Annotated in this window: 40 protein-coding genes and 1 pseudogene; 24 read left to right on the top strand and 17 right to left on the bottom strand. The window is 43.2% G+C overall.

What is annotated here, in order from left to right; genetic code table 11:
- Positions 1 to 5,514 (top strand): Ig-like domain-containing protein (locus AB4167_RS03600; protein WP_372136141.1); only part of this gene is annotated, 5,514 nt, incomplete at its 5' end.
- Positions 5,515 to 5,599: 85 nt separating this feature from the next.
- Here the strand turns inward: AB4167_RS03600 and AB4167_RS03605 are convergent.
- Positions 5,600 to 6,793 (bottom strand): class I SAM-dependent methyltransferase, encoded by a 1,194-nt coding sequence (locus AB4167_RS03605; protein ID WP_372136142.1) that lies wholly within the window; start codon positions 6,791 to 6,793, stop codon positions 5,600 to 5,602.
- 128 nt (positions 6,794 to 6,921) lie between these two features.
- A pseudogene (locus AB4167_RS03610) lies at positions 6,922 to 8,346 on the bottom strand (methyl-accepting chemotaxis protein).
- An 88-nt stretch (positions 8,347 to 8,434) separates the two neighbouring features.
- Between AB4167_RS03610 and yccX the strand changes: the two are divergent.
- On the top strand, positions 8,435 to 8,722 hold the full coding sequence (gene yccX / locus AB4167_RS03615; RefSeq protein ID WP_017059706.1) for an acylphosphatase: 288 nt from the start codon (positions 8,435 to 8,437) through the stop codon (positions 8,720 to 8,722).
- Between the two features lie 59 nt (positions 8,723 to 8,781).
- Here yccX and AB4167_RS03620 read toward each other — a convergent pair whose 3' ends face one another.
- The 6 genes from AB4167_RS03620 to AB4167_RS03645 form a co-directional block, all read right to left on the bottom strand.
- Complete coding sequence (locus AB4167_RS03620; protein WP_017057205.1) at positions 8,782 to 9,111, bottom strand: TusE/DsrC/DsvC family sulfur relay protein; 330 nt, start codon at positions 9,109 to 9,111, stop codon at positions 8,782 to 8,784.
- Between the two features lie 160 nt (positions 9,112 to 9,271).
- Entirely contained in the window at positions 9,272 to 9,937 is a 666-nt protein-coding gene (locus AB4167_RS03625; RefSeq protein WP_017057206.1) for a Bax inhibitor-1/YccA family protein, read from the bottom strand.
- Positions 9,938 to 10,219: 282 nt separating this feature from the next.
- Complete coding sequence (locus AB4167_RS03630; RefSeq protein WP_017059704.1) at positions 10,220 to 10,984, bottom strand: amino acid ABC transporter ATP-binding protein; 765 nt, start codon at positions 10,982 to 10,984, stop codon at positions 10,220 to 10,222.
- Positions 10,985 to 11,006: 22 nt separating this feature from the next.
- Complete coding sequence (locus AB4167_RS03635) at positions 11,007 to 12,104, bottom strand: amino acid ABC transporter permease (RefSeq protein ID WP_017059703.1); 1,098 nt, start codon at positions 12,102 to 12,104, stop codon at positions 11,007 to 11,009.
- A 1-nt stretch (position 12,105) separates the two neighbouring features.
- Positions 12,106 to 13,311 (bottom strand): amino acid ABC transporter permease, encoded by a 1,206-nt coding sequence (locus tag AB4167_RS03640; protein WP_017066316.1) that lies wholly within the window; start codon positions 13,309 to 13,311, stop codon positions 12,106 to 12,108.
- Positions 13,312 to 13,382: 71 nt separating this feature from the next.
- Positions 13,383 to 14,411, bottom strand: coding sequence for an amino acid ABC transporter substrate-binding protein (locus tag AB4167_RS03645; RefSeq protein WP_017059701.1), 1,029 nt, complete (start codon positions 14,409 to 14,411; stop codon positions 13,383 to 13,385).
- A gap of 480 nt (positions 14,412 to 14,891) precedes the next feature.
- Here AB4167_RS03645 and AB4167_RS03650 point away from each other — a divergent pair, with 480 nt between their 5' ends.
- The gene (locus AB4167_RS03650; protein ID WP_017059700.1) at positions 14,892 to 15,833 is read left to right on the top strand and encodes a bifunctional precorrin-2 dehydrogenase/sirohydrochlorin ferrochelatase; all 942 of its coding nucleotides are present in this window, start codon (positions 14,892 to 14,894) and stop codon (positions 15,831 to 15,833) included.
- A gap of 187 nt (positions 15,834 to 16,020) precedes the next feature.
- Here the strand turns inward: AB4167_RS03650 and AB4167_RS03655 are convergent, their stop codons facing one another.
- Positions 16,021 to 16,503 (bottom strand): YajQ family cyclic di-GMP-binding protein, encoded by a 483-nt coding sequence (locus tag AB4167_RS03655; protein ID WP_017059699.1) that lies wholly within the window; start codon positions 16,501 to 16,503, stop codon positions 16,021 to 16,023.
- Positions 16,504 to 16,515: 12 nt separating this feature from the next.
- Positions 16,516 to 17,574, bottom strand: a complete 1,059-nt coding sequence (locus AB4167_RS03660) for a 3-deoxy-7-phosphoheptulonate synthase (protein ID WP_017059698.1) — start codon at positions 17,572 to 17,574, stop codon at positions 16,516 to 16,518.
- 207 nt (positions 17,575 to 17,781) lie between these two features.
- Between AB4167_RS03660 and AB4167_RS03665 the strand changes: the two genes are divergently transcribed.
- Positions 17,782 to 18,669: a putative PEP-binding protein gene (locus AB4167_RS03665; protein ID WP_017066315.1), complete on the top strand. Its 888-nt coding sequence runs from the start codon at positions 17,782 to 17,784 to the stop codon at positions 18,667 to 18,669.
- A 160-nt stretch (positions 18,670 to 18,829) separates the two neighbouring features.
- Entirely contained in the window at positions 18,830 to 19,315 is a 486-nt protein-coding gene (locus AB4167_RS03670) for a PaaI family thioesterase (RefSeq protein ID WP_017059696.1), read from the top strand.
- A 108-nt stretch (positions 19,316 to 19,423) separates the two neighbouring features.
- Here AB4167_RS03670 and AB4167_RS03675 read toward each other — a convergent pair whose 3' ends face one another.
- Entirely contained in the window at positions 19,424 to 20,779 is a 1,356-nt protein-coding gene (locus AB4167_RS03675) for a hypothetical protein (RefSeq protein WP_017063834.1), read from the bottom strand.
- Positions 20,780 to 20,807: 28 nt separating this feature from the next.
- Here AB4167_RS03675 and AB4167_RS03680 point away from each other — a divergent pair, with 28 nt between their 5' ends.
- Positions 20,808 to 21,716, top strand: coding sequence for a S1 RNA-binding domain-containing protein (locus AB4167_RS03680; protein WP_372136143.1), 909 nt, complete (start codon positions 20,808 to 20,810; stop codon positions 21,714 to 21,716).
- A gap of 299 nt (positions 21,717 to 22,015) precedes the next feature.
- Here the strand turns inward: AB4167_RS03680 and rsmF are convergent, their stop codons facing one another.
- From rsmF to AB4167_RS03700, 4 genes are all read right to left on the bottom strand, one after another.
- Positions 22,016 to 23,437 (bottom strand): 16S rRNA (cytosine(1407)-C(5))-methyltransferase RsmF, encoded by a 1,422-nt coding sequence (rsmF, locus tag AB4167_RS03685; RefSeq protein ID WP_372136144.1) that lies wholly within the window; start codon positions 23,435 to 23,437, stop codon positions 22,016 to 22,018.
- Between the two features lie 149 nt (positions 23,438 to 23,586).
- Complete coding sequence (locus AB4167_RS03690) at positions 23,587 to 26,244, bottom strand: MlaD family protein (protein ID WP_372136145.1); 2,658 nt, start codon at positions 26,242 to 26,244, stop codon at positions 23,587 to 23,589.
- Entirely contained in the window at positions 26,231 to 27,514 is a 1,284-nt protein-coding gene (locus AB4167_RS03695; RefSeq protein WP_029235600.1) for a paraquat-inducible protein A, read from the bottom strand. The genes AB4167_RS03690 and AB4167_RS03695 overlap by 14 nt, the downstream gene beginning before the upstream one ends.
- Positions 27,515 to 27,568: 54 nt before the next feature.
- A complete protein-coding gene (locus AB4167_RS03700) occupies positions 27,569 to 29,365 on the bottom strand; it encodes an ABC transporter ATP-binding protein (RefSeq protein ID WP_102432715.1) in 1,797 nt (598 codons plus the stop codon).
- Between the two features lie 89 nt (positions 29,366 to 29,454).
- Between AB4167_RS03700 and AB4167_RS03705 the strand changes: the two genes are divergently transcribed.
- The 14 genes from AB4167_RS03705 (at position 29,455) to rmf (ending at position 50,994) form a co-directional block, all read left to right on the top strand.
- The gene (locus tag AB4167_RS03705; protein WP_017059689.1) at positions 29,455 to 29,946 is read left to right on the top strand and encodes a GAF domain-containing protein; all 492 of its coding nucleotides are present in this window, start codon (positions 29,455 to 29,457) and stop codon (positions 29,944 to 29,946) included.
- 97 nt (positions 29,947 to 30,043) lie between these two features.
- Positions 30,044 to 30,667 (top strand): RNA chaperone ProQ, encoded by a 624-nt coding sequence (proQ, locus tag AB4167_RS03710; RefSeq protein WP_372136146.1) that lies wholly within the window; start codon positions 30,044 to 30,046, stop codon positions 30,665 to 30,667.
- Between the two features lie 17 nt (positions 30,668 to 30,684).
- Positions 30,685 to 32,679 carry a carboxy terminal-processing peptidase gene (gene prc, locus AB4167_RS03715; protein ID WP_017068919.1) on the top strand — a complete coding sequence of 665 codons (1,995 nt, stop codon included), beginning with the start codon at positions 30,685 to 30,687 and terminating at the stop codon, positions 32,677 to 32,679.
- A 322-nt stretch (positions 32,680 to 33,001) separates the two neighbouring features.
- A complete protein-coding gene (locus AB4167_RS03720) occupies positions 33,002 to 33,685 on the top strand; it encodes a hypothetical protein (RefSeq protein ID WP_017068918.1) in 684 nt (227 codons plus the stop codon).
- A gap of 218 nt (positions 33,686 to 33,903) precedes the next feature.
- Complete coding sequence (pepN, locus tag AB4167_RS03725) at positions 33,904 to 36,510, top strand: aminopeptidase N (protein ID WP_372136147.1); 2,607 nt, start codon at positions 33,904 to 33,906, stop codon at positions 36,508 to 36,510.
- A gap of 219 nt (positions 36,511 to 36,729) precedes the next feature.
- Positions 36,730 to 36,948, top strand: a complete 219-nt coding sequence (locus tag AB4167_RS03730) for a DUF2835 domain-containing protein (RefSeq protein WP_004733645.1) — start codon at positions 36,730 to 36,732, stop codon at positions 36,946 to 36,948.
- 228 nt (positions 36,949 to 37,176) lie between these two features.
- Complete coding sequence (locus tag AB4167_RS03735; RefSeq protein WP_372136148.1) at positions 37,177 to 42,018, top strand: NAD-glutamate dehydrogenase; 4,842 nt, start codon at positions 37,177 to 37,179, stop codon at positions 42,016 to 42,018.
- Between the two features lie 330 nt (positions 42,019 to 42,348).
- Complete coding sequence (gene pyrD, locus AB4167_RS03740) at positions 42,349 to 43,359, top strand: quinone-dependent dihydroorotate dehydrogenase (protein ID WP_069597199.1); 1,011 nt, start codon at positions 42,349 to 42,351, stop codon at positions 43,357 to 43,359.
- 206 nt (positions 43,360 to 43,565) lie between these two features.
- Positions 43,566 to 44,114 (top strand): cell division protein ZapC, encoded by a 549-nt coding sequence (locus AB4167_RS03745; RefSeq protein WP_017059680.1) that lies wholly within the window; start codon positions 43,566 to 43,568, stop codon positions 44,112 to 44,114.
- 507 nt (positions 44,115 to 44,621) lie between these two features.
- The gene (gene rlmKL / locus AB4167_RS03750; RefSeq protein WP_372122137.1) at positions 44,622 to 46,742 is read left to right on the top strand and encodes a bifunctional 23S rRNA (guanine(2069)-N(7))-methyltransferase RlmK/23S rRNA (guanine(2445)-N(2))-methyltransferase RlmL; all 2,121 of its coding nucleotides are present in this window, start codon (positions 44,622 to 44,624) and stop codon (positions 46,740 to 46,742) included.
- 25 nt (positions 46,743 to 46,767) lie between these two features.
- Positions 46,768 to 47,028 carry a glutaredoxin family protein gene (locus tag AB4167_RS03755; RefSeq protein WP_372136149.1) on the top strand — a complete coding sequence of 87 codons (261 nt, stop codon included), beginning with the start codon at positions 46,768 to 46,770 and terminating at the stop codon, positions 47,026 to 47,028.
- Entirely contained in the window at positions 47,006 to 48,922 is a 1,917-nt protein-coding gene (locus tag AB4167_RS03760; RefSeq protein WP_372136150.1) for an ABC transporter ATP-binding protein, read from the top strand. The genes AB4167_RS03755 and AB4167_RS03760 overlap by 23 nt, the downstream gene beginning before the upstream one ends.
- Before the next feature lie 9 nt (positions 48,923 to 48,931).
- Positions 48,932 to 50,659 (top strand): DUF3466 family protein, encoded by a 1,728-nt coding sequence (locus AB4167_RS03765; RefSeq protein ID WP_372136151.1) that lies wholly within the window; start codon positions 48,932 to 48,934, stop codon positions 50,657 to 50,659.
- Positions 50,660 to 50,820: 161 nt separating this feature from the next.
- Positions 50,821 to 50,994, top strand: coding sequence for a ribosome modulation factor (rmf, locus tag AB4167_RS03770; protein ID WP_017059676.1), 174 nt, complete (start codon positions 50,821 to 50,823; stop codon positions 50,992 to 50,994).
- Between the two features lie 252 nt (positions 50,995 to 51,246).
- Here the strand turns inward: rmf and fabA are convergent, their stop codons facing one another.
- Both fabA and AB4167_RS03780 read right to left on the bottom strand, forming a co-directional pair.
- Positions 51,247 to 51,762, bottom strand: a complete 516-nt coding sequence (fabA, locus tag AB4167_RS03775) for a bifunctional 3-hydroxydecanoyl-ACP dehydratase/trans-2-decenoyl-ACP isomerase (protein WP_017059675.1) — start codon at positions 51,760 to 51,762, stop codon at positions 51,247 to 51,249.
- Positions 51,763 to 51,832: 70 nt separating this feature from the next.
- On the bottom strand, positions 51,833 to 53,485 hold the full coding sequence (locus AB4167_RS03780) for an AAA family ATPase (RefSeq protein WP_372136152.1): 1,653 nt from the start codon (positions 53,483 to 53,485) through the stop codon (positions 51,833 to 51,835).
- Positions 53,486 to 53,674: 189 nt separating this feature from the next.
- Here AB4167_RS03780 and matP point away from each other — a divergent pair, with 189 nt between their 5' ends.
- The 4 genes from matP (at position 53,675) to AB4167_RS03800 (ending at position 56,244) form a co-directional block, all read left to right on the top strand.
- A complete protein-coding gene (matP, locus tag AB4167_RS03785) occupies positions 53,675 to 54,130 on the top strand; it encodes a macrodomain Ter protein MatP (protein WP_010440786.1) in 456 nt (151 codons plus the stop codon).
- Positions 54,131 to 54,153: 23 nt separating this feature from the next.
- The gene (locus tag AB4167_RS03790) at positions 54,154 to 54,462 is read left to right on the top strand and encodes a DUF3634 family protein (RefSeq protein WP_017059672.1); all 309 of its coding nucleotides are present in this window, start codon (positions 54,154 to 54,156) and stop codon (positions 54,460 to 54,462) included.
- A gap of 105 nt (positions 54,463 to 54,567) precedes the next feature.
- Positions 54,568 to 54,879, top strand: coding sequence for a hypothetical protein (locus AB4167_RS03795; protein WP_017059671.1), 312 nt, complete (start codon positions 54,568 to 54,570; stop codon positions 54,877 to 54,879).
- A gap of 144 nt (positions 54,880 to 55,023) precedes the next feature.
- The gene (locus tag AB4167_RS03800) at positions 55,024 to 56,244 is read left to right on the top strand and encodes a hypothetical protein (RefSeq protein ID WP_372136153.1); all 1,221 of its coding nucleotides are present in this window, start codon (positions 55,024 to 55,026) and stop codon (positions 56,242 to 56,244) included.
- The last annotated feature ends 199 nt before the right edge of the window (positions 56,245 to 56,443 follow it).

A 56,443-nucleotide genomic window follows, 5' to 3' on the forward strand; every position in this document is an offset into this window, starting at 1 on the left:
GTCATCATCGATACCGAAGCGGCGGCGACCATCACAATCGATGATGATATCGCAGGCGACGACATCGTGAACGCAGCGGAAGCGGCTGGTGACGTGACCATTACGGGTACCGTGGGTGGTGACGCCAAACCTGGTGATACCGTGACGTTGACGGTGAACGGCAACTCAACCGATTACACAGGCACGGTGAAAGCGGATGGCACTTACAGCATCAATGTACCGGGCAGCGAGTTAGTTGCGGATGCGGACAGCACCATCGTGGCGAGCGTGAGTGGCACCGATGAAGCGGGCAACCCGTTCACGGCGACGACAGAGGCAAGCGGTGACAACAAAGACGGTGGTTACGAGGTTGATACCGATATCAGCAAACCGACCATCGATCTGGTGGCGTCGAGCGACAGCGGCGACAGCGACACAGACAACCTAACCAATGACAAGACGCCGACGTTCTCGCTGGGCAACATCGATGACGATGTGGTGGCAGCGGGCATCGTGGTGCTCAAAGACGGCGTTGCCCTAGAAGGCACGCTGACCGAAGAGCAAGACGGCACTTGGAGCTTCACGCCGAGCGCCGACCTGGCGGATGGCACTTACGACTTGAGCGTAAAAGTGACGGACGATGCGGGCAATAGCGCGACGTCGACCGAGCTTGAAGTCATCATCGATACCGAAGCAGGAGCAGGTATAGATATCGATCAAGTTACTGGTGATGGTATTGTTAATGCTGAAGAAGCTTCATCTGATCAAGAGATAACAGGTAAAGTTTCTGGTGATGCAAGTGAAGGGGATACTGTACATATTTACTTGGGGGTTGGAGATAGCAAAGTTCTTATCGGTTCGACGGTAGTTCTTGCTGACAATACGTTCAAGTTAGTCACACATGGTTCGAATCTTATTATGGGTAACCCTGCAGATCTTACCGCTACTGTGACTGGAAGTGATGATGCTGGTAACGATTTTGTTGCTTCTAATACAGAGCGTTATTTTGTGTTTACCGACATTCCGGAATCTCCTGTGATTACAAATATCTCAGATGATTCTGCAGCTAGTGATTATTCTGAAGTTACATTGCATGGTACTGGTGAGCCTGGCTTAACAATATTACTATTCGATGAAGACAGTAATCAGGTGAATGTAACTCCGATTACAGTCGACAGTAATGGTAACTGGACCACTGATATATCGAACCTGGTTTCTACGTCTGTTAATGACAACGAATTCTTTACAGCCAAACAAGTTGATAATTACGGTAACACTAGTGAATCATCGAATACCGTACATTACTACCATGGCGATTTTGACCCAGCACAGCAAGAAACTACAGATGACTTCGTCTTACTTGGTGGGGGAGGTGATCAATTCAATGCCACTGTAGATGACATTGATAACAGATTAGTTGTTGATGGTGGAGATGGTACAGATACTGCTGTGTTTGATTTCTCTTTGGACTCGGCTTCAGTGACACTTAATGCTGATGGTTCAGTGTCAATCACCGAAAATAATGGTGATGTGAATACTTTCATTGAGTTTGAAAACTTTAATTTTACTGATGGCGGAAAAACTGTTGAAGAGCTATTTGCTCCTTCGGTCGTTATCGTAAAAGATGAAGACGATATTATTAACAGTGACCGAACTATGGTTTCATACAGTGTATTGTTACCTGTTGGTGTTGAAGTCGGTGCTACCTTGACGGTTCAAGTCGAAGGGCAACTGACTGAGACTAAAGTTCTTACTCAAGCTGATATAAATTCTGGGTCTTTATCATTTGATGTAGATATGGACACGGTTGTAGATGGTGAACTGAATGTTTCTGCTGAGTTAACATATCAAGATCAACCATCAGGTACTCAGTTTGTTGGGACAGATGCGTTATCTACCAATATCGATCCTAGTGCTTCTAGCTTTAGTATTGAATTAGGTACAGAGCAGTCAGTACAGTTCACGTTCGATTCTCACGTAATTGATGCTGAAGATGATTTAAGCAGTACTGATAATAAAGATGTACAACTTTCGATTATTGATCTTCCTGAGTTTGGTTCTTTATATGTGGTTGATGGTGATATTCGTACATTGGTTAATGAAAACACAGTTCTAAGTGAAGATTCACAAATCGAATATGTGCTGGATGAAACTGTTAATTCCGATCTCTCTTTTGATGCATCAGAAGATTTTAACAATATAAATGGTTCCAAAACATCTTATACATTAGATAGTGGTGTAATCATTTCTGGTGGTCGCTTCGATGGAGATAGACCTGACTCATCTAGCAATTTAACAGCTGAAACATTGCATTATGATAGTGCGGCTAATGAGTCAGGATTAGGTGTAGGTGACAAAGAGCTTGATGTTTCAACTAAAGATTATATCTCGATAGACTTTACTCAAGTTGGTGATTCTAACGCCACTGAGGTAACAGTAACTGAGGTTAATATCGATTTTGGTAGTGTATGGGCTCACTATGCCGACAACAATTCTGCTGATGCTGAAATACAAGTTATCTTATTTAAAGATGGTGTTCAGGTAGGCAATGACCCTTACATCTTTGATGATGATACTAATTCTGCCGTTTATGATGGAAGCGGTGAATTCACTGCAAATATACAGCTTGGTGGTGGGTTTGATGAGATTCGTGTATACACAGTTAATGGGGACCAATCAAATGGATCGAACTCTAATATCACATTGCAAGGTGTTGAAGTTGTAGATGCGATTGTTTCTGAAAAAATCACTTATGAAGCTACAGATAGTGACAAAGGAACTGATACTGGTGTTATAACCATTTCAACTTCAAGTACACAGGATTCAACAAATAAAGCACCAGTCTTGAATGACTCTCAGTTTGATGCTTCTAATGAAGATCAGGTGGTTAGTTTGTCTCTGGATAAGCTCGATATTACTGATGCTGATGGAGACCAGACATTTATTACAGATGTCAAGGTTGACCCATCATATGGTTCGGTTCAGCTTGTAATAGATTCAGAAGGGCAAGTGACCTCTGCAGAGTTCACACCAGCTTTGGATAAACATTTCGATAGCGTACCGTTTACTGTGACTGTTTCTGATGGAGCTAAGTCGAGCGAAGGTACAGCAACACTTGTTGTGAATGCCGTGGCTGATAAGCCTAATGTTACTGCGGTATTTGGTGATACTTCAAATGTTGTGATTAGTGATGCATTGCATACTAAGCTTGTTAATGCTGATGCTAACACCAGTTTTACTGAAAGTGATTATGCTGAACTTGGTCATACTGTAATGAATCAGTATGGTCAAACAACGGGGACTGTAGGAAATGATTTAATCGTTGGTTCTGATGTAAGCTCTGGTGATAGTTTGATTGGAGATGCTAATACAAACCCAGGAGGTACAGGTTCTGATATTTTTGTTGGCCGTGATGGTGATGATCATCTTTCTGGTGGTACTGGTTCATTGGATGCTGAAAGTGCTATTGATACTGCAGTATATGAAGGTGATTTTTCTGAATACAATTTAACTTTTGTTGGTGACACGACGACACAACATGATTGGACTATCGTGGATAGTTTGAACCGTGATACTCCTGAATGGGGTAGTACTGGTGATAAACTGTATCAAATTGAACGTTTAATTTTTGCAGATGCTATTGTTGAACTTAATGAAGACGGAACATTCAATGTGCTTCAAGATGTTGGCTTTACAGTAACAGCTTCGGTAGCAGATACAGACGGAAGTGAGTACCTAGACGAAGTTAGAATTTCCGGGTTACCAGATTCTGCAGAAATTATTGATAAAGATACTGGTAATGTTCTTGGTGGTTTCGTAACCGTTGGTGATGAATCTGTCTGGGTCATTGATATTGAAGGTGACACTACACAGCATATTAGCTATGACAATCTTGCAGTAAGAGATAGTTCAGGTGAACAGTTAGATGTTGATGTTGAAGTCGTTGCTGTAGATGTGAATGAAAATGTTTCAACAGCGAGTACTAGTGTTAATGTTGCTGAAACTAACGATATCATGGCAGATCAAGGCGGGAGCGTACCAACAACAGTCATTACTCTGATTATTGATTCTTCTGGAAGTATGGCAAGTACTCCGAGTGGTCTAAGCGATATGAGAATTGAGTACGTATTGCAAGCGTCAATTAATCTCTTGCAAAACGTGGCTGATCAAGAAGGCAGTGAAGATGTTCTGGTACAGTTAATAGACTTTGATTCTGGAGCGACGAATACTGGTTGGAAGACAGTAGCTGAAGCTATAGCTATTCTTACCACCGCTCAAGAAAAAGTAGATGAGAGAAATTATAACGGTATCTTCGATGCGCAAGGCGGAACGGATTATGAAGATGGCGTAGAGGCAGCAATCGCTGGTTACAATACTAACCCAGTTTCAAATTTGTCATCTGACGATACCAATGACGTTGTTTACTTCTTAAGTGACGGTCTAGACAATGGCGATTGGGACAGTGATACCAACAGCGATTGGGACAGCTTTATTGCCGATAAAGATGTGACTGCCGTTGGAGTCGGTAGCTCAGATAATGTGCCTGAGAGTGGTCTTAAAGAAGTCGCTGGTAACAATGGTAAAGTTGTTTATATACCAGACTCTCTAATCACAACGGAATTACCAAAACTTCGTCCAACAATCGGTATTGCTGGTTCGTTGTTGCTATCTCTATCTGGCCTAGATGCAGTAGCAGTAATGATTGATGAGAGCAAAGCGTCAGTGATTCAGAAAGTCGATACTGATGGAAACACCATTAACCTGCCAACAGGTCTAACATTTACCAAAGACAGTGTTGGGAATGAACTGGTTGTTGATATTGGTTACGGAGAATTTCGAGTTGCACAAGATGGTTCATACTATTTCCAACCATCAAGTGACAGCACAGCAAGTGACACCGGTAAAGCGGTTGCATTTGAAATCCTTGTAACTGTAGAAGACAGTCAAGGCGCTCAGTCACAGCAACTTATTACATTAAATCTAAGCCCTAGTGGTGAGGTGAATGTTGCACCTACTTCTTCGTTTAACGCATCGACAGGTGATGATCAGTTCCAGGGTACTGAACAAGATGACATTATCTTAGGTCATGCTGGTAATGATGTACTACTAGGGGCTGCGGGCGATGATATCTTACTCGGTGGCGACGGTAGCGATATCTTAATCGGTGGCTTAGGTGATGACATTCTAACTGGTGGCGACGGTGATGATATCTTCAAGTGGGTTGATGAACCTTTGAACAACTATCGAGACGTTATTACTGACTTTGAAGTGGGCAGTGACCGTATTGATTTGTCTGAACTCCTTCATGATGAAAATACAATGGATGATGTTCTTGAACATTTGTCAGCTAAGATTAGCGATAACAACCAAGACCTAGAGTTAACCATTACTAATGATCAAGGTTCTCAAACTATAGTATTGCAGGGCCAAGCAAGTAATCTTAGTGGTTTTGACGTCGATTCTTCTGGTGTTTATTCCGGTGATGAATTGACGAATTTAGTAAATTCACTAATGACTAACCTACCAAACTCTTAATTCATGAATAACAAAAAGGGCCGAAAGGCCCTTTTTTAATATGTCTGTTTCGTCATATAAAATAATAGAGTCAAAAGCTCAAGGATTAAATAACCTTACAAGCAAAACCTTTCAGGTAGAAACCTTCTGGGTAGGCTGTGTCTGTTAGATGATCGGCTGCTTGCTCGAAGCGCTCGACGAACTTAACCGTTCGGCCTGCATCTAATGCTGCATCAGCGATGATTTTTTGGAACAAATCAGTACCCATTAAGCCAGAGCAAGAGTAGGTGAGTAGAGTGCCGCCTGGTTTCAGGATTTGCATTGCAAGCATGTTAACGTCTTTATAGCCGTTGGCGCCTGAAGTTAGGTTATTCTTGCTTGAAACAAATTTTGGCGGATCCATAATCACTACGTCAAACTTAGTGCCTTGATCACGGTACTCACGAAGCAGTTTGAAAACGTCAGCGTTTAGGAATACAGCGCGCTTTTTCGAGATATCAAACTCATTAAGTTCAGCGTTGAATTTAGCGGTATCAAGAGCAAGTTGAGATACGTCAGCGTTGATAACACGCTTCGCGTCGCCTTTAAGTGCGTAAAGGCCAAAGCCACCTGTATATGAGAAACAGTTAAGGACATCTTTGCCTTTAACGTACTTCATCGATTCTTTGCGGCTATCACGTTGGTCCATGTAGAAGCCTGTTTTGTGGCCTTCCATAATGTTCACGCTGATTTTAACGCCATTTTCTTCAATCACGATAGATTTTGGTGGCTCTTCACCATGAAGAACGCCGACAACTTGTTCTAGGCCTTCTTTCTTACGAACTGCCACGTCTGAACGCTCGTAGATGTTGCAGTCAGGGAAGCACTCGATTAACGCTTCAACCAATACGCTTTTGTTAAACTCAGCGCCAGCACTTAGCAGTTGGCAAACAAGAAAGTCTTGGTATTTGTCGATTGTGATACCTGGTAAGCCATCAGACTCTGCAGCCGTTAGGCGGTAGCCCGTTAGACCATCACGTTCGATAATGTCTTCTCGTAAAGACTGTGCGTCTTGAATTCGTTTTACGAAGAACGCCTTGTTGATCTCTTCTTTTTCAAATGTCCAAACACGAGCTCGAATTTGAGATTCTGGTGAGTAAGCCGCTTTTGCAAGCCACTGACCATTTTGAGCATATACGTCTACAGTTTCACCTTGTTTTGGTTCGCCTTCGACCTTATCGATACCGCGTGAAAATACCCAAGGGTGTTTGCGGCGTAGTGATTTATCTCGGCCTTTAGCTAGATGAATTGAAGGAGTCATAATTTACTCTGTTTGTTGAATTTGAAGGAGGGGTATTGTCGGGGAAGTGCAGGTGAAAAGCAAATAAGAAAGGGCTGCAGAAGCAGCCCTAGTAATGATTAATCAACACATTGTGGTGGATATCAGTATTAAGCTTTAAGACCTGTCAGCAAACCTTCCATCGTATCGCTTTGTTTACGAAGTTGGTCAACATTGGAATTACTCTTACTGATCATCTCGCAGATACTGTCTGACTGATGACGAATCTCTTCAACACTCTGTGCAATGTTGTCAGCGACTACGCCTTGTTCTTCAGCCGCGGTAGCAATTTGAGTGCTGCTATCTGAAATAGACTGGTTTTTTTCCGCTAATGAACCGATCTCGACGTTCACTTCTGACATCAGTGTTTGGCCTTCGTTAGCATTGTTCACCGTGACTTCCATCAGCTTGGTCAGTGATTGACTGTTACGTTGTAATGATTCAATCATGCTTTGGATTTCAACCGTTGCTTGCTGAGTACGACCGGCAAGGGCACGAACTTCATCGGCAACAACAGCAAATCCACGACCTTGCTCGCCAGCACGTGCGGCTTCGATAGCTGCGTTCAACGCTAACAGGTTAGTCTGTTCGGAAATACCGTTGATGGTTGTGACTACTTCATCGATCTGCGCCGCGTTGGCATCCAGTTCTTCTACTGCTTGTGAAGCGGACTGGATCTCTTGAGATAGGCTAGAGATAGGCTAGAGATAGACTCCAGTGTATTTGAAACCTTGACTTGACCGCTCTGAGCAACGCCGCGAGCGTCCATCGTTTGTGAGCTAGACGCATGAGCAAGGGTAGCGACTTCGCGAATGGTAGCCGCCATTTGTTCCGTTGCACTTGCTAAGCTATTCAGGTGTTCTTGTTGGTTACCTGAGATGTCTGAACTTTGTTGTGTTGACTGGTTCAAGTCCGAGCTGATCTGCTGCATGAGAGCGACAGACTCTTGGATTGATAGAACCATGTTTTGTTCACGCTCCGCAACTTTATCGATTGTAATCGCGATTTCACTGAACTCGTCACGAACTAAGAAGTAGTTCATGCGGCAAGTTAAGTCGCCATTCGCAAGCGTGTTCAGAGCTTTGTTCATAGAGAACATCGCGCCGCCAATAAAGGTCATGATGTAGTAAACACCTAGTGCGATAAGCGTTAGGGTTACAGCGATGATAGAAACCTGAGTCGTCGATAGAGCAGACCAAAGGTTTTGGTCATGGTTAGCAACTAGGCTGAACGCTCCATTCATCACTGAAACAGAACCAGCACCGTAGCCTAAAGAGATAGTTTCAGAGCTGCTGACAAGCTGAGCTACTTGATATTTAGTGAGTTGACCCGCTTCGATAAGCCCTTTCATCAAGAGCATTTCTTCTTGATAAAGGTGAGCAAGTAAAGAGTCCGCGGCACTATCTAAAACGAGAGTTAATATAACCAGGGCGAGAAGAGGCAATAAGAAGAGTAGATAGAACTTTTCTTGGATTTTTAGGTGAACGGTGTTTTTCAAGATATTTGTCAATCCAACGAAATGGGATTTCTTTCATAATCGTTATACTCGAAGTAAGTCCACCAATAAGCGGTGAATGAATAGAAACTCGACTATATCATTCATATAATTTATGAGGCAACGTTATGGAAAGTTCACAATATATTTTTGTCGTGTCAGGCGTAGTTCAATGTGTTGGGTTCCGTTACCACACCAGTAGGCAGGCGCAAGCTATGGGTCTCTCAGGTTATGCAAAGAACTTAAATGATGGTCGAGTTGAAGTGTTAGTTGTCGGAGAGAGTCAGCAAATTGAGAAGTTACATGCTTGGCTCTATATTGGCCCTTCGAGCGCAACAGTAGACAACGTTGTGATGCATCAAGTTAAAGATAGTGAGCGCCAAGACGTACGCATAGGGGCGTTTAAAATACTGTAGTTGTAGCACTACAGTATTTTATATTGAACGTAACTTAATGACCTAAAGCGGGTTAGGTTTTACAAGCACTTTGCTGGTTTAGGTAAACCGGCGAGCTTGGTCGCTTGTTTTGCAGGGCCTTTTTTGAATAACTTGAAAAGGTACTTACTATTGCCTTTTTCTGGGCCGTGAGCTTTTTCCATTGCTTTAACGAGCATGCGAACCGCTGGTGAGGTGTTGAACTCTTCGTAAAAGCTCCTTACAAAATGTACGACTTCTAAGTGTGCATCTGTAAGTTCAATCGCCTCGTCTTGAGCAAGAATTTCAATCATGCCTTCTTCCCATTGCGTGTAATCCAATAGGTAGCCTTGAGCGTCGGTTTCGATTTGCTTGCCGTTATATTCAAACATGTTTAATCCAGAATCCAATTAACTATGCGGATAGGGTACATGACCAAGTTTGTCTTTCTCAACAGAAATTGTAGCTATCCAATGAAATATCGTACTTATAGATACAAAAAAGCCCAAGAGGTAGGCTCTTGGGCTAGATATTCTTCAATGATGGGAACGATTAGTCGTCGCTGCCCATGATGCCTAGGATGCTTAGTAGGCTGATGAAGATGTTGTAGATCGATACGTACAAGCTGATCGTTGCAGAGATGTAGTTTGTTTCACCGCCACGAATGATGTTTTGCGTTGTAAGCAAGATAACACCAGTCGAGAACAGGATGAACATACCGCTCATTGCCAATGATAGTAGAGGCATTTGTAGGAAGATGTTTGCAACCATACCTACAAGTAGTACTACGAAACCAGCTAATAGCATGCCATTAAGGAACGACAGGTCACGCTTAGTTGTTAGTGCGTAAGCTGATGCGCCCATAAACGCCAGTGCTGTACCGCCAAGTGCAGTTAGGATGACATCACCCATGCCTGCGCCAACGTACATGTTTAAGATTGGACCGATGGTGTAGCCTAAGAAACCTGTAAATAGGAATGTGAAGACTAGACCCATGCTGTTGTCACGGTTCTTTTCTGTTAGGAAAAGTAGGCCGTAGAAGCCAACTAGCATGATAATAAGACCCGGGCGAGGAAGGTTCATCGCCATGGATACGCCTGCTACAACAGCAGACCAAAGTAGTGTCATAGACAGTAATGCGTAGGTGTTACGCAACACTTTATTGGTTTGCAGAGCACTTTCTTGAGATGCTGTGCGTGAAAACATAGGGCTGTTCATAATCTTCCTCGTAAGGTGACTTCAATAGTTATTAGTACATTTATGGGGGTGAAAGTTCGAAAAATCAAGTCTCTCATTCCTCTTGTATACGTAAAATAATAATCAAAATAGTCGGTTAAGTGTTTCTGAAGGTGTAACAAAGTATTTCTTAAAGTGCAGTTAAGGTTCGTTGTTCAATTTTAATCGCACTGAATCGCTGTTTATAATCTTGAAAAACTAATTATAACACTGAAAACAAAGAGGCGACCTAAGCCGCCTCTGTAGTTTATGCATCATAACACATTAGTGGTGTAAGATTTGGCTTAAGAAGTTCTGCGTTCTGTCTGATTGTGGGTTTTCAAAGAAATCGACAGGGTTGTTCTCTTCTATGATTTCACCGGCATCCATGAAGATAACGCGATCCGCGACCTCTTTAGCAAAGCCCATCTCGTGCGTTACACAAAGCATCGTCATGCCTTCTTCTGCAAGCTCAACCATTACGTCTAACACCTCACGAACCATTTCTGGATCGAGCGCCGACGTTGGCTCATCAAACAGCATCACTTGAGGGTTCATACACAAAGAGCGAGCGATAGCTACACGCTGCTGTTGACCACCTGAAAGCTGACCTGGGAACTTGTCCGCTTGCTCAGGGATTTTTACGCGCTCTAGGTACTTCATTGCAATCGCTTCGGCTTCTTCTTTTGGCATCTTTTTGACCCAGATTGGAGCCAGAGTACAGTTCTCTAATACCGTCAGATGTGGAAACAGATTGAAGTGTTGGAAACACATGCCGACATCTCTACGCACGGCTTCGATGTTCTTTAGGTCTTCCGTTAATTCATTACCTGAAACGAAGATATGACCTTTTTGGTGCTCTTCTAATCGGTTGATGCAGCGGATCATCGTTGATTTACCAGAGCCTGAAGGGCCACAGATAACGATTTTCTCGCCTTTTTTAACTTCTAAATTGATGTTCTTAAGTACGTGGAATTCACCGTACCACTTGTTCATGTCTTTCAACTCGATCATAAGACCTTGAGAGTTGTTTTCTGTCTGCTGCGTCATAATACGTCCTTGATCTTGTTAATTATCGTTTGTGACCGGTGTGAAGTCTGTTTTCTAGCCATATCGAATATCTCGACATGCCAAAACAAAACACCCAGAACACTAACGCGACAAATACATAACTTTCTGTTGAATACCCAAGCCATTCAGGGTCGGTATTCGCGGCTTGGCCAATTCCTAGTACATCAAACATACCAATAATCAAAACAAGACTGGTATCTTTAAACAAACCAATGAAGGTGTTCACAATTGAAGGAATCGTGATTTTAAGAGCTTGAGGTAGAATGATAAGCCCGGTCTTTTTCCAGTAGCTTAACCCCAGAGCATCAGCTGCTTCGTATTGGCCTTTTGGTATTGCTTGTAGACCACCTCGAATTACTTCGGCCATGTAGGCTGCACTGAATAGAACTACCCCTACAAGTGCTCGAATGAGCTTATCGGTTTCTGTCCCTTCTGATAAAAAGAGTGGCAGCATTACTGAAGCCATGAATAGAACTGTAATGAGCGGTACGCCACGCCAAATTTCGATGTATACGGTACACATACTGCGAATGATCGGCATCTCTGAGCGACGCCCAAGAGCAAGTGCAACACCAATAGGGAGTGACACTACAATACCAACAAGTGCGATGACCAGTGTAACCAATAGGCCGCCCCATTTATGGGTATCAACAACTTCTAACCCAAAGACGCCACCGTATAGCAAGCCGGCAATGATAAATGGGTAGATGTTGACGAAGAACAACCAAATCCACGTACGTTTAGGTGTTTTTTCATAAGCCAGTAAGGCTACAAAAATGGCCAACGTTGCGTAGAAGAGGCGAGGTCGCCACAGTTCAGCTTCTGGGTAGAAGCCATACATGAATTGGTCCCAACGAACGCTGATAAAAACCCAACAAGCGCCTTCGCTAGTACAGGCATCGCGTGTGGTTCCTATCCAGTCGGCACTGATGAATGCCCAATCCGCTATTGCCCATAATAGGGTGAAAGCAAAGTAAGCAAGAATCACAGTGACGACGCTGTTAATAGGTCCATTAAATAGATTTTTTCTTAACCAACCGACTGGCCCAACGGTATTCGCTGGAGGCGGAAGATCAGGTTGAAATTGATGTGTACTCATCTTATCTCTCCACCAACGCTACTTTGCGGTTGTATATGTTCATTAGAGCGGACGTTAATAGGCTCAAGGTTAGGTAGACGCCCATTGTCATCGCGATTACTTCGATAGCTTGTCCAGTTTGGTTAAGTGTTGTTCCTGCAAATACAGAGACAAGATCAGGATAACCAATGGCCATCGCAAGTGATGAGTTTTTGGTCAGGTTTAGATACTGACTGGTTAGTGGTGGGATAATGATTCTTAATGCTTGTGGAATAATGACAAGCTTTAGAGTTCTAGAACGTGGGATGCCTAGAGACATCGCAGCCTCAGTTTGCCCATGGTTTACCGCGTTAATACCTGAACGAACAATCTCAGCAATGAACGCTGCTGTATAGATACTTAAAGCGAGCATCAATGCAGCAAGCTCAGGGATTATCGTAACACCACCCTTGAAGTTAAACCCTTTCAACACAGGGTAATCTGCAGAGATAGGCATGCCCATAACAAAGTAAGTTATCAACGGTAAGCCTAAAATCAACGCAGCTGCAATTCGCAACATCGGTGTTTGTTGGCCGGTCAGTTTCTGTCTGTTCTTAGCCCAGATGTTGATAATAAACGTAGCGATAATACCGACAATCAATGATGCGATGACAATGCTACTGCCTTGCTCAAAGACTGGAGCAGGGAAGTACAACCCGCGTACGTTCAAGAAAATTGCTTCACCTAGACTCATACTTTGACGAGCAGAAGGCAAGGCTTGTAGAACGGCGAAATACCAGAAAAAGATTTGTAATAGCAGAGGGATATTTCGGAATATCTCAATGTAGACAGCTGCAAATCGGCTAACTAGCCAGTTTGAAGAGAGTCTAGCGATACCCATACTAAAGCCCAGCACTGTCGCTAGCATGATGCCGAGTACTGAAACCAAAGCGGTATTGAGAAGACCGATAAAGAATGTACGACCGTATGAGAAGGTCTCGTCGTATTCAATCAGTGTTAAGCCGATACCAAAACCAGCTTCTTGGGAGAGAAAATCAAAACCAGTGGTGATACCACGGGAATCTAAGTTTGTGAGTGCATTATTTACAATCGTGTAAAAGAAAGCACAAAGCGCCCCGACGGCGATAATTTGGAAAATGATGGAGCGAAAAGTGGGGTTGTAAAATAAGTTGGCACTTTTGGGCTGTGGCTTTGCCTGAGCTGGAGAAATAGTTTCATTAGGTTTCATACTACTATAACCTCAAATCCATTTAATAAATAGGGCGGAAAACTCCGCCCTAATTGATGCTTGAAAATTTATTAACGGATTGGTGGAGCGTACATAAAGCCGCCCGCATTCCATAATGCATTTACACCACGAGAGATTTGAAGTGGAGAACCTGTACCAACAGTACGCTCAAAACTCTCACCGTAGTTACCAACTTGCTTAATTACTTGGTAACCCCAGTCGTCGCGAATGCCAAGGCCTTTACCTTTAGGACCGTCTACACCAAGAATACGTTTGATGTTTGGATCTTTTGACTTAAGCATTTCGTCTGCATTTTTAGAAGAGATGCCGTATTCTTCCGCGTTAATCATTGCTGAAAGTGTCCACTTAGCAACGTTAAACCATTGATCATCATCTTGACGAACAACAGGGCCTAGAGGCTCTTTAGAGATGATTTCAGGAAGTACTTCTGCAGATTTAGGATCAGCTAGGTTTAGGCGAAGTGCGTATAGACCAGATTGGTCAGTTGTTAGTACGTCACAACGACCTGCGTCGAAACCTTTCGATGTTTGTGCTGCCGTATCGAATACCACTGGCTTGTAAGACATGCCACTGTTACGGAAGTAATCGGCTAGGTTAAGTTCAGTTGTTGTACCTGATTGAACACATACAGAAGCGCCATCAAGCTCTTGAGCACTTGTTAGGCCAAGTTCTTTCTTAACCATGAAGCCTTGACCATCGTAGTAGTTAACGCCTACGAAGTTCAGACCTAGAGCAGTGTCACGATGTAATGTCCATGTTGTGTTACGAGATAGTACGTCGATTTCGCCAGATTGAAGCGCAGTAAAACGCTCTTTTGCTGTTAGAGGTACATACTTAACTTTAGTCTTGTCACCGAGTACAGCCGCTGCAAGAGCTTGACAATACTCAACATCAATTCCTTCCCATTCACCTTTTGAGTTAGGGTTAGAGAACCCTGGAAGACCGGTACTTACACCACAAGTTAGAAAACCTTGAGATGTGACTTTGTCCAGAGTGCTTTCTGCCGCTGATGCCGATGTTGCCATCATCGCAGTTGATGCAGCTACTACTGAAGCAAGAAGTGTTAGTTTATTTGTCATTTGTATCCTTCCTTGTTAACCAGGTGACACCTGATACTCGTGCTCGTTTGAGTTTCTCTTATGTGTTGCGTTTTCTATGACCTTGTTGTTCAAATTAAACGAGTTGCATTTTGCAAATGAAACTGTGTGCGATTTAAACAACTGTTTATAAGGTTAGGAAAGGATCCGTAGTTTCACAAATGTATAATTTAAAAAGAATTTTGAATGAAATCACAAATCCGAACACAATTAGAATGACCAAATGTTAAGTGAATGTAAATAGTGCAACGGTTCACACTGTTGGTGCAACGAGATTTAGATTTTTATATTGATAATCGACTAGATAAATATTCTGAATCAACATCACAATGATGAAATATTAAACTTAAGAAATGTTGAAATTTGGTCAATAAATATTTTTATTACACTTCGATAGTTATGAATATGCTCCAAATTTGGTAGCATGGCTGAATAGTTATTGAAGTAGTCTCAAGGAAGAACATGCGTTATTTCCCAATGTTTTTGGATGTAGAAAATAAGCCAATCTTAGTGGTTGGTGGGGGTGAGGTTGCTTGCCGTAAAGTCGATAGCTTACTACGAGCGGGAGCGGATGTGACTTTGGTGTCTCCCAAGGTAGCGCCTTACTTAAAGCAGCTTGTGGACGAGAACAAGCTTCACTGGGTTCAAAACTTTTACTCGTCACAGATCATATCGAAAAATTACTTGCAGGTTTGGGCCACAACAGACAACCCAAGCTTGAATCACCAAGTGTATAATGATGCGAAAAAACTGGGCATTTTAGTCAATGTGGTTGACGATCTTCCTTACTGCGACTTCATCACACCTTCGATGATAAATCGCGGCAGAATCCAAATTGCCATCTCTAGTGGCGGGGCATCACCTGTTTTAGTAAGAAATATCAGAGAAAAACTCGAAACGGTATTGCCACAAAACATAGGTTTGATAGCAGACTTCGGTGCATCAAAACGCAATTCAATCAAAGAGTCATTCCCAACCGTCGACGAGCGTCGTAAATTTTGGGAGCGTTTCTTGTCATCCAGCTTTATCGAGCAGGTGAATGACAGAGAGCAGTTAGAGTCTTACTACCAGCAAGCGCTAACCGAAGGCATTGATAGCGAAGGGCAGGTCACTTGGATTGAATTCGAGCAAGATGTCGAGCTGCTGTCTATGAAGGCTTTACGTTTGATGCAGGAGGCAGAGCTCGTACTTTCACCGAGCGATTGTCCATTTGAATTTATCGACCTGTGCCGCCGAGATGCAGAAAGAGAGAGCTACGCCAACAGCGGAGAGCTATCAACAAAGCTTGAGCAAGCAAGAGCAGAGAAATTACGAGTGTGTGTGTTTATTCCACCAGCAAGCGTAGAGTTTAATCTGTTGGTCGGCAAAGACCTAAAATTGTCAGCAGCCCAAGTACTCAGTTGAGGTAATTGCTTCTAGTTGAAATGAGAGCTTTCTGGTTGTTTGAAATCGGCTAGAGGCTCGGAATAAAACTAAAGCTGGACCAGATAAATAAAAAGCCACTTCAAAAGAAGTGGCTTTTTGCTATTTCAAACACGACATTGTGCTGATGAATGAGCAACCCAAATAGGCGGTTGCTCCAACTCAATAATTAGTCGCGGAAGTTGTCAAACTGGAAAGGTTGACCAAGTTCACCGCTGCGAACTAGAGCCATAACAGCTTGTAGGTCATCACGCTTCTTACCAGTAACACGAACTTTGTCGCCTTGGATAGAAGCTTGAACTTTAACTTTGTTGTCTTTGATTAGCTTAACGATCTTCTTAGCGACATCAGTTTCAATGCCTTGCTTAAAGATAACCGTTTGGTGCCAAGTGCGACCTGTTTGGTCTGCCGCTTTCGCTTCCATCGCGTTAGGATCAACATTACGCTTCGTTAGGTTGCTGCGAAGGATATCGCGCATTTGCTTCAGTTGAAAATCGTCTTGAGCAGTCAATTTTACTGATTCATCTTTGTAATCAAAGCTTGCGTCAACGCCGCGGAAATCGAAACGAGTCGATAGTTCACGGTTTGCGTTGTCTACTGCGTTACGCAGTTCTACTGCTTCTACTTCAGAGATAATGTCAAATGATGGCATTGTGTTGATTCCTTAAGCTAAGTTTCTATCTTTAATTGCTGTTGCAAGCATGTCTAGCATTGTTGCAGTATCTTCCCAGCTTAGGCATGGGTCAGTAATCGACTTGCCATATTCTAGGTTGTTGATGTCTGTCATTGGCTGGTTGCCTTCAATAATGAAGCTCTCTGCCATAATGCCTGCAATTTGGTTCTTGTTAGATTTAATTTGCTCACAAATGTCTTGTGCAACTTCTAACTGCTTACGGTGTTGCTTCTGACAGTTAGCGTGGCTAAAGTCTACAACCAAACGTTGAGGTAGATCGAATTCAGCCAGTTGCTTACATGCAGTATCTACAGATTCAGCGTCGAAGTTAGGGCCTTTATCACCACCACGTAGAATAACGTGACCGTATGGGTTGCCAGAAGTACGGTAAACCGTCATGCGGCCGTTCTTATCTGGAGAGTAGAAGTAGTGTGAAGCATGTGCTGCACGAATTGCATCGATAGCAATCTTGATGTTGCCGTTGGTCGCGTTCTTGAAGCCAACAGGGCAAGACAGTGCAGAAGCCATTTCACGGTGAATCTGAGATTCAGTTGTACGAGCGCCAATCGCACCCCAAGTGATAAGGTCTGCAATGTACTGACCTGTGATCATATCAAGGAATTCAGTCGCGGTAGCGAGGCCAAGCTTGTTGATATCTAGCAGAAGCTTACGAGCTTTGTTCAAGCCTGTTTCAAGTGCGTATGAACCATCAAGGTTAGGATCTGTAATCAAACCCTTCCAACCTACAACAGTACGAGGCTTCTCGAAGTAGGTTCTCATTACAACGAACAGTTCATCTTTGTACTGGTCTTGAATTTTGCTTAGGCGCTCAGCGTAATCAAGTGCCGCATCTGTATCGTGAACAGAGCAAGGGCCTACGATAACTAATAGGCGGTTATCACGACCAGTTAGGATATCTTCGATTTGGCGGCGAGAATTTTTAATGCGCTCAGCAACGTCGTCAGTAATAGGGTGTGCATTGCCTAGTTCGGCAGGAGTTGGCATAGGACCCAGAGCTTGGGTTCTCAACTCATCAGTTTTTAATGGCATGTGATAGCTTTTTTATTCTATTGCGGAGTGGTTAAGATAACGGAATTGAACAGAGGAATAAACTCTATTGAGTCAAAGTTATCTCAGTTATTGCTAATATTCTTATTTTTATCAGCAGGCCAGCGTCAAATAAGGGATTTTCACTTGTATTAACAGGCAGCTATCGGTATTTTCGTTTGAACACAACATAAAAATGCTGGAGCAGCAATGACTCAAGAAAATCAAAGCACTTTGCACCCAGAACTCGTCTTAGGTGATGTGCTGCCTTCTTACAACGATAATAATAATTCTAACCACTTATACGTTTCATTATCAGAATTAGTGATGGATCGTGTCTTCTACCACCCAAGTATCGAGAGTCACTTAGATACTTTGACTGATATTGAAAAAACGTCTTTAGAAGCGATCCTTGGCGATAAAACAGTCGATGAGCATTTTGTTTCGACCTTAGTGATTGCCATTCAAGCTGCCGTTCAGCCAAATCACACTTCTGTTCGTATCGCATTAAGCAGTGCAGACAGCTATGGATTCCGTTCGCTGCTTGGCGGGAACTGTGAAGCAGAAGAGATTAACCCTGCACTAGGTGTTCGTGGCGTTGCTCGTTACGCGACACCAGAATACAGCAAGGCTTTCGCTTTAGAATGTCAGGTTATTAAGGCATTACGTGAGCAGGGCATCAACGTTGAAGTAGTTGTGCCTTACGTTCGTGCGTTAAGCGATGCCGCTAAGATTATTGACCTGCTTGCCGAGCAAGGGCTACCACGCGGCCTTAACGGTTTGAAAGTACTGTTCTCGTGCGATGTGCCGTCTGCAGTGCTACTGAGCGAACGTTTACTGCATTACTTCGATGGTGTAGTGGTAAACGTTGATAGCTTAGCGTCTTTCACTTTAGGCGTAGACAAACACAATGAAGCTCAGCAGCACGCTTTTGATCCACAAAACGAAGCGGTTATTACCTTGTTGGATATGATTGTTAAAGCAACCCTGAACGCGAAGAAGCCAGTGCTGCTAGTAACTCAAGGCTTAGTGGATTACCCACGTCTACAAGGTTACATAGCTGATCTTGAATGCGTAGAAACGGTCGTGACTGCGTAAATCGATTAGCTTGCCTGATAAGCCGACTTAAGGCGCTAATGCTTTGAGAATGAAAGAGATATCATTGTGCGATGATATCTCTTTTTTGTAACATTTTTTTTGACATCTCTATCGCTAATCGATTAACTGGTCTGATGACTGATTTGACTAGGTAATCCGAATGTTGACCCCTCTACAAAAAGCAAATTTCTACTTAAGCATGTTTGGCTTTTTCAAAGTCCCACTTATCTGGTTGTGCCGACCAAAACTACTCGCGTTGGACAACCAACATGTTGAAGTGAAAATCCCGCTTAGAAGGCGTACTAAGAATCACCTTAACAGTATGTACTTTGGCGTTTTGGCTGTAGGTGCGGATGTTGCGGGTGGGTTTCTTGCGATGAGCAAATCTCAGCAGCAAGGTGAAAAGATCTCGTTGGCTTTTAAAGAGGTGACGGGTAACTTTTTGAAGCGCCCTGAAGGTGATGTGCATTTCACTTGTAACGACGGTGAGCTGATCAACACTATGCTGGCAGAAACCATGTCGACCGGAGAACGGGTCAATCAACCCGTAACCATTATCGCGACTTGCCCATCTTTACATGGTGACGAGCCGATGGCGGAGTTCACGCTTACGCTTTCAATTAAGAAAGTCCCTTCAAGAAAATAGCGATTAAATAATAGATTTTGGTTTAGAAGTCATGGGTAACGTTGAAGAGATAAAACAACGGTATGTGAATGGTTTCCACATACCGTTATAGAGAACTTTATAACGGCTCTATGACTCTTGAGTGATCTGCTCAATATCAACTATTTTTGAACGGTTCATAACGATCTTCCAACGGTAGTAGGTTGGTTCGTTATCATGGTTGTTCTCTTTAATGATCAGGTTGAGAAGATGACGCTTTTCTACTGATTCGCGGCTCACTTGTCCTTCATTCAAGCGGTAGATCTTGTTTGAGCCTTTATCCATCAACCGTGTCAGCGCTCTTAGGCTGATCGATAACGTTTCACGAGTCTCCTCATAACCACTCATAAAGGTCGATGTCGACATCTCAGTATGAGAGCGGTAATGCAAGATTTGCTCTTCACGTTGTACCACACGCTTTTTACGGATCGACTGAATGCGATCTGCAAGCTTAGAAAAATTTGCGTAGTCCAACCATTCCAGTTTATGGCCTACTGACTTGTTGGTCGTTGGATCATAGTAACGACGCTTCCATTTTGGCTTGCCTTTACGCAGCCAGCGCCAAAGGATGTCTCTCAAGTCATCTTTAAAGATCTCACGCAGTGCGTAAATGAAAGACATTGCCACGATGAAAGAGGCGGTAATCTCACCAAGAAAGTCACGAGCCAAGATCACAGTAGTGGTCACGACAACCATCACCAAACCGGTCGCGATGCCTTTCACGGCACGCTTAACGTTCTTACCCATCGACGTTGTCTTTTCTTTAAGCACGATAGGGTGTTCAATCAAACGACGCAGCAAACGCATCTTGTTACTCAAGCGGGTAACGTCCTCTCGAACTCTTGCTGAGTTGTAGCGGTTCAGTTTACGGTGCGCGGTCTCTTTATCACAAAGCGTTAAGAGTCGTTCTTTAATCGTTGAATACTCACTACCTCGTGGCATGTGTGAAACTAGCGATAGGAACTTTTGCTCGGTATACCAAGATAGGTAGTTATCGATATTAGCGTAGTAGCGCTTGAGATTTTCTTCGTAAGGGATGCTTCGGCGTAGCTTCTTCAAGATATCTAAAGCCAATTCAATGACTTCATCTACTTCATCAGCCGTTACGTCGTCACTATCAGTTTTATTTAAGCTGCTGACTGCTTTATCTAACGCGATAACATATTGGTAGGCAAACAGACTCAAACTGACACGATACTGTGTTGTAGATAAGCGTCCACGTTTTGCCAAGCGACTGTGTACCAAAGGTAAAAGTGTTTTGTCACTATAGTAGGCACGTTTTTGAGTGATTGAGCTGTAGAAAAAGGCACTTTCAGAAAGCACTTCAGGAGTCAGTCCAAGTTCACCGGGAATGAATAGATAAACGTCCATGTCGAGCTTTTTGGTCTTAGCCATGGCATGGTTAATTTTAAGTGTTATCGCATCTTGTTTATCAACGGTGATCAACGATGTCTCCTAGAATGTAAAAATATGAATGAAACTAGCGAAAGCATATCAGAGATCACGTATAATCTCCGCCAAATTTAAATTAGAGACAACCTTGATGATTAATATTGGTCAAATAAACAACTTAGAAGTAGTAAAACAAGCAGACTTCGGTGTATTCCTTGACGCGAGCGACTATGGAACCGTGTTGCTGCCGAAACGATTTACTCCTGAAGGTGTTGAAATTGGTCAAAAGCTAGATGTTTTCTTATACATAGATTCTGACAACCAGATCGCTGCAACGACTGAAAAACCAATAGCTCAAGTAGGCCAGTTTGGTTTGATGACGGTTGAAGGTGTTAACAGCACTGGTGCATTCATGAGCTGGGGCGTGAAAGGTAAAGACCTTCTTGTTCCTTTCAGCGAGCAGCGTGGCCGTTTAAACGAAGGTCAGTCAATCTTAGTATATGTGTATATCGATAAAGCATCGAGCCGTATCGTTGGTACAACGAAGTTCAACAAATGGTTAGACAACACGCCTGCGACTTATAAGCAAAATGAGCAAGTCGATCTCATTATCGCTGAGCGCAGCCAGTTAGGTTACAAAGCGATCGTGAACGGTGAACACTGGGGTATGATTTTCCCATCTGACATCATCGGTAAGCTGTTCATTGGTAAAACACTAAAAGGCTACATTAAAAACGTTCGTGAAGAAGACGGTAAGATTGATTTGTCTCTTCAGAAGGTTGGTGTGGCTAAGATGGATGACCTAAGCACTAAGGTTCTTGACCTGCTTGAGAAGAAAGGCGGTTACCTGCCTTTGAATGATAAGTCTTCTCCTGAAGTTATTTTCTCTGCATTCAGAACCAGCAAAGGTACGTTCAAGAAGACAATTGGTGGTCTATACAAATCTGGCAAGATCACTATCGACAAAGAAGGTATCAGCTTAGTTAAGTAAGCGGTCCTTTCGGTCAAAAAAAAGCCCAAACCTTCCTGTTTGGGCTTAGGGGAAAGGGCTCCGAAGAGCCTACGCTAATCGTTTTAATCTTTTGACTGTTAGATTGAAGTCTAGTTTAGATTCTCTAAAGTGCGATTTTTCTTTTTGGAAATAGTGACTTGAATTGATATTTATATAATTAGCTGTTGATTTACAAGCGCTCGCACACTGACTTATATGGCCGATAGAATAGAAAAAGCCCAAACAATTAACGTTGTTTGGGCTTTTTGTTTATTAAGGTGTATTCAGTGCGAACGCTTTTAGAAAAGGTTCTTATCGCGCACGAGTTCGCGTGGTAAACCGTTCTTCACTCGGTTGCCAACCCACTTACCAAGGCCGATGATTGCACCATTGTACTTCACTAGTACTTCACCTTTTCCTGACAAGTTTTCAGGGCGAACATCGCGGCCCATGAACCATTCACGAGCATCTTCAATACTAAGCTCTACAACATTAGCTTCATTACCTGTTGCGAGCGTTGTCGCTACTTGGTGCTGCCAGCGGTAACCTTTTTTATGGGTTTCAGCGATCTTGATTCCCATGCGAGAAAAACGGAACTCACCGATCATCGGCTCTAGCGCTTCTGGGAATAGCCAAACGTCTTTGTCGCGAATCCAAACCTGAGTATCGCTTGGCAATTCGATATCGAGAGTACTCATTAGTTGTTCAGCGACTTCTTGCTGAGTTTTCTTTGATGCGTTTTCAAATGGGAATTTACCCATACGTTTTTTAACTTCTGGTGGAGTAACAGAAGCTAGTTTACGGATACGTGCAACAAAGAAACCTTCAGAGTCATAGACCTGTGGGAAGATGTGAAGAAAGCCTTCTTCTGTCGTGGTTGCTTTTGCGTTGTCGAATAGTGATTCCAGAGATTCGAATTCAACCGCATCACCAAAGGTTTCTTTTAGGTGATGACACACTTGTTGGTTCTCTTCGGTGCTAAGCGTACACGTTGAGTAAACCAAAACACCATTAGGTTTAAGAGCATGGAATGCACTTTCAATCAGATCTTTTTGCGTGTCGGCAATGTCGACCACTGATTGATACGTCCAGTTCTTCATCGCATCGGCATCTTTACGAATGGTGCCTTCGCCAGAGCAGGGTGCGTCTAGCAACACAGCATCAAACTGTTCTGGTAACCAACCACCAAAAACTCGACCGTCAAAGTTACTTAGAGCGGCATTACGAACGCCACAACGTTCTATGTTAGCGTGAAGGACTTTCACACGGCTTGCTGCGTACTCATTGGCAACCAATACACCGCGATTATTCATTAGCGCAGCGATTTGCGTTGTTTTAGAACCGGGTGCTGCCGCAGTGTCTAACACCGCTTGGTAATCAGCTTCACCTTGGAAAAGTGCCGAAGGTGGCATCATCGAGCTGGCTTCTTGGATGTAGAAAAGACCAGACATGTGTTCTGCCGTATTACCTAGTGGCGCTTCACTTTCATCAACTGTAATCCAAAAGCCCGTTTCACACCAAGGTACAGGTTCCAGTTCCCAGCCTTTCTCTTTTGCTCGTACTAGGAAGTCTTCAACACTGATTTTCAATGTGTTGATTCGAATACTTTTACGAAGTGGTTTTTGGCATGACGCGACAAAAGAAGCCATATCTAGATGACTAGGCATGATTGCTTCGATGTGCGTTAGGAATTCTTCAGGAATATATACGTTAGCGTGCAAAAGAGTATCTCGATTTATTGCATTAATGCGGGGAGTTTAAAGCAAAATGAGGCCGCCCTAAACCATATTTATAGCAAACAACAAAAATGCAGCCAAATGGCTGCATTTTGATGAAGAATTAATCTTCCAGAAACGTCAGGGAATTCACTCTATGGACGAGGAATTGCGGTTCTCCATGATTTCCACTCATCTTCGGCTTGAGGATAGAGGTAGAAAGACTGATCTTCGCTTGCTACTGGTTGAAGTTCATTTGTCGGTGGCGTTGAGAATGTAATACCACCTCTTAACAAGCTGTCTACCGTTCCGGCTTTGATGTTTGCGCCTGACAGGCCGATAGAGACATCGACGCCCGACACGTTCCAGAACACGGTGTTTGCGCGGATTAGATACGCGTAGTCAGGTTCTATTTGAATCGTAGATATGATGCGATCAGCAAACTCGCCCAGCTGAACATCTATAACACTGCCAATTTCTAGTTCACGGAATAGGATAGGTGTACCTTCAGATACTGAGCCGCGCGTTTCGCTTTGCAGTTGGAATATCTTGCCTTCAGGCTGCACAGGTCCTTTGCTAAGCTCAAATTTCGTGTTTCTTTCACCTTTGCCCGGGTCTACGTTGATGTGTTTAGAGAGCAGCGCAGAGACGTTTTTGATGCCATTAAGGCCAATCTCAGGTTCTGCCAACCAGAAGTGACTGTTCGTCACGGCAATCTTGTCGACGTACTCAGGTAAAATACGCGCAGTAATTTCAATGCCGCCCTTGTTGAAGTTCGGAATCACCAAAGTAACCTCACCAACAGTGACACCTTGATATTTGATCGCCATGCCCTTGTTGACTTCTTGATCGCCAGAAGAGGTGATAGTAATGGCGCGGCCAAACTTTCGGGCAGATTTTGAATCTTTGTAAAGCTTCCACACATCACCAAGTTTGTTGTCGATTCCTGGCAGAGAGTCAAAAGCAATACCGCCTTGGATAAGGGTTTTAACTGGTGCCGCTTTAATGCTGATACCCGATAGCGACGCATCAACCTCAACGCCTGAACGGTTCCAGAAAACAGTGTGCTTGTTGAGTAAGTGCGTGTAACGATTTTCGATTGTGACTTTGATTCTTACGCCACCGTCGGCAAGCTGAAAATCAGAAATATTACCCACTTGTAGGTTGCGGTAGAGGAGTGGGCTGCCTTTAGAAATTGAAGGTAACTCACTGGCAAACAAAGAAAGTGTCTTTGAACCAGACTGATTAAACTTAGCAATTTCTGCTAACGACTTACTTTGGAAAAGTTGGTAGTCCGTTCGAGCTTCAGATTTACCTTCACTCACAAAGCTAATCGAGCCGGTAAGAAGCTGTTTTGCTGGTGGGACCGTAACACTCAAGCCTGATTCGGTTAGCTCTGCAGTCGCACTACCTGTCACAAAGAAACGGTTGTGGCTTTTGATAAGGTGCGCGTACTCATTATCGATAAGTGCATCCATGAAGACTTCGTGTTTATCAGAGCCCGTACCAACACCATCAACTAATCCCACATGGATGATAGAGCCAACGGCAATGCCTTTGTAGAGAAGTTGTGTACCGACATCTAACCCGAACGAATTGTTCGACGTTAAGCGAATCGCAACGGATTTCTCTTGTTCTTGACTGAATTCATTTTTGCGGATTGCAGTAAATCGACGCGCCTTTTCACCTTCACCCGGTACCAAGGTTAAAAAGTTACCTGTCACTAAATTGGCAATGTTTTTCATGCCAGTAAGCGACAGTTCAGCCTCTTCTAGAACGAATTTACTGCCGCTGTTTAAAAAGTCACTGAATGCCGGTTGGATAGCGGCAGATGCAACGACGTTTTCACGCCCTTCACTTAGCGATAAATCAGTGATTTGACCGATTTCAATGCCGCGATACATGATCGGAGCACCCGTTGCACTGATTTTATTATCATCGGGAACGGCAATCTTGATAGAGATACCTCGACCCGCTGTTTTCAGATCTGGGTAGAGTTTGAACTTAGTATTCATCTCAACCGGTTGGCCTTCTCCTGGAGAGTCGACCGCAATTGAACCGCCAAGCAATGCACTTAGGCTCTCTAAGCGAACATCAACACCAGAAAAGCCAATACTGGCACCTAAGCCACTGACATTCCAAAAACGGCTTTGGTCGGTAATGATATGGCTGTATTCATCTTTAATCGACGCTTGAATCGTAACGGATTTCGCGTTGTCGTTTAACTGGTAGTTGTAAACCTCACCAATTGGGATTTTACGGTAAACGATTTGAGAGCCAACAGACACACCACCTAGATCTTTGGTCGTCAATGAGATGTTTAGACCTTCAGAAGCCAGCAAATCAGAAGGGGACGACTCTAAAGCCTGAAAAACGGTTTCTGGCTCTTCTTTAGTTTCGCTAGGATGTATAGCGATATAGTTACCTGAAACAAGTGCATCTAACCCAGAGATACCAGACAAACTAGCGGTTGGCTTTACGAGCCAAAAACGTGTGCCTTTTGATAGTAGTTTCTTCGCTTCTGGGTAGATGTCAGCATCGACATAGATGCTCGATAGATCTTTGGATAAGGTGATGTCGCGCACCATACCCACCTCTAAGCCTTGGTAACGAATCGTTGTTCGACCTGCGACTAAACCTGCGGCATCTGAAAAGTATATCTGCACACGTTGGCCTGCATCGTGGATCGATTTCATGACCAACCAACCGGCTAAGGCGACGGTTAATATCGGCAGAATCCACAAAGGTGAGATGCCTTTGTTTTTCCTTACTTCTGGTGAATATGACGTTTGTGATTGGTTATCGTTGTTCATTCACTGACTCATCTTTAGAGGTGTAGTTATCCCAAATTAGCCTAGGATCTAAGCTTTCCGCTGCTAGCATCGTGAGAACAACTACGACGCCAAAAGCGACTGCACCATAACCTGGTGTAAAGTTTAAAATTTGTCCGCGGTCGACCAAGGTCATCATGATCGAAATAACGAACAGATCCATTACCGACCATTTCCCCACCCATTTCACGATGAAATAGATGGTCATACGTTGCCTGTGGTAAACGGCGCGCTTCATCTTGATACAGATTAAGATGTACGCGAGGCCCAGTATTTTCGCGACTGGCACGACGATACTGGCAATGAAAATGATCGCAGCGATGCCATACATATCGCTATTAATCAGCGAAGCGACACCGGAAATGATGGTGTCTTCTAGCCTTTGACCGTTGGTAATAAGAATAGAAATAGGAATGACATTGGCTGGCACGATAGCCACGGATGCGGCAAATAGCAGAGCCCAAGTTTTCTGTATAGAGTAGGGCTTGCGGTGATATAAGTCATGGTGACAACGCACACAAGTATGACCGTCAGGCTGAGATAGGTGACAGTTGTGACAGTGTACGTTCTTACTCTCAGCAAAAGAGTATTCGGATTCTTTTGCCCAAGCTTCCCAGTAGCGACGTACACTGATACGGCTTACTAGTAATACGCTGAAAAGCTGCAGAAGAATCAGGCCAATCAAACCAGGGCCGACGAAAATGTCAGAGTAATCTTGCAGTTTGAAACATGAGACCGCCAAACTTACCAGAAACACATCCAACATCATCCAATGTTTGAGAGTCTGAATAATGGCTAATGCATAACGAAAGGGTGTAAAGATCTTAAGACGCAGTGATGCATGAGTGATGAGTACCGAGGTGCACACGAGCAACGGAGCGATCGAACTGCAGAACAGGATCAGCAAACCAAGTAGAGGAAAGCCTTCGCCCATTAAGGTAAAAACACCCGATGGTAACGTCGCGGGTATCATGACGCCAATCAGGCGAATACTGATGAATTCAAAAAAGTGCGATGGGATAAACAGCAATAAGCAGGTAATTGCGATTGCTAGGTTTCCAGACAGGCTAGGGGTGCCGCCTCTATAAAGCTGAGTGCCACACCTTGGGCAGTAAGCGGATTTCCCTAAAGGGATGTCCATTTTATCAACGGGGAGTTCGCAGCCCTGACAAAGGCGCACTGAGCTACTATCGCATTGATGCTGAGTTGATAAAGGGTTGGTGGGGAATGGGGAGGTCACGCGACCTCCCAAGTTGAAACGTCAGTTAGGCTCGATGCCCGACTTAAATGCTTAGGACTACAAACATCAGGCGTGCGATTGCACACTGCCGTAGAGTGTTTGATAAAGTCCTTGTTGTTCAACCAATTCACCATGTGTTCCCGTTTGTGTGACTTGCCCATCTTCTAAAACATAGATTAGATCGGCCTGTTTCACCGCTGATAATCGATGAGCCACTATCAAAGTTGTGCGATCTTTCAAAAACTCGCTCAACGCTTTATGCAGTGCTGACTCTGTTGCTGTATCGAGTGCAGATGTCGCTTCATCAAGAATAACAAACTTAGGATTGCTCAGCACCATACGAGCTATTGCTAAGCGTTGTCGTTGACCGCCAGACAGTCGGACGCCATTCCTACCAATCTGTGTATCTAAGCCATTGCTGAGTTGCTTGATGACATCTTGCATTTGAGAGACTTCAAGCGCACGCCACAACGACATTTCATCGTATTCAGCACCAAGGGTCAGATTATGCCTCAATGTATCGTTAAAGAGTATAGGTTGTTGTAAAACAACGGCAATTTGATTACGTATTACATCAAAGCTGATGTCGTCGGTTGTTTCACCGTTATAGCGAATGCAACCTGAGTCCGCTTGGTAAACCCCAATTAGCAACTGGATTAAGGTAGATTTACCACCACCACTCGCACCCACCAAAGCGACTTTCTTACCTGCAGGGATGTGTAGTGATAGCCTATTTAAAACAGTGTTTTCTAATGTGTAAGAGAATGTAACGTCTTCGATGTCGACTGTCACTTCTTGATCTTCATAAAACGGGTTTACTTTGCTAATCGGGCGCTTCTCTTCTTCTAATTGAAGTAGATCGTTGATGCGTTGCAGTGCCGCTTTTGCACTATACCAAGAGAATTGAATCCCTAGCAGCTCTTGAACCGGGCCCAACATGAACCATAAGTAACCAAATACCGCAAAAATCTGACCAATGGTTAAGTCACTGAATAGAACCATTAGCATAGCGACAGCGCGGAAAAGCTCGAAACCTAACAAGAAGAGGAGAAACGAAACGCGGCCAGCAGCTTCAGATTGCCAAGCGTATTTGTCGGCATCGATTCTTACTTGGTTTGCTTGAATCTTAAGCTCATCGAGAAAAATGCGTTCTTTATTCGCTGCACGCAGTTGGTAAATACCATCTAAGGTTTCCACCAAGCGATTCTGAAAACGTTCGAAAGATTGGTTCTCGTACTTTTTAAGGTGCTTAACCTTGCTGCCTAGTTTACGAGAGAAATAAATAACAACAGGATTGACCAGTAGAATGAACAACCCTAAACGCCACTCTAACCATAACAACACGATCGCGGTACCGAACACAGTTAAGAAGCTGATGAGGAACTTAGAGAGCGTTGAGCCAATGAACTTATCGATTGTCTCTATGTCTGTTATTAGGTGAGCATTAATGCCGCCGCTGCCTTTGGTCTCGTATTGTCGAATACTAATACGGCCAAGTTTATCTATCATCTTGCTACGCATTTGATAGGTAATTGTTTTGGAGACGAGCGTGAATTGACGCCCTTGTAGAATGTTCAACGCTTGGCTAACGGTACGCATGATAATGACTAACAGTAAAGTCAGTGCAATATAGCCAGTGGGTGTCTGCAACGATGTTGGAAGTAGGTGGTTCATCATATCTAAGCCAGAAGCTGGCTTATCAAGTAATACTTCATCAACCATTAATGGCATGAGCAACGGGATAGGGACACTGATGAGAGTTGCAAGTATGGCAATAATGTTAGCAAACAGTAATTTGGACTTGTGTTTTTTTACTTGAGTTATTAACCAAGAACGGCTAATAGTGTCTTCTGAATCGTTCATTGTAATGAGAATAAGTCCTATTTAGTTTGATGGTCGCATTCTACTGCGTTCTCTTGATAATGGAAGTCTCAATTTAATTGGAAGTTAATATGAAAATAGAACATTACCAACGCTTAACCAAACAAGCCGTTGCATTAATTGAATCAGAAACCGATCTAACTGCTAATCTTGCTAATATCAGTTCATTATTATTCATGGAATTGGATGACTTGAATTGGGCGGGTTTCTATTTAATGAAGCAGGATTTAGCTAAGGAAAAAGACGAACTTGTACTGGGTCCTTTCCAAGGTCAACCTGCTTGTGTGCGAATTCCGGTCGGGCGTGGTGTGTGTGGAACTGCGGTTGCGACGAATACAGTTCAGCGCATTCATGATGTTCATGAGTTCGAAGGTCACATCGCTTGTGACGCTGCAAGTAACTCAGAAATCGTTATTCCGTTCTCGATTGGCGGAAAAATCGCGGGCGTTCTTGATATTGATAGCCCAAATGTTGGTCGTTTTTCTCAAATTGACGAGGACGGATTGACATTTTTCATGGCAGAAGTGGAAAAGCTGCTTAATTCGCACGCGAACAAGGCATAAATTATTCTCTTACTGTGGTTTTTCCCAAGCATCTCTCTATAATACGTAAAAATATTTTCTTAATGCTCGCGGAAAACCGCAAAAACCAGGAACCCACATGGAAAACACTGAAAAGTTAAAAAACAGCAAAGAAGTTATCGCATATATTGCTGAATGTTTCCCTAAATGCTTTACTCTAGAAGGTGAAGCGAAGCCACTTAAAATTGGTATTTTTCAAGATCTTGCTGAACGTCTAAATGAAGACGAAAAAGTAAGTAAGACTCAGCTTCGTGCAGCGTTAAGACAGTACACATCATCATGGCGTTACCTGCACGGCGTAAAAGCTGGCGCAGAACGTGTTGACCTAGACGGCAACGCGTGTGGCACACTAGAAGAAGAGCACGTTGAACACGCTAAAGCTACACTTGCTGAAAGCAAAGCGAAAGTTCAGGCTCGTCGTAAAGAACAAGCACAAAAAGCTCGTGAAGATGGCAAAGCGAAACCTAAGGCGAAGAAAGCTCAACAGCCTCGTCGTCAAGCGCCTAAAGCACCAAAAGTAGAAAAGCCTGTAGAAACACGCGCTTTGAACGCTGACGAATTCATCGCTGGCAAAGAAGTAAATGTGAACATGGGTAAAGGAAACATGGCTGCGACCATTGTTGAAATCAATAAGGAAGATGTGCGTGTTCAGTTAGCAAACGGCCTACAAATGGTTGTTAAAGCGGAGCACTTGCGCGCTTAAAGGAGATACTCCTACGCATGAAATGCCGTTCAAAATTGACACTGATTGCTGCTAGCTTTTGGCTAGCAGCTTCAGCTCAGGCTCTTGAAGCCAAATTAGATCAGGACGATTTACCTCTACTCGCTCCTGAGGTCCAACACGAAACTGCTAGTAAACGTGTTACTTCTCGATTTACTCGTTCTCACTATAAACACTTCAATCTCAACGATGATTTCTCTCAAGCTATCTTTAATCGTTACTTAGAGATGCTGGATTATAATCGTAATATCTTCACTCAAGCTGATATTGACTCTTTCTCTGCGTCATCTAAACAAATTGATGATCAGCTGAAATCGGGCAATAACCAGATTGCATTCGATGTTTATAATCTGTCTATGCAGAAGCGTTTTGAACGTTTTCAATATGCATTGTCTTTGCTAGATACAGAGATTAAGTTTGATACCGATGAAAGTATTGAGCTCAATCGTAGTGAAGCTGAGTGGCCAAAAGATATCGCTGAAGTGAATGAGCTTTGGAGAAAACGCGTTAAATATGATGCGTTGAATCTAAAACTTACTGGTAAAGAGTGGCCAGAGATTCAAGAAGTTTTGGAAAAGCGTTACAACAATGCGATGAAGCGTATTACGCAATCGCATAATGAAGATGCTTTCCAGATCTACATGAACGCATTTGCGCGTGAAGTTGATCCTCACACAAGTTACCTTTCTCCAAGAAATGCAGAACAATTCCAATCTGAGATGAACCTATCTCTAGAAGGTATTGGTGCTGTGCTTCAGATGACAGACGACTACACCGTTATTCGCTCTTTAGTTGCTGGTGGCCCTGCGTCAAACAGCAAACAATTGAGTGATGGAGACCGCATTGTTGGTGTTGGTCAAGATGGCGAAGAAATTGTTGATGTTATCGGGTGGCGTTTAGACGATGTAGTACAACTTATTAAAGGCCCTAAAGGGACCAAAGTTAAGCTACAGATCTTGCCAGATGGTAAAGATGCAAAAAGTCACGTTGTCACAATTGTTCGCGATAAGATTCGTTTAGAAGACCGCGCTGTTAAATCAGAAGTGATCGAGAAAGACGGCAAGAAAATTGGTGTATTAGAAGTACCAAGTTTCTACGTTGGCCTTTCTAAAGATACCGATAAACTGATCACCGAGCTTAAAGAGCAAGGTGTTGAAGGTATTATTGTTGACCTCCGAAACAACGGTGGTGGTGCACTGACTGAAGCAACTGAACTCTCTGGTTTGTTTATCAAAGAAGGACCTGTTGTTCAGGTTCGTGATAGCTACGGTCGTGTCAAAGTGAACAGCGATACTGATGGTCAAATCAGTTACCAAGGCCCGTTAACGGTATTGGTGAATCGCTACAGTGCTTCAGCGTCTGAAATCTTTGCAGCAGCGATGCAAGATTATGGCCGTGCAATCATCCTAGGTGAAAACTCTTTCGGTAAAGGTACGGTGCAACAGCATCGCTCTTTGAATCATATTTATGATTTGTTCGATAAAGAGTTAGGCTACGTTCAATACACAATCCAAAAATTCTACCGAATCAATGGTGGTAGTACGCAAAACAAGGGTGTAGTACCTGATATTGCTTACCCAACGCCAATTGATCCTGCAGATACTGGTGAAAGTGTTGAAGACAACGCTCTTCCTTGGGACAGCATCGACAAAGCGAAGTACTCAGTGTTACAGCGTAACGATGAGCAGATCGCAGCGTTGACGGCTAAACACGAAGCTCGTATCGCAACAGACATGGAATTTGGCTTTATCGCGCAAGATATTGAAAAATATAAGGCAGATAAAGACGACAATGACCTTTCTCTTAATGAAAAGGTTCGTCAACAAGAGAGTGATGATGCGGATGCGCTTCGTCTAGAGCGTATTAACCAACGTCAAAAAGCCGCTAAGTTAGAGGCATTTAAAACGTTGGATGATATTCCAAAAGACTACGAAGCCCCGGATGCTTATCTTGATGAATCAGTTGCTATCATGCTGGATATGATCAAGAAATAAACAAAATACCTGTTATAAGGTGATTGTTTAAAGACGTACTATTTGAAAAGCGAGCTTAGGCTCGCTTTTTTTGTACCTGTGTTCTTGCCTCGAATAATGTCATGTTAACGGCATGCTTCCTCGCTTTTTAACTTGCTGCAGAACCACTGTTATTTGATTTTCGGCTGTGAAGTACACTGTAAAAATAACTAAACTTAAGTATTATTTTTCGAGTGATAATGACATTTAAGTTACTTCGCACTTAAAATTTAGTGACTTAGATCATATTTTTTCGCTTTCTATTCATTACGTGCCTAAGCTTAAAGAAAACGAGGGGACGCTTATGAAATGGATTCTACTATTTTTATCTTGTTTAAGTTTTGTGGCTTTTGGGAGCGAGGTCGCTTCGAGTAACCAACAATCAAAAAGTGATAGTAATCTATCTCATTTTGACCTTCCTTTGCTGCTTGGTGATTGGTATTTGATGAATCCTGATCCTGAGCAAGGCACTGAAAACTTTAGAGCGATCAAGCTCACTCTTGATTCAAACTACTCATTCACTATCGATATCCAAAAGAAAGACTACAGTGTAGATCATTGGGAAGGTTTGTATAACGCCAATGAAGACACGATTATTTTGGGTTTGAATACCTCAGAACCTCAGGTTTACGCGTACAGCAGTAATCACAACATGCTGAATCTTAACGGTGTTATGTTCACTAAGGCCTTGCCAAATGCATTGGCGGGAATCTGGTCAAGTGCCCAACTGTCTGGAAGCGATCTACGTGCGAGTAACATTCAAAAAATGGATTTAGTCCTTCAGCCGGACTTTATATTCATGTTCCGAGTATCAGATGAAGAAGGTGGTGAAGTCATTCGTCGCGGGGTGTATTACACAGAAGGCGATCAACTAGTGTTACTTTATGAGAACGGTGAACACGGCACTCGATATACACTGAACAGCGATGTGTTAACGCTGCAAGGTGAAGAGGGAGATATGTTTGCGGTACTCAATCGCATTCGATAATCGTGAGTTTTAGCAGTAACGGCGTACTCGTTGATAATATTGTGCACAGTTCATTTCTTAGGCGTTCCTGTCTGATTTGATTGATAAAATAGCAAAACATGGAGGCATTTTCTTACAATGCCTCCTTTTTTTAATATTCCCCTTGTTTTATTGGCGCTCAACCTTTAGATATATACAGTTAAAAAATAATTACGTATAACGATCAAAAGGAACCCGTCATGGCACATACACCTCAAGCCAAGTATCGTAAAGATTATCAATCACCATCTCACACGATTTCTGAAATCGATCTTACTTTCGATTTGTACGACTCAGCATCCATTGTTACGGCTGTTTCTAGTGTTAAGCAGGAGAAAGACAGCACGACATTAGTACTTGATGGTGAAGGCTTGAAGTTGGTTTCTGTTTTGGTTGAAGGCAACGAATGGACTCAGTACGAGCAGTCTGAAACTCAACTTACGCTGAATGACCTTCCAAAAGAATTTACTCTAACCATCGTTACCGAAGTTAACCCTGAAGGGAACAGTGCACTTGAAGGCTTGTACAAGTCGGGTGGCGCGTTCTGTACTCAATGTGAAGCTGAAGGTTTCCGCCGTATCACTTACTACATGGATCGCCCAGATGTGTTGGCGAAATTCACTACAACGGTAATTGCAGACAAAGCAGAGAACCCATTCTTATTAAGTAATGGTAACCGTGTAGATGAAGGTGAAGGTGAAAACGGTCGTCATTGGGTGAAGTGGCAAGACCCACATCCAAAACCAGCGTACTTGTTTGCTTTAGTAGCGGGTGACTTTGATGTACTTCGTGACGCATACACTACACAATCGGGTCGTAAAGTTGACCTAGAAATCTTTGTTGATAAAGGCAATCTAGACCGTGCGAGCCACGCGATGGTTTCTTTGATTAACTCAATGAAGTGGGACGAAGAACGTTTCAATCTTGAATACGACTTAGACATCTACATGATCGTAGCCGTTGATTTCTTCAACATGGGTGCGATGGAAAACAAAGGCTTGAACGTATTCAATTCGAAGTTCGTTCTAGCAAACGACCAAACTGCAACGGATACAGATTACCTAGGTATTGAAGCAGTAATCGGCCATGAATATTTCCACAACTGGACAGGTAACCGAGTGACGTGTCGCGATTGGTTCCAGTTAAGTCTGAAAGAAGGCTTAACGGTATTCCGTGACCAAGAATTCTCATCTGATCTTGGTTCTCGCGCAGTAAACCGTATTAACAATGTACGTATCATTCGCGGTCCACAATTTGCAGAAGATGCTAGCCCAATGTCTCATCCAATTCGTCCAGAAAAAGTGATAGAAATGAATAACTTCTATACTTTGACCGTGTACGAAAAGGGCAGTGAAGTGATCCGTATGATCCACACATTGTTGGGCGAAGATGGTTTCCAAAAAGGCATGAAGCTGTACTTCGAACGTCACGATGGTACGGCTGCAACATGTGAAGACTTCGTCGCGGCAATGGAAGATGCGTCGGGCGTTGACTTATCTCAGTTCCGCTTATGGTACAGCCAGTCTGGTACGCCGACGCTGTCTGTTGAAAGTAAGTACGACGCAGAGAAGAAACAGTACACGTTAACAACTCGCCAAGTAACAGCGCCAACTCATGAGCAAACGGAAAAGCAGGCTCTGCATATTCCTCTTGATATCGAGCTGTACACAGCTGCGGGTGAAGTTGTTGAGTTACAATGTAACGGTAAGCCAGTTCATAATGTATTAGATGTGAAAGAAGCAGAGCAAACGTTCGTGTTTGAAAACGTTTCTGAGCAACCGATCCCATCATTACTTCGTGAATTTTCTGCGCCAGTGAAATTGGAATATGACTACTCAGATGAAGAACTGATCTTCTTGATGGTGAATGCTCGCAATGAATTCTCTCGTTGGGATGCGGGTCAAATGCTATTAGCGAAGTACATCCGCAGTAACGTGGAGAAAGTTCAGCAGGGTCAAGCGTTTGAGCTTTCTGATTCTGTTGTTGATGCATTCCGTGGCGTACTGCTGAGTGATTCACTAGAGCCTGCGTTTATTGCAGAAATGCTTTCTCTACCAAGCCACAATGAAGTATCGGGTTGGTACGAGCGCGTTGATATTGATGCGGTCGCATCGGTTCTTAACTCAATGAAAGTCACACTAGCTGCAGAACTTGAAGACGAGTTAGCGGCGGTTTATCACAGCCACGCACTAACAGAATACACGGTCGATCACGATTCGATTGGTAAGCGTACTCTACGTAAAGTTTGCCTAAGTTACTTAGCACATACAGAGCAGGGTAATGACTTGGTTGTTGCGATGTACCAGCAAGCAAACAACATGACAGATACGATGGCAGCAATGGGCGCGGCAAACAGCGCACAACTTGCATGTCGTGAAACCTTGATGGCGGATTACAGTGACAAGTGGAAACACGATGGTCTTGTTATGGATAAGTGGTTTGCATTGCAAGGTACAAACCCAAGTTCAAACGCACTTGAAGTGATCAAAGCGTCGATGTCGCACCAGGCGTTCAGTTTGAAGAACCCGAACCGTACCCGTAACTTGGTCGGTTCATTCTTAAACATGAACCCGGTTCAATTCCACGACAAGTCTGGTCAAGGCTATGCATTTGCTGGCGAGATCTTACGTGAGCTAAACAGCAGCAACCCACAAGTGGCTTCACGTCTGATTGACCCGCTACTTAAGTTCCGTAAGTACGATGATGAACGCCAAGCTCTTATCAAACAGGAACTTGAGACATTGAAGAGCATGGACAACCTAGCAAAAGACTTGTTTGAGAAAGTGACGAAAGCACTAGAGGCTTAAGTCAGCGCGCATTCAGGTAACTGTTTGCTAATAAGCGGTTTACTAATAAACTGTTTGCTATAACGAAAGGTCATCAGTGGTAGAGAATATCTGCCACTGATTTTTTGTTTCTGGTTCATCGAATTTTCGATAAGCTAGAGCAACTTCAAGTTCAGTTTCACCGTCAGACATCTAAAAGTGCCAAAAAACACTGGCACTGTATATTTATACAGGTATCGTATGAATCGCTATATTTTCCAACTTAACATCTCATATCAGCAGTTTTTGGCCAGCTATTCTGGCGCCGCAAGTAAAGTTCAAGTGATAACAACAACAGGTTTACGCTTACAGTTACCTGCAACTCGGTTCAGACCATTTCTTACACAAATAGGGGTTAGAGGGCAGTTTAGGCTGACAACTGACCAAAAAAATAAGTTTATTAAGTTAGAAGCTCTGTAAACCTTGGCGTGCCTAGTGAGTTAAAAGGAATCTTAATCACATAATCAAACATTTCAGCTCTTACCACCTCCAAAACAATTAACTATTTTTCAATAATGCTTTTACAATAAATGAATGCATTACCTTTGCTTAACTCGTTAGTAGAAAAGCGCTCAACGGCACGTTTCAAACACCAGATTAAGTGATCCCCCTAATAATAAAATATAATTCTAATTGTGGAGTGTGACTATGACCGCACGTGAAACTGTGGTTCCAGTTTTACTTGAAAAAGTTTACAAGCTGATTCAAGACAAACTTGACCTTGCTCATCGACCTCTCGTAACTCAACTTGCTCAACACTTGTTTAGTAACGTTTCTCACGACGATCTAACTCAGAGAAACGAATCCGATTTATATGGTGCTGTAGTTAGCTTATGGCATCACATCAATGAAAAGAAAGCCGACGAAATCTCTGTACGCGTATTCAACCCGACGGTAAGTCGTCAAGGTTGGCAGTCTACTCATACTATCGTTGAGATAGTCGTTCCAGACAGTCCATTCCTTGTTGATTCCGTAAAAATGGCATTGACTCGCCTAGACCTTTCTTCTCACCTTATGCTTCATAACCCAACACAAATCTCTCGCTCAGATAAGGGCAGTGTTGTTGGTGTAAGCAATAACGAAGGTGCATTCCAATCGCTTTTCCATATCGAAGTTGACCGTCTGAGTAGTAAAGCTGAAATGACAGCACTTAAAACGGAGTTGCTGGATATCTTTACCGACACTAGCTTAGTCGTGAACGATTGGTTGAAGATGGTTGAAAGACTTGAAGAAGTGACCAATCAAGTTGAACAGCAAAAAGAGAGCATTCCAGTAGACGGCCAGCGCTTTGATGAAACGTTGGCGTTTCTTCGTTGGTTAGGCCAACACAACTTTACATTCATGGGTTATAAGGAATATGACCTAGTTTCAGTTAACGGCGACACTGAACTGCAACCGACCAAGGAGCAAGGTCTTGGTTTGTTTGCGAACTCAGATCGTGTACGTAACGTTAAGCTATCTGAGTTTTCTGATTCGGCACGTCTTGAAGCGAAAAAGCCTTATGTGCTTATCGTAACCAAGGGCAACACGGCTTCACGCATTCACCGCCCAGCTTACAACGATTACATTGGTATTAAGAAGTTCGATAAGAACGGTAAGGTCATTGGTGAGCACCGCTTTACTGGTCTTTACACATCTGCCGTTTATAACCAAACCGTTGAAACGATTCCTCTTGTTCGCGAGAAAGTAGAACGTATTTTGGATGCGAGTGGTTACCGTGAAGGTTCATACTCTTACAAAGCGCTGCACAACATTCTTGAAAACTACCCACGTGATGAACTGCTGCAAGCTCGAGAAGAAGAGCTACTAGAAGTCGGTACGGGCGTAGTACAAATGCAAGATCGCGATCTCCTGCGTTTGTTTGTTCGCAAAGACCCGTTTGGTCGTTTCTTTAGCTGCATGGTTTACGTAACAAAAGATCGTTACAACACTGAGCTTCGTCGCCAAACACAGCGCATCTTGAAACAGTACTTTGGTTGTGAAGAAGAGGTTGAATTTACAACGTACTTCTCTGAAAGCCCGCTAGCAAGAACGCACTATATTGTTCGTGTTGATAACAACAACATGGATGTGGACGTGAAAACAATTGAGCAAAATTTAATGGAAGTATCGTCTACGTGGGATGACCGTCTGTCTGAATCTATCATTGCAAACTTCGGTGAAAGCAAAGGTCTTCCATTGTCGAAAGAGTACATGCGTGCATTCCCACGTTCGTACAAAGAAGACATGATGCCAGGTTCTGCTGTTGCCGACATTGAACGTTTAGAAGCGCTAAGTGAAGACAACAAACTGGGTATGCTTTTCTACCGTCCTCAAGAAGAAGCGGCAGATTCAAAAGCCGTTCGTTTGAAGTTGTTCTACCACAGCGATGAGCCAATTCACCTTTCTGATGTTATGCCAATGCTTGAAAACTTTGGCCTACGCGTTATCGGTGAATCTCCATATGAAGTGCGTAAAACCAACGGTGTGACCTATTGGATCCTTGATTTCTCTATGCTGCACAAGAGCGATAAGACCATTGATCTTCGTGAAGCTCGCGATCTTTTCCAACAAGCCTTTGCGGCAATCTGGGCGGGTGAGTTAGACAGCGATGGTTTCAACCGCTTAGTACTTGGCGCTGGTCTTTCTGGCCGTGAAATCTCAATCTTACGTGCTTATGCTCGTTACATGCGTCAAGTTGGTTTCCCATTTAGCCAACAATACATTGAAGACACATTGTCTCATTACCCAGAATTAGCGAAAGGGCTAGTGAGCCTATTCGGCAAGCGTTTTGACCCGAAACTGAAGGGCAGCGTAAAAGGCCAACAAGATCTTATTAAGAAGATCACTGAACAGTTGGATCATGTAGAAAGCTTGGATGATGATCGTATCATTCGTCGCTACATGGAAATGATCACTGCAACGCTTCGTACTAACTACTACCAAGTAGACGAGAATAAGCAGTCTAAACCTTGGTTGGCTCTGAAAATGAGACCAAGCGAGATTCCAGATATCCCTGCGCCGGTTCCTGCGTTTGAGATCTTCGTTTACGCACCAGACATTGAAGGTGTGCATTTACGTGGCGGTAAAGTAGCACGCGGTGGTTTACGTTGGTCAGACCGTCAAGAGGACTTCCGTACTGAGATTCTAGGCCTAGTTAAAGCGCAACAAGTTAAGAACACGGTTATCGTACCGGTTGGTGCTAAAGGTGGTTTCGTTTGTAAGCGTCAACACATGATGTCTGGCCGAGACGAGATTTTTGCTGAAGGTCAACGTTGTTACAAGCGCTTCATCCGTGCATTGCTAGACGTTTCAGACAACATCATTGAAGGTGAGGTTATCCCACCTAAGAGCGTTGTTCGTCACGATGAAGATGACCCATACTTGGTTGTTGCAGCCGATAAAGGCACCGCGACATTCTCAGATCTAGCGAACTCAGTAGCTGAAGAGTACAACTTCTGGCTAGGTGATGCGTTTGCATCGGGTGGCTCTAACGGTTACGACCACAAAGCCATGGGTATCACGGCGAAAGGTGGCTGGGAATCGGTTAAACGTCACTTCCGCGAAATGGGTATTAACTGTCAAAGCACAGACTTCACTGCCATTGGTGTGGGTGATATGGCGGGTGACGTATTTGGTAACGGTATGCTGCTATCTAAGCACATTCGCTTGCAAGCTGCGTTTAACCACATGCACATCTTCATTGACCCGAATCCAGAATCAGCATCAAGCTGGGTAGAGCGTGACCGTCTGTTTAATCTGCCTCGTTCAAGTTGGGAAGATTACAATAAAGACCTGATTTCTCAAGGTGGTGGCATCTTCTCTCGCCGAGCGAAGTCTATCTCTTTGACACCTGAAATTCAGAAAATGCTGGGTACCAAGAAAGCATCAATGGCACCAAACGACTTGATCAAAGCGATCTTGTCTATGAAAGTTGATCTACTTTGGAACGGCGGTATTGGTACTTACGTTAAGTCTTCTAGTGAGACTCATACCGATGTGGGTGACCGTGCAAATGACGTGCTACGTATCGATGGCCGTGACCTGAAAGCTAAGGTTGTTGGTGAAGGCGGTAACTTGGGTATGACTCAATTGGGTCGTATTGAATACGCTCTAACGGGCGGTCGAGTTAATACTGACTTTGTCGATAACGTTGGTGGTGTAGATTGCTCGGATAACGAAGTTAACATTAAGATCTTCTTGAATGGCTTGGTGTCTAATGGTGATCTTACCGTTAAGCAACGTAACCAAGTTCTTGAATCTATGGAAGATGAAGTAGGTGAAATCGTACTAGACGACGCTTACTGCCAAGCTGAGTCTATCTCTGTTACTGAGCATCAAGGTGTAGGCTTAGTGAAAGAGCAAATCCGCTTTATCCACACAATGGAAAAAGCCGGGTACTTAGACCGTGGTTTGGAATACATCCCAGATGACGAAACGCTGCTAGAACGTGAGAAGCAGGGCCAAGCACTAACAAGACCAGAGCTATCAGTATTGATCGCTTACGGTAAAATGGTTCTAAAAGAAGATCTTGTGAGTGATGACATTGCGAATGATGAGTTCCATGCTCAACAACTGATGCAATACTTCCCAACAGAGTTACGCCGTAACTACTCTCAGCACATGGATAACCATCCACTTCGTGCAGAGATCATTGCGACTGCGCTTGCTAACCAAATGGTTAACGAGATGGGCTGTAACTTCGTGACTCGCTTGCAAGAAGAGACGGGCGCGAACATTGTTGATATTGCGAATGCTTACGCGGCATCACGTGAAATCTACGGCCTGGGTGAGGTATTGAAGAGCATCCGTGAACTGGACAACATCTCAAGTTCTGAAGCTCAATACGAATTGCTTTACCATGTACGTCGTACGCTTCGTCGTCTAGCACGCTGGTTGCTAAGAAACCGTACCGGTAAACAGTCAGTGAATGCATTGATTGAGCTTTACCAAGGTGATGTCGTCGCAATTACTGAGAAGCTGGATGAAAACCTAGTGGCTTCAGAAGTAGAAGAGCATCAAGCAATGGCTCAAGTATGGATTGACCAAGGTGTAAACGCTGAGCTGGCTAATTCAGTGGCTCGTTTGTCTAGCCTGTACTCAGCACTGGATATATCTACAGTGGCTCGTGAAACAGGTAAAACAGTACAGCAAGCGTCTAAGCTTTACTTCAACCTAGGCGACCGTTTGTCACTGCACTGGTTCTTGAAGCAAATCAATGGCCAAGCTATAGACAACAACTGGCAAGCACTGGCGCGTGCAGCATTCAGAGAAGATCTGGATTGGCAGCAACGCCAGTTAACTGGTCAAGTACTTAACTGTGGTTGTGCTTCAGATATCGATGTGATTAAAGCGCTTGATGACTGGATGGAAAGTAACTCTGTTTCTCTACATCGTTGGGAAAGCATCCTAAACGAATTCAAAGTAGGTTCTGTTCATGAGTTTGCTAAGTTCTCAGTAGCACTGCGTGAATTGATGCTGTTGAATCTAAACTGCATGTCAAAAGACTAGTTACTAGATAAGACGAAAAAGTATAAGGGCAGGCCAAAAGGTCTGCCTTTTTCGTTTCGGTAAAGTGGAAACAATAGGCCTAACGACTTTTGAAGAACAAACTTCGACGCAAACGTTGTTTGTTGTTAAGTGACCTGATGGCTGTACTAAGGTTGAGATTAGAAATGGCTTAATAACTTGAAGAAACGATAACGTTTGCTTAATAATGAACCTCATTCGTTAGCAAACTTGATTATCTTACCCTTACAGACAGTAATAGATTGAATAGTTGGGTAAATAAGTAAATAATAGCGCCCCGTTTACACGGGGCTTTTTTCTATCGGAGGCACAATGCTTTACCGTCTAGCCAGAACTGGCTTTTTCCAACTTGATGCCGAAAAGGCACATGATCTTGCAATTCAAAATTTCAAGCGCTTCACAGGCACACCTATTGATCTTTTGTATCGCCAACAATTACCTCACCGACCTGTAGAGTGCATGGGTCTTACTTTTAAAAACCCAGTTGGCCTTGCTGCTGGCCTAGATAAAAACGGCGAATGTATTGATGCATTTGGCGCAATGGGTTTTGGTTTCGTAGAAGTAGGAACAGTGACTCCACGTCCGCAAGCGGGTAACGACAAACCTCGTTTATTCCGTCTTGTTGAAGCTGAAGGTATCATCAACCGCATGGGTTTTAACAACCTAGGCGTCGACAACCTTGTTGAGAATGTTAAGAAGTCGAACTACGATGGCATCTTAGGCATTAACATTGGTAAGAATAAAGACACACCAATTGAAAAGGGCGCTGAAGATTACTTGATCTGTATGGAGAAGGTATATCAATACGCTGGTTACATTGCTGTGAACATCTCTTCACCAAACACTCCAGGACTTCGTTCTCTACAATACGGCGAAGCTCTAGACGATCTATTGTCTGAACTTAAAACGAAACAATCTGAACTGGAAGAGACGCATGGTAAATATGTTCCTCTTGCTCTTAAGATTGCTCCGGATCTAAGCGACGACGAAATTCGCCAAATTTGTGAATCATTGATCAAAAATAAGATCGATGGTGTGATCGCAACAAACACAACATTGGATCGTTCAATCGTTGAAGGTATGAAACATTGTGATGAAGCGGGTGGCCTAAGTGGACGTCCTGTTCAATCTCGTAGTACTGAAGTAGTTCGTAAACTTCACGAAGAGCTGGGTGACAAACTGCCGATCATTGGAGTAGGTGGTGTTGACTCGTATGTTGCTGCAAAAGAGAAAATGATGGCGGGCGCGAAGCTTGTACAGGTTTACTCTGGTTTCATCTACAAAGGCCCAGGCCTAGTTGGCGACATCGTTAAAAATCTATAAGCTGAAAATTGCTTTTATTTTTGAAAAGCGACAATCTGGCATCGTCTTACTAAAAGAGACACTGTAACTCACTGAGTTGTAGAGAAAAGCGATAAGAAAGAGGAATTCATTTCCTCTTTTTTTTTGCCTATTGCTCAGTAAAATTACTGTAATTGAAGGTAATTTTGCGTTTTACCTAATGGAATGGTTCAACAGTGTGAGACGAAATGATGCTTAAACCTAGCGATACATGGAGTTGGTATTACGATGAGCAGCAATGTTCATTAATGCTAAACCTCGGAGAGGATATGATTTTCAAAACGAATCTGGTCCGAAATAAGCTGGTGGACTGCGCGTTTAGAGATAATGAATTCACCGTTGATGACGCATCTTCATACCAAACCTTCAAAGAACAAATTTCTGGCTTAGAACTGTCTGAGCCTCGCCAAGCTGAACTCGCGCTTTATTGCGTGGCAGCAAAGCGCTTCCACAAGCCTGTACAGCCTAAGAGTTGGTTCTTCGACTCACAGGGCGCTGGCCACGAATACCCTCAAGAAGGGGATATCGTACAAATGAATAACGAGCATAGCTTAGGGTATTTCATTGTATTAGAAGTGGGAGAGTGTGCGAGCCTATGTGCATTTGTCGACCTAGAAGAGTTTCTGCTTACACCTTCAAAAGGGTTACGCTTTGGCGACTCGATTAAGGTCATGCACGATAGAATGATAGACGCGAACGCTATTCTTCATCAAACGCACATAGCGATGGTAGGTTAACCTCTAATCTAGCACATCATTTCAACCACGCATCGCAGCACACAAACGTATAAACCTTCCTCAGAATCGGCTCATTAGCCGATTTTTTTGTGCCTAAAAAACCTCATCCTGATAAATACATCACGGCTTAACCATTTAAATAGTGAACTTACGACTATTTTTTCACCTTAATTTCTGCCCGTTTTCATCGCCAGAAGAGTAAATCTACCGTCTTTATTCCCTGTTTTTGGTCTTTTGTAGCTAAATTTCATCCACAAATCTCCTTTGGTATATACCAGTTTTGAGGTGAATATAAATTCACATTGCTACTTTGGTTAATAAGTGGTCAGAAATGAAGTTGGTTTGATAGGTCTTATGTTCTAAGGGGATGTGGGTAAGCGATCGCTTCAAGACTGTGCATTTGCTAGCCAGTTAGTCGAAAGATTCAATGAAAAGACGTGTTTAGTGTGATGCTCTAGTTACAAATTCAGGTATAATCGAACTCATTTTTATCAATAAAAGAACACTATGAATCAATATCTAGCGGTTACCTCAAACGGCCTTGAGAATTTATTAGTTGAAGAACTAACCCAACTAGGGATTACAAACGCAAAACCTGTTCAAGCAGGTGTTAAATTCAAAGCGACCAATGAGCAAATTTATCGTTGTTGTTTGTGGAGCCGTTTGGCTTCTCGATTTGTACGTGTCCTTTCTGAATTCACTTGTATGGACGACATGGATTTGTACCTATCAACCACTGCGGTTAACTGGGTAAATCAATTCCATAGCTCTAAGCGTTTTGTTGTTGACTTCAATGGTACGAACAACGAAATCCGTAATAGCCAATACGGTGCGATGAAAGTAAAAGATGCCGTTGTTGATTGCTTTGAGAAGAAGTCTTTACCTCGTCCTTCTATTAGCAAAGAGAACCCAGACATTCGTATCCACGTTCGTTTACACCGTGATAAAGCGATTCTTGGTGTTGATATGGTAGGTAGCGGTCTTCACCAACGTGGTTACCGTCCTGAATCAGGTCGAGCACCACTACGTGAAACTCTTGCTGCCGCGATTCTTCTTCGTAGTGGTTGGGACGCAACTAAGCCTTTCCTAGATCCAATGTGTGGTTCAGGTACGTTAGTGATTGAAGCGGCGATGATGGCTGCAAACATGGCTCCAGGTGTTAAACGTCAGAAGTGGTGTTTTGAATCACTAGAAGATTTCGAACCAGAGCTATGGGCTGAAGTGAAAGCAGAAGCGAACGTCCAAGGCCGTCGTGGCGTTAAGAAAGTAGAATGTAAGTTCTATGGCTATGACAATGACGAACGCATGATCAAAACAGCGCGTGACAATGCTCGTCGTGCTGGTGTTGAAGAGTTGATTGAATTCGAAGTAGGTGATGCTGCAAAACTTAAGCGTCCTACCGAGTTTACTGATGGTGTGATTGTTTCTAACCCACCTTATGGTGAGCGTTTAGGTACAGAGCCGGGTCTTATTGCTCTTTACACAGCATTTGGCGCGCAGCTTAAAGCTGAATTTGGCGGTTGTAACGCGTCTATCTTCTCTAGTTCAGACGAACTACTGAGCTGCTTACGCATGCGTGCAGACAAACAGTTCAAATTGAATAACGGTGCGTTACCGTGTCACCAAAAGAACTACTCAATTTCAGATCGTCCGATGTCAGAACGTCCAACGGGCGAGCAAGAACAGTTAATTGCTCCTGACTTCGCAAACCGTCTTAAAAAGAACATCGGTAAAATTGGCAAGTGGGCTAAGAAAGAGCAATTAGATTGTTACCGTATCTACGATGCGGACTTACCAGAATACAATGTAGCGATTGATGTATACCCAGGTCACCTTGTGATTCAAGAATACGCAGCGCCTAAAGATGTACCGGAAGAGAAGGCAAAACGTCGCTTAACCGATATCATCCGTGCTTCTATTCAAGTAACAGGCGTAGAAGCAAACAACGTTGTGCTTAAAGTTCGTCAGAAACAGAAAGGCCGTTCTCAATACCAGAAATTGGCTCAAGACTCATCGAACTTAGAAGTGAACGAGTATGGCGTTAAGCTGATTGTTAATCTTCATGATTACCTAGATACCGGGTTGTTCCTAGATCATAAGATCACTCGTCGTCGTATCGGTGAGATGGCCGCAGGTAAGGATTTCCTAAACTTGTTTGCTTATACAGGAAGTGCATCTGTTCATGCTGCTGTGGGTGGTGCTCGTTCTACAACTACTGTTGATATGTCTAATACCTACCTAGAGTGGGCGAAAGAGAACATGGAGCTTAACGGTCGTGTTGGTCGTCAACATCAGTTTGTTCAAGCTGACTGTCTACAATGGCTAGCTAAAGAGCAGGGTTCTTATGATCTGATCTTTATCGATCCACCTACGTTCTCTAACTCAAAGCGTATGGATCAATCTTTCGATGTTCAACGTGATCACATTCAGCTGATGGAAAACCTTAAACGTCTTCTTCGTGAAGAAGGCACGATTGTGTTCTCTAACAACAAGCGTCACTTCAAAATGGACTTGGAAGCTCTAGATGAGTTAGGTCTTAAGGCTCAGAATATCTCAGCGAAGACACTTCCATTGGACTTCTCTCGCAATAAGCACATTCATAACTGCTGGTTGATTACACATAAGTAGTTAAGAGATCGTATAAGGATATATAGTGCTGACTCTCTACAGTACAGAAGGGTGCTATCTATGTGAGATGGCATTCCAACTCACGGAACAGTTAAACATTAGCCATCACGTCAACGTTGTTGACATTGCATTTGATGATGAGCTCTTTTCCCGTTACGGGGTCACTATTCCGGTGCTCAAATTTGAAAGCTCTGACCTTTCTCAAAGCTCAGAGCTTAACTGGCCATTTGGCTTGTTAGAACTTAATGATTGGTTAAAGAAGAATGGCATTACTTACAATTCATAATGGGCAATTAGCGTTTGGCGATCACCCGTTATTAGATCGTGCGGACTTCGCACTGCAAGAAAACGAACGTGTGTGTTTAGTAGGGCGCAATGGCGCTGGTAAGTCTACGTTGATGAAAATCCTGTCTGGGAACATCATCATGGACGACGGCAAGATGCAAATCACACAAGATGTGGTTGTGTCGCGCCTTGAGCAAGATCCACCTCGCAATGAGCAAGGTACCGTTTATGATTACGTTGCTAGTGGCCTAGCTGAAATCGGTGAACAGCTGAAGATCTATCATGATCTTCTGGATCTCATCGGTACTGACCCTAGTGAAAAGAACCTAAATCGTCTTACTCGTGTTCAAGAGCAATTGGATCATGCGAATGCATGGCGCTTTGAAGATCGCGTAAGCAACGTATTGGCGGCGCTTAAGCTAACTGCAGAAACCAAACTGACGGATTTGTCTGGTGGTTGGCAACGTAAAGCAGCACTTGCTCGTGCGCTTGTATGTGACCCTGACGTGCTTCTACTTGACGAACCGACTAACCACTTAGATGTTGCGACCATTGAATGGTTAGAGGGTTTCCTGAAAGACTTCCGCGGTTCAATCATCTTTATCTCGCATGACCGTGCGTTCATTAAATCGATGGCAACACGTATTGTCGATCTTGATCGCGGTAAATTGAGCTCTTTCCCGGGTGATTACGAAAACTATCTTGTTGAGAAAGAAGAAGCGCTTCGTGTAGAAGAAATGCAAAACGCTGAATTTGATAAGAAGCTTGCTCAAGAGGAAGTTTGGATTCGTCAAGGCATTAAAGCTCGTCGTACTCGTAACGAAGGCCGTGTGCGTGCGCTTAAGAAGCTACGTGAAGAGCGTTTAAACCGTCGAGAAGTGCAGGGCAAAGCCGTTATCCAAATCGACGATGGCCAGCGTTCAGGCAAGATTGTATTTGAAGCTGAAAACATTAACTTTGGCTTCGAAGGCAAAGAGATTGTTAAAGACTTCAGCTTCAATATCATGCGTGGTGATCGTATCGCTCTAATTGGCCCGAATGGCTGTGGTAAGAGTACGGTACTTAAACTGCTTCTTGACCAGCTTAAGCCTGATTCAGGTCGTTTGCATTGTGGCACTAAGCTTGAAGTCGCTTACTTTGACCAATACCGCGAAATTCTAGACCCTGAGAAGTCTGTAATTGATAACCTCGCGGATGGTAAGCAAGAAGTGACCGTAGGTGGCCGTGAGCGTCATGCTCTAAGCTACTTACAAGATTTCTTATTCTCTCCAAAACGTGCTCGCACTCCTGTTAAAGCACTATCTGGTGGTGAGAAAAACCGTCTGTTATTGGCGCGTATTTTCCTTAAGTCGAACAACTTGTTGATTCTCGATGAGCCAACCAACGATCTAGATATCGAAACTTTGGAACTTTTAGAAGATTTGCTTGCCAACTATCAGGGTACGCTGCTTTTAGTGAGTCACGATCGTCAGTTTGTTGATAACACAGTGATGACAAGTTGGATCTTTGAGGGTAATGGCGTTATTGAAGAATTTGTTGGTGGTTACCACGATGCTCAGCAGCAAAGAAAGCAAGCATTAGAGTACCGACAGGTTGAAAAGCCATCAAAGCCAGCGAAAGTAGTTGAGGAAACTCCCAAAACTGCACCAGTTAAAGCTAAACCTAAGAAGTTATCGTATAAGCTACAACGAGAGCTAGAAGCGTTACCAATGCGTTTGGAAGAATTGGAAACTCAAATTGAAACTCTTCAGGAAGAAGTCAACGATCCAAGCTTCTTTTCAAAATCTGTAGAGCAGACACAACCAGTATTAGATAAGCTATCTGCAGCAGAGCAGGAGCTTGAAGTTGCTTTTGAGCGCTGGGAAGAGCTCGAGGCACTACAACAGGAAAGTTAAGAAGTAATAATGACTTGTACTAAATTCAAATTAACAACTGTTGCAGCCCTAGTTTTGGCTGCAACTAATGCCAACGCTGCGCTTTACAAGGTCGTTGAAGTCACTCCTTCAATTACAGGTGCCTCTGAAATCTATGGTGTGGCGATTCAACCTGGTGTTGCGACAGACGGAACGAATGAGCTTGCGTTAGGTTGCTTCGATTCAGCTGCAAGCAACTGTACCGATAGTGCATTTAAACTTGCTGGTGAGACTCGCGATACGCTTGAAGCGGTAAGTTATCGTGAAGAAGTACCATTCGCAATGGATGCACCATTTCAGTACATTCAAGAGCGTGATGATTTCGAAAACTATTGTTATCGAGAGCTGAGATATTCTACATGTGAAAGTTGGGCTGAAAACCGTTGGAATGACACTTGGAGTAAGGAAAGAAATGACCTTACTCACGTAAATGCGAAAGCGTTTGTTGAAGGTGGGGATACTTTTGAAACTCGCAATACGGTAATCAATTCTTTAGATGAGAATGCCCAACCTGTGGGGATCAAATCCAAAGATGATATTCGCAATAATGCATTGTTTACGACGACAGCGGCGCCAACTGGAGCTTCAGAAACTCGTGCTTGGAAAGCGATAACGGCAAGCAACGGTACCGTTTACAATGTAGGTAGTATCTCTGAAGAGTTTGATCCGACTGACACTTCTGAACCAGATAAGGCGTTTGCTTCTAAAGCGGCAATTTGGGGTGGCACAACAACAAAAGAAATTGATTGGGTCAGAAGTGGTAATGCCCAACAAGGCGATTATTTTGCTCAAGGCAGTATGCGTTCAATTGTTGAGTCGAGTTCGATCTTTTATGGTGTCGGTTACAACACTGTAGATGGGAATGGCGACCTTCAAGACATGAACGCAAGTGTTTTTGTTAGTGATTCATTAGACATTTCAGGCTCTTGGTCAACGAAAGTTATTAGCGGTGCAGAGGTTAAGTCTGGTTCATCTAACGATGATGCTAGATACAGTAACTCTGTAGCGACCGATATTAACGACAATTTGTTTGCTGTTGGCTATGCTAAGCGTAACGGTTATGTGCCAGAGAGTGGCAGTGCTGGCAACAAGATTTTTGTAATTGAGGATGCGTCGAATCCTGTAGCTGAATTTGATTTGAACAGCTCTATATTCTTTAATGGTTCAAGTGGTGAAGCTAAAGCGGTCAACAATTACAACGAAATTGTAGGTCAAATTGATGCAGAAACCACTCGTGAAGTCGATGGCAGCGAAAGAAGACACAGAGGCTTTATTTACCCTTACGATCTCCCGTCTTCAACTGATGAACGCCGTGTTGATATTTTTGGTGGTAAAGCATGGTGGTTAGATGACTTAACAAATGATGGTGATGCGTCTAGTCACAATAACCAATTTAGAATCATTGATGCGACGGATATCAATGATGCTGGCGTGATTTCAGCAACGGCTATCAAATGTACAGTCGACGGTAATGATAAGCCTTATGACACAACATCACACAACTCATACTGTGGTGGTGCCTCATCTAACGCAGTCGAAAAGGTTGTAGCTGTTAAGCTTATCCCAATCAAGGGAGCAAGGTATGACACTGGCTCTGACATTGATAGCGTAGTAACTCGTAGCACCGACACCGAGAAAGTTGAGCGCCAAGGTGGTAGCCTAGGTTGGTTAACTTTGACTGTGCTTGGTCTATTAGGGTTCCGCAGAAAATTTAAATAATTTTATGTCCTGAGCCCGAGTTCACAATTCTGAACTCGGGCTTTTTTTCGCCTTGAGAAAAGTGAAAATTTGACCGATTCTTAAAGTTGGAGTCACAAAAACTCCGTAAAGTTGTAATCATTGTATGTTAGTAAATGGAACACCCGTATGAGGACTGCACTATGAAGAGACAAAAGCGTGATCGACTAGAACGAGCACAATCTCAAGGCTACAAGGCTGGTTTAAATGGACGGTCGCAAGAAGCTTGCCCATATAGCCAAATGGATTCTCGGTCTTATTGGTTAGGTGGATGGCGTGACGCCAAAGATGACAAGCAATCAGGTCTCTATAAGTAGATAGGGCGTAAAGAATTCAAGGTCAGGGCTCCATTGTCTGTTGATTACAACGGCTGGAGCCTTGTTAGTTTCAGAACAACACAAAGACTCCCAGAGCTATGTAGCATTCTAGTTTCGCTATCATAAGCGTATCGCTGGTGGATTTATCCTGTTTCAAGCTTAATACGGGATACTTTAATGCACTATAACTAAATTTATTGGAACGAAAATAAAGCAGCCATGGGCTGCTTTACTAAAAATCTAACTATTAGATTAGAATGCTGACGTATCTTGGAAAAGGCCAACTTTCAAATCTTTAGCAACGTAGATCTCTTTACCATCAACAAGTACGCGACCATCCGCAAGGCCCATAACTAGACGACGGTTAACAACACGCTTCATGTGGATCTCGTAAGTTACTTTTTTCGCAGTAGGTAGAATTTGACCAGTGAATTTCACTTCGCCAACACCTAGAGCACGGCCTTTACCTTCGCCGCCAACCCAACCAAGGTAGAAACCAACCAGCTGCCACATTGCGTCAAGGCCTAGACAACCAGGCATTACAGGGTCACCTGGGAAGTGACAATCGAAGAACCATAGGTCAGGAGTAATATCCAGCTCAGCAAGAACTAAACCTTTACCGTAATCACCTTCAGTTTCAGACATCTTAGTGATGCGATCCATCATTAGCATGTTCGGTGCTGGTAGTTGAGGGCCTTGTGGCCATAGTTCGCCTTGGCTTGATGCTAGAAGCTCTTCGCGAGTGTAAGAATCACGTTTGTTTTGCATTATCAATTACTCCGATTTTTGATAGGTGCATATTAGTGAACAGGTGTACGCTAAACAAGTCCGATCAGTACTAGACAAACCAGTTTTTAATGCGTCCAACGATTCCAATAGGGTGCTCATGTCTTTCAAAGTTTTCAATACGTTCCGCGATTTTACTCAGAACGCTTTCTTGTTCATCGTCTCTAAATGGTTTGTTCATAATGAGAGGAATTGCTTCGTCTACATTAGACACAGACCAAATATGGAATTCTTCATTCTTAATGCTTTCAATAAGGTCAGGCTTTAGTGCAAGATGCCTTAAGTTCGATCTTGGAAGGATCACACCTTGTTCGCCTGTTAAGCCGTTGTGCTTACACACATGGTAGAAGCCTTCGATTTTCTCGTTTAGCCCGCCAACAGCTTGCACACGTCCAAATTGGTCAACTGCACCTGTAACCGCAATTTGTTGATTGATAGGGTATTCAGACAAAGCACTAACCAGAGAACACAACTCCGCAAGAGAAGCACTATCGCCATCTACTTCGCAGTAAGACTGCTCAAATACTACGGAAGCTGCGTATGGTAATGGATCTTCAAGGTTTAGTGCGCTGCTCACAAATGCTTGCATGATCATCATGCCTTTAGCATGAAGATTACCACCCAGCTCGGCTTTGCGCTCAACATCGGCAATATCACCATCACCAAAGTGAATAACACAGGAAATTCTTGCAGGTTCACCATACGATATTGGGTGTCCCGGTACATCGATGACCGTCAATCCATTAACTTGACCAACTTGTTCACCTTCAGTTTCGATAATGACTTGGCCATCACGAATATCATCAAGGGCGCGTTCTGGTAGATAAGATTCACGGTTGTATTTGTGCTGTTGAGCTTGCTGGATATGGTGAATATCAATCTCACCATTGTCGGCTTCAATCAAAGCTTCGTTCAATAACGCGTTGTGCCAAATAGGGCACAGTGGGATATAGCTTTGATCTTCGGTTTCTCTTGCTCCGGCAGTAAGAATGCCAGTCAACGCTTGTTGCGTGATGTTTGGTAATTCATAGCGTTGTTGAAGCCACTTAAGGTAACCAAGATATTGAGTCAGAGTGTCTTCTGAGAGCTTAATGTCCTGTTCAATTTCGCTGAATAGGCAAAAACCGGTTTGAATATCGCTGTCTAGGTAATCAAGGTCACCTAGTTGAGCTCTGTCTCCAACTACAATTAACTTAATATTGTAAGTAAGAGGTAAGGTTGGCGACTGATTCAAGTGTTCAGGGTTACTGCTGATAGGCTCGACAGCTTCACCAAGCAGCGCAGATTTAAGCAGTAACCAGCTTCCTGGGTTTGCCAAGATCAGGTTTGCTGAAACGATCAGATAACCGTTGTTTGCTCTAGCCAGTAGGCCAGGTTTTGTCGCAATAACCTTACCGTCTTTCGATTGAACTTGGTCAAATAGAGAGGCAGCATTTAAAGACTCAGTTTTGATAACCGGCAGAGTGTGATCATCTAAAGCAGTGACTAGAGATTCAACAATCATTTGACGATAGATTGAATTGTCCGGAGCATTTACCAGTATAACGCGCGAAAGGTTAGACAAGCGAACAAAGCGGGTTAGCGCATCTTTGAATCTATGTTGAATATCTGAAAACGGGAAAGGCGAGATGTCAGGGAATTGCTCTAATTGAGCGCTATATTCGTCGTACTGAGGCGTAACATGTCGCCAATCTACTTGAGTCATTTAAGTTTCTGATTATGATAATGAGGTAGGGAGTATATAGAAAAACCGATCTCGCTTGTAGCTCTATGTGGTAGTTACTAATCACTAAGCTAATATAAGTATGATCTTGGTCTATTCTTTCAAGACAATAATTGTGAAATAACCCATTCTGGGTTACGCTGTCACTAGGATTAACTCTCGAGATTAGACATGAAATATCAGCAACTTGAAAACTTGGAATGTGGTTGGAAATGGAACTATCTGGTCAAAAAGTGGAAAGAAGGTGAATCGATTACTTGCCATATTGATTCAAGTGAAGCTGACGTTGCTGTTCAAGCCTTATTGAAGCTGGAACACCAGCCTACGGGTGTTCTTGAGTGGATCTCTAACAACATGTCTCCTGAGCTCGATAACAAGCTTAAACAAGCGATCAGAGCTAAGCGAAAACGCCACTTCAATGCTGAACAAGTTCATACAAAGAAGAAATCAATCGACCTTGATTACCGTGTATGGGAAAAGCTATCTCAACGTGCGAACGAGCTAGGTTGTACGCTCTCAGATGCCATCGAGTATTTGGTTAGCGAAGCGTCTCGTAGTGAGCAGGCCAGCAAGACGGTGACTAGCCTCAAAGAAGACTTAAGCAAGCTCCTTTCTGACGATAAATAACCATCAACAGTAGTGGTGACATTATGATGTACGTAATCTTAATCGGTGCGGTATTAGTTTTTTGGTTAGTAGCAGTCGATCGACCGGTATTGAAAATTAAATTTAGCGACGGGGCGATCGAACAAGTTAAAGGGCATCTTCCACCGAGCTTTAAGCACAACCTTCAAGAGATTGGTCATAACAATACCTTTAAAGGCGAGCTAAAAGTGTATGCAAAACGTTCTGGTTACAATCTCAAGTTCACTAAAGATGTTCCTAAAAACGTACAGCAACGTATTCGTAACGTGTTCCCGCATAATGGTTTTAAGTCTAAAGGCTCAAAGAAAGCGTAATCGTTGAGAGTTACGCGTTAGCTGGTCAATCCTCATACTAAGTTAATCCTTCATTTCTCTTAAATCTCCGCATACTGTTCTCACCCTCAACAAAGAGAGAGCAGTATGAGATATCTAGTATTACTATTATGTTTTTTATCCCCAGTCGCTTTTCCCGACGATGCATTGGTTAATCCTGTAGCTAAAAAGATAAAAGTCACCGTCATGAAAGGGCTCAACAAGAGTAATGTTGATTTCGAGGGTTATTGCGATCTGATGATTGAGATGAAGCACTCTAAAGGTTATGCAAGAATCAAAAAGGTGAGAACGTCTGGAGATAGTAAAGTTTGCAAGCAGGCGAAAAAACACCTACCGACGAAGAAAAGGTTCAAATACAGCTTTCCAGAAAAGTATATCCGGCTACATATCACACACTAGCCACTCTCAACGCACTATAACTAAATATCCTTAATTTTATTGAAACAATTTCGTGAACCAATCTCTAATTTCTATTAATATTAGTTTTGTTATAAAGGCAGGATATGCCGATACAAGAGCATTTACGGCAAAGGAAAGTCACGGTTGTTGTTAGCAAATAAAAGTTATACCCCTGAAGTAGTTGAGATCTCAAGGAAGGTCTCAATCAATGTTGAAGCTCGCTTTAATCGATGGTTAATCTCACCTGAATATAAGCTCGCACAATCTACAGTAGACACGTTACTAAGTTTGGAAAATAGGTATTGTGATAGTGTCATATTTGATGAATCTGACCGCATATCTCACAATCAACGTATTTTATTGCGCTGCGAGCAGGATAGAGTCAATGCTCATCGTGAAAAAGTCGACGCGAAGCAACAAACCTTACGATACGTTATCGATGATGTCAGCAATGCCGCTTCTGCGCTAATGCTTGAGAAGCTTCAAGGTACCTTAATAAGTTCGTTGTTTTCAGACTTACCCGATTACAATCAGTTCGCTAGTGTTGCGTATTCGCCATCTTTAAACTTTTCCAAACTCCATGAAATATCCGCGCAAAGTAGGCCATTGAGCTCAAGTTTAATCGAGTTTGTTTCCAATCAAGAGTTTGCAGATAAATATGGAAAGAAATCTAAGGTAATTCTCGATCCAAAAGTTGCAGCACGACAAATAGGAATAGAAAATTGTCGTTTATTGTTCCCATTGTTAATGAGTCAACAGCTGATTAAGTGGAATGATGGCAACATTAAACACATCACACCTAAGGTTTGGCAACACTTGGTCGTGACGTCAAATGCGACTCGAGTTCGACTTCAAGAAACGTCGGTTAAAGATCCTAACGTAGGCATTTTACTTGGTGTGTTGAGAGTTCTGCCTTTGTTTTTAATTTGTAACCACTTTTCTTCAACGTTTGAAGACGCATTGGTAAAAACGATGCTTGGTTATCGTGAAGCAAGTGACAAGCATGACGAATATTATGCTTGTACTGAGGTGATGCCAAACACACAGTTTCTTGAATCAATGGTCGAGCAGCTAGAGCTTAAGCTACTAAAAAACCTCGTTGAATTTATAGATTGGAGCCCTGGAAATCAGTTCATCAAGAGGGCACTTCTAGAGGAAGTGAATGACATTCCAGTACTTGAGCGAACGGTTTATGGTGCAGCTTTGGCTCAAGGTAGAAAATATTCTGTTTTCGAGGCGTTAGATAATAGTGAACTATTTAACGTTAAGCACCGACCTTATTGGTTTTCAACTGTTCAAATGTCTATCGCGACGATTGAGCAGATGCAAGATAAAGGATTGGGAAAGCTTACGGTGAACATGTAATAAAAAGAGAGAGTCTCATTAATGTCGCTCTCTTTTTTGTTGCGCTGTAACTTTATGTGAATGTCTTGTTTTGGCGCTAAACAGTAGGATTACAGTAAGCGTGTCACGAACCCCGCATTCTAATTAACCAGCACGAAGAATAAGATCATCTCTCCAACCCAAAGGAGAGTTGAAATGGTAAAACGACGTACCAACCTAG

Origin of the sequence: Vibrio sp. 10N.286.49.E11 (assembly GCF_041469505.1) — a bacterium.
Classification (GTDB): Bacteria; Pseudomonadota; Gammaproteobacteria; order Enterobacterales; family Vibrionaceae; genus Vibrio; species Vibrio crassostreae_C.

Bases quoted from the DNA above. Each gene is read 5' to 3' on its own strand.
- AB4167_RS03605 (WP_372136142.1), bottom strand. From the start codon at position 6,793: ATGACTCCTTCAATTCATCTAGCTAAAGGCCGAGATAAATCACTACGC.
- yccX (WP_017059706.1), top strand. From the start codon at position 8,435: ATGGAAAGTTCACAATATATTTTTGTCGTGTCAGGCGTAGTTCAATGT.
- AB4167_RS03620 (WP_017057205.1), bottom strand. From the start codon at position 9,111: ATGTTTGAATATAACGGCAAGCAAATCGAAACCGACGCTCAAGGCTAC.
- AB4167_RS03625 (WP_017057206.1), bottom strand. From the start codon at position 9,937: ATGAACAGCCCTATGTTTTCACGCACAGCATCTCAAGAAAGTGCTCTG.
- AB4167_RS03630 (WP_017059704.1), bottom strand. From the start codon at position 10,984: ATGACGCAGCAGACAGAAAACAACTCTCAAGGTCTTATGATCGAGTTG.
- AB4167_RS03635 (WP_017059703.1), bottom strand. From the start codon at position 12,104: ATGAGTACACATCAATTTCAACCTGATCTTCCGCCTCCAGCGAATACC.
- AB4167_RS03640 (WP_017066316.1), bottom strand. From the start codon at position 13,311: ATGAAACCTAATGAAACTATTTCTCCAGCTCAGGCAAAGCCACAGCCC.
- AB4167_RS03645 (WP_017059701.1), bottom strand. From the start codon at position 14,411: ATGACAAATAAACTAACACTTCTTGCTTCAGTAGTAGCTGCATCAACT.
- AB4167_RS03650 (WP_017059700.1), top strand. From the start codon at position 14,892: ATGCGTTATTTCCCAATGTTTTTGGATGTAGAAAATAAGCCAATCTTA.
- AB4167_RS03655 (WP_017059699.1), bottom strand. From the start codon at position 16,503: ATGCCATCATTTGACATTATCTCTGAAGTAGAAGCAGTAGAACTGCGT.
- AB4167_RS03660 (WP_017059698.1), bottom strand. From the start codon at position 17,574: ATGCCATTAAAAACTGATGAGTTGAGAACCCAAGCTCTGGGTCCTATG.
- AB4167_RS03665 (WP_017066315.1), top strand. From the start codon at position 17,782: ATGACTCAAGAAAATCAAAGCACTTTGCACCCAGAACTCGTCTTAGGT.
- AB4167_RS03670 (WP_017059696.1), top strand. From the start codon at position 18,830: ATGTTGACCCCTCTACAAAAAGCAAATTTCTACTTAAGCATGTTTGGC.
- AB4167_RS03680 (WP_372136143.1), top strand. From the start codon at position 20,808: ATGAAACTAGCGAAAGCATATCAGAGATCACGTATAATCTCCGCCAAA.
- AB4167_RS03690 (WP_372136145.1), bottom strand. From the start codon at position 26,244: ATGAACAACGATAACCAATCACAAACGTCATATTCACCAGAAGTAAGG.
- AB4167_RS03700 (WP_102432715.1), bottom strand. From the start codon at position 29,365: ATGAACGATTCAGAAGACACTATTAGCCGTTCTTGGTTAATAACTCAA.
- AB4167_RS03705 (WP_017059689.1), top strand. From the start codon at position 29,455: ATGAAAATAGAACATTACCAACGCTTAACCAAACAAGCCGTTGCATTA.
- proQ (WP_372136146.1), top strand. From the start codon at position 30,044: ATGGAAAACACTGAAAAGTTAAAAAACAGCAAAGAAGTTATCGCATAT.
- prc (WP_017068919.1), top strand. From the start codon at position 30,685: ATGAAATGCCGTTCAAAATTGACACTGATTGCTGCTAGCTTTTGGCTA.
- AB4167_RS03720 (WP_017068918.1), top strand. From the start codon at position 33,002: ATGAAATGGATTCTACTATTTTTATCTTGTTTAAGTTTTGTGGCTTTT.
- pepN (WP_372136147.1), top strand. From the start codon at position 33,904: ATGGCACATACACCTCAAGCCAAGTATCGTAAAGATTATCAATCACCA.
- AB4167_RS03730 (WP_004733645.1), top strand. From the start codon at position 36,730: ATGAATCGCTATATTTTCCAACTTAACATCTCATATCAGCAGTTTTTG.
- AB4167_RS03735 (WP_372136148.1), top strand. From the start codon at position 37,177: ATGACCGCACGTGAAACTGTGGTTCCAGTTTTACTTGAAAAAGTTTAC.
- pyrD (WP_069597199.1), top strand. From the start codon at position 42,349: ATGCTTTACCGTCTAGCCAGAACTGGCTTTTTCCAACTTGATGCCGAA.
- AB4167_RS03745 (WP_017059680.1), top strand. From the start codon at position 43,566: ATGATGCTTAAACCTAGCGATACATGGAGTTGGTATTACGATGAGCAG.
- rlmKL (WP_372122137.1), top strand. From the start codon at position 44,622: ATGAATCAATATCTAGCGGTTACCTCAAACGGCCTTGAGAATTTATTA.
- AB4167_RS03760 (WP_372136150.1), top strand. From the start codon at position 47,006: ATGGCATTACTTACAATTCATAATGGGCAATTAGCGTTTGGCGATCAC.
- AB4167_RS03765 (WP_372136151.1), top strand. From the start codon at position 48,932: ATGACTTGTACTAAATTCAAATTAACAACTGTTGCAGCCCTAGTTTTG.
- rmf (WP_017059676.1), top strand. From the start codon at position 50,821: ATGAAGAGACAAAAGCGTGATCGACTAGAACGAGCACAATCTCAAGGC.
- fabA (WP_017059675.1), bottom strand. From the start codon at position 51,762: ATGCAAAACAAACGTGATTCTTACACTCGCGAAGAGCTTCTAGCATCA.
- AB4167_RS03780 (WP_372136152.1), bottom strand. From the start codon at position 53,485: ATGACTCAAGTAGATTGGCGACATGTTACGCCTCAGTACGACGAATAT.
- matP (WP_010440786.1), top strand. From the start codon at position 53,675: ATGAAATATCAGCAACTTGAAAACTTGGAATGTGGTTGGAAATGGAAC.
- AB4167_RS03790 (WP_017059672.1), top strand. From the start codon at position 54,154: ATGATGTACGTAATCTTAATCGGTGCGGTATTAGTTTTTTGGTTAGTA.
- AB4167_RS03795 (WP_017059671.1), top strand. From the start codon at position 54,568: ATGAGATATCTAGTATTACTATTATGTTTTTTATCCCCAGTCGCTTTT.